Source organism: Agaribacillus sp. DX54, assembly GCF_056858335.1.
Genome location: NZ_JBXEQE010000037.1, coordinates 1 through 57,671 on the forward strand (window position 1 = coordinate 1; position 57,671 = coordinate 57,671).

General features: G+C 40.3%; 56 protein-coding genes, 1 tRNA gene and 2 pseudogenes (1 of these 59 running past the window's edge). 36 read left to right on the plus strand and 23 right to left on the minus strand.

Going from position 1 to position 57,671, the window contains the following annotated elements:
• The first annotated feature begins 360 nt into the window (after nucleotides 1–360).
• Nucleotides 361–2,067, plus strand: coding sequence for a SpoIIE family protein phosphatase (locus AC04NP_RS26170; protein ID WP_482863031.1), 1,707 nt, complete (start codon nucleotides 361–363; stop codon nucleotides 2,065–2,067).
• Between the two features lie 24 nt (nucleotides 2,068–2,091).
• Here AC04NP_RS26170 and AC04NP_RS26175 read toward each other — a convergent pair whose 3' ends face one another.
• Nucleotides 2,092–2,736 carry a class I SAM-dependent methyltransferase gene (locus AC04NP_RS26175; protein ID WP_482863032.1) on the minus strand — a complete coding sequence of 215 codons (645 nt, stop codon included), beginning with the start codon at nucleotides 2,734–2,736 and terminating at the stop codon, nucleotides 2,092–2,094.
• A 69-nt stretch (nucleotides 2,737–2,805) separates the two neighbouring features.
• Complete coding sequence (locus tag AC04NP_RS26180; protein WP_482863033.1) at nucleotides 2,806–2,958, minus strand: hypothetical protein; 153 nt, start codon at nucleotides 2,956–2,958, stop codon at nucleotides 2,806–2,808.
• Nucleotides 2,959–3,445: 487 nt separating this feature from the next.
• Here AC04NP_RS26180 and AC04NP_RS26185 point away from each other — a divergent pair, with 487 nt between their 5' ends.
• The 14 genes from AC04NP_RS26185 to AC04NP_RS26250 all read left to right on the plus strand — a co-directional run bounded on the left by AC04NP_RS26185 (nucleotide 3,446) and on the right by AC04NP_RS26250 (nucleotide 19,714).
• A complete protein-coding gene (locus tag AC04NP_RS26185; protein ID WP_482863034.1) occupies nucleotides 3,446–4,240 on the plus strand; it encodes a DUF3050 domain-containing protein in 795 nt (264 codons plus the stop codon).
• 31 nt (nucleotides 4,241–4,271) lie between these two features.
• A complete protein-coding gene (locus tag AC04NP_RS26190; protein WP_482863036.1) occupies nucleotides 4,272–4,430 on the plus strand; it encodes a DeoR family transcriptional regulator in 159 nt (52 codons plus the stop codon).
• A 55-nt stretch (nucleotides 4,431–4,485) separates the two neighbouring features.
• Nucleotides 4,486–4,854: a DUF1801 domain-containing protein gene (locus tag AC04NP_RS26195; protein WP_482863038.1), complete on the plus strand. Its 369-nt coding sequence runs from the start codon at nucleotides 4,486–4,488 to the stop codon at nucleotides 4,852–4,854.
• Between the two features lie 485 nt (nucleotides 4,855–5,339).
• Nucleotides 5,340–6,410 carry an ABC transporter transmembrane domain-containing protein gene (locus AC04NP_RS26200; RefSeq protein ID WP_482863039.1) on the plus strand — a complete coding sequence of 357 codons (1,071 nt, stop codon included), beginning with the start codon at nucleotides 5,340–5,342 and terminating at the stop codon, nucleotides 6,408–6,410.
• Nucleotides 6,410–6,889 (plus strand): ATP-binding cassette domain-containing protein, encoded by a 480-nt coding sequence (locus AC04NP_RS26205; protein WP_482863041.1) that lies wholly within the window; start codon nucleotides 6,410–6,412, stop codon nucleotides 6,887–6,889. The genes AC04NP_RS26200 and AC04NP_RS26205 overlap by 1 nt, the downstream gene beginning before the upstream one ends.
• Before the next feature lie 98 nt (nucleotides 6,890–6,987).
• Nucleotides 6,988–8,745: an ABC transporter ATP-binding protein gene (locus tag AC04NP_RS26210; protein WP_482863042.1), complete on the plus strand. Its 1,758-nt coding sequence runs from the start codon at nucleotides 6,988–6,990 to the stop codon at nucleotides 8,743–8,745.
• A gap of 189 nt (nucleotides 8,746–8,934) precedes the next feature.
• Entirely contained in the window at nucleotides 8,935–9,135 is a 201-nt protein-coding gene (locus tag AC04NP_RS26215; RefSeq protein ID WP_482863044.1) for a hypothetical protein, read from the plus strand.
• A gap of 202 nt (nucleotides 9,136–9,337) precedes the next feature.
• Nucleotides 9,338–10,387 carry a succinylglutamate desuccinylase/aspartoacylase family protein gene (locus AC04NP_RS26220; RefSeq protein ID WP_482863045.1) on the plus strand — a complete coding sequence of 350 codons (1,050 nt, stop codon included), beginning with the start codon at nucleotides 9,338–9,340 and terminating at the stop codon, nucleotides 10,385–10,387.
• 465 nt (nucleotides 10,388–10,852) lie between these two features.
• Nucleotides 10,853–12,352: a pyridoxal phosphate-dependent decarboxylase family protein gene (locus tag AC04NP_RS26225; RefSeq protein ID WP_482863046.1), complete on the plus strand. Its 1,500-nt coding sequence runs from the start codon at nucleotides 10,853–10,855 to the stop codon at nucleotides 12,350–12,352.
• A gap of 4 nt (nucleotides 12,353–12,356) precedes the next feature.
• Nucleotides 12,357–13,688, plus strand: a complete 1,332-nt coding sequence (locus tag AC04NP_RS26230) for a lysine N(6)-hydroxylase/L-ornithine N(5)-oxygenase family protein (protein ID WP_482863047.1) — start codon at nucleotides 12,357–12,359, stop codon at nucleotides 13,686–13,688.
• Between the two features lie 26 nt (nucleotides 13,689–13,714).
• A complete protein-coding gene (locus AC04NP_RS26235; RefSeq protein ID WP_482863048.1) occupies nucleotides 13,715–14,875 on the plus strand; it encodes an MFS transporter in 1,161 nt (386 codons plus the stop codon).
• A complete protein-coding gene (locus AC04NP_RS26240) occupies nucleotides 14,872–17,304 on the plus strand; it encodes a GNAT family N-acetyltransferase (protein WP_482863049.1) in 2,433 nt (810 codons plus the stop codon). Before AC04NP_RS26235 ends, AC04NP_RS26240 begins: the two co-directional genes overlap by 4 nt.
• The gene (locus AC04NP_RS26245; protein WP_482863050.1) at nucleotides 17,304–17,891 is read left to right on the plus strand and encodes a GNAT family N-acetyltransferase; all 588 of its coding nucleotides are present in this window, start codon (nucleotides 17,304–17,306) and stop codon (nucleotides 17,889–17,891) included. Before AC04NP_RS26240 ends, AC04NP_RS26245 begins: the two co-directional genes overlap by 1 nt.
• Nucleotides 17,892–17,908: 17 nt before the next feature.
• Entirely contained in the window at nucleotides 17,909–19,714 is a 1,806-nt protein-coding gene (locus AC04NP_RS26250) for an IucA/IucC family protein (protein WP_482863051.1), read from the plus strand.
• Nucleotides 19,715–20,206: 492 nt separating this feature from the next.
• Here the strand turns inward: AC04NP_RS26250 and AC04NP_RS26255 are convergent, their stop codons facing one another.
• The 3 genes from AC04NP_RS26255 to AC04NP_RS26265 form a co-directional block, all read right to left on the minus strand.
• On the minus strand, nucleotides 20,207–21,181 hold the full coding sequence (locus AC04NP_RS26255) for a helix-turn-helix transcriptional regulator (RefSeq protein WP_482863052.1): 975 nt from the start codon (nucleotides 21,179–21,181) through the stop codon (nucleotides 20,207–20,209).
• A gap of 67 nt (nucleotides 21,182–21,248) precedes the next feature.
• Entirely contained in the window at nucleotides 21,249–21,656 is a 408-nt protein-coding gene (locus tag AC04NP_RS26260) for a hypothetical protein (protein ID WP_482863053.1), read from the minus strand.
• Between the two features lie 316 nt (nucleotides 21,657–21,972).
• Nucleotides 21,973–22,404, minus strand: a complete 432-nt coding sequence (locus AC04NP_RS26265) for a hypothetical protein (RefSeq protein ID WP_482863054.1) — start codon at nucleotides 22,402–22,404, stop codon at nucleotides 21,973–21,975.
• Nucleotides 22,405–22,818: 414 nt separating this feature from the next.
• On the opposite strand from AC04NP_RS26265, the gene AC04NP_RS26270 reads away from it, so the two are divergent.
• The 3 genes from AC04NP_RS26270 (at nucleotide 22,819) to AC04NP_RS26280 (ending at nucleotide 24,795) form a co-directional block, all read left to right on the plus strand.
• A complete protein-coding gene (locus AC04NP_RS26270) occupies nucleotides 22,819–23,247 on the plus strand; it encodes a DoxX family protein (protein ID WP_482863055.1) in 429 nt (142 codons plus the stop codon).
• On the plus strand, nucleotides 23,247–24,176 hold the full coding sequence (locus tag AC04NP_RS26275; RefSeq protein WP_482863056.1) for a DUF6607 family protein: 930 nt from the start codon (nucleotides 23,247–23,249) through the stop codon (nucleotides 24,174–24,176). The genes AC04NP_RS26270 and AC04NP_RS26275 overlap by 1 nt, the downstream gene beginning before the upstream one ends.
• A 136-nt stretch (nucleotides 24,177–24,312) precedes the next feature.
• A complete protein-coding gene (locus tag AC04NP_RS26280) occupies nucleotides 24,313–24,795 on the plus strand; it encodes a Panacea domain-containing protein (protein ID WP_482863057.1) in 483 nt (160 codons plus the stop codon).
• A gap of 207 nt (nucleotides 24,796–25,002) precedes the next feature.
• Here AC04NP_RS26280 and AC04NP_RS26285 read toward each other — a convergent pair.
• The 3 genes and pseudogenes from AC04NP_RS26285 to AC04NP_RS26295 all read right to left on the minus strand — a co-directional run.
• Nucleotides 25,003–25,242 (minus strand): annotated as a pseudogene (locus AC04NP_RS26285) (DUF6999 family protein); the annotation flags it as partial.
• A gap of 1,521 nt (nucleotides 25,243–26,763) precedes the next feature.
• Nucleotides 26,764–27,576: a prolipoprotein diacylglyceryl transferase gene (gene lgt, locus AC04NP_RS26290; protein WP_482863058.1), complete on the minus strand. Its 813-nt coding sequence runs from the start codon at nucleotides 27,574–27,576 to the stop codon at nucleotides 26,764–26,766.
• Between the two features lie 165 nt (nucleotides 27,577–27,741).
• Complete coding sequence (locus AC04NP_RS26295; RefSeq protein ID WP_482863059.1) at nucleotides 27,742–28,245, minus strand: RNA polymerase sigma factor; 504 nt, start codon at nucleotides 28,243–28,245, stop codon at nucleotides 27,742–27,744.
• A 737-nt stretch (nucleotides 28,246–28,982) separates the two neighbouring features.
• On the opposite strand from AC04NP_RS26295, the gene AC04NP_RS26300 reads away from it, so the two are divergent.
• From AC04NP_RS26300 to AC04NP_RS26340, 9 genes and pseudogenes are all read left to right on the plus strand, one after another.
• Complete coding sequence (locus tag AC04NP_RS26300; protein ID WP_482863060.1) at nucleotides 28,983–29,570, plus strand: RNA polymerase sigma-70 factor; 588 nt, start codon at nucleotides 28,983–28,985, stop codon at nucleotides 29,568–29,570.
• 56 nt (nucleotides 29,571–29,626) lie between these two features.
• Nucleotides 29,627–30,673, plus strand: a complete 1,047-nt coding sequence (locus AC04NP_RS26305) for a FecR family protein (protein ID WP_482863061.1) — start codon at nucleotides 29,627–29,629, stop codon at nucleotides 30,671–30,673.
• Between the two features lie 11 nt (nucleotides 30,674–30,684).
• A complete protein-coding gene (locus tag AC04NP_RS26310; RefSeq protein ID WP_482863062.1) occupies nucleotides 30,685–31,272 on the plus strand; it encodes a carboxypeptidase-like regulatory domain-containing protein in 588 nt (195 codons plus the stop codon).
• 4 nt (nucleotides 31,273–31,276) lie between these two features.
• Nucleotides 31,277–33,352 (plus strand): TonB-dependent receptor plug domain-containing protein, encoded by a 2,076-nt coding sequence (locus AC04NP_RS26315; RefSeq protein WP_482863063.1) that lies wholly within the window; start codon nucleotides 31,277–31,279, stop codon nucleotides 33,350–33,352.
• Nucleotides 33,353–33,356: 4 nt separating this feature from the next.
• Complete coding sequence (locus AC04NP_RS26320; RefSeq protein WP_482863064.1) at nucleotides 33,357–34,565, plus strand: hypothetical protein; 1,209 nt, start codon at nucleotides 33,357–33,359, stop codon at nucleotides 34,563–34,565.
• The gene (locus AC04NP_RS26325; RefSeq protein WP_482863065.1) at nucleotides 34,546–35,106 is read left to right on the plus strand and encodes a hypothetical protein; all 561 of its coding nucleotides are present in this window, start codon (nucleotides 34,546–34,548) and stop codon (nucleotides 35,104–35,106) included. The genes AC04NP_RS26320 and AC04NP_RS26325 overlap by 20 nt, the downstream gene beginning before the upstream one ends.
• Nucleotides 35,107–35,281: 175 nt before the next feature.
• A pseudogene (locus AC04NP_RS26330) lies at nucleotides 35,282–36,630 on the plus strand (PepSY-associated TM helix domain-containing protein).
• 6 nt (nucleotides 36,631–36,636) lie between these two features.
• The gene (locus AC04NP_RS26335) at nucleotides 36,637–36,963 is read left to right on the plus strand and encodes a hypothetical protein (protein WP_482863066.1); all 327 of its coding nucleotides are present in this window, start codon (nucleotides 36,637–36,639) and stop codon (nucleotides 36,961–36,963) included.
• 97 nt (nucleotides 36,964–37,060) lie between these two features.
• Nucleotides 37,061–37,525, plus strand: coding sequence for a Fur family transcriptional regulator (locus tag AC04NP_RS26340; RefSeq protein ID WP_482863067.1), 465 nt, complete (start codon nucleotides 37,061–37,063; stop codon nucleotides 37,523–37,525).
• A gap of 440 nt (nucleotides 37,526–37,965) precedes the next feature.
• Here AC04NP_RS26340 and AC04NP_RS26345 read toward each other — a convergent pair whose 3' ends face one another.
• The 4 genes from AC04NP_RS26345 to AC04NP_RS26360 all read right to left on the minus strand — a co-directional run bounded on the left by AC04NP_RS26345 (nucleotide 37,966) and on the right by AC04NP_RS26360 (nucleotide 40,170).
• Nucleotides 37,966–38,817: a hypothetical protein gene (locus AC04NP_RS26345; RefSeq protein ID WP_482863068.1), complete on the minus strand. Its 852-nt coding sequence runs from the start codon at nucleotides 38,815–38,817 to the stop codon at nucleotides 37,966–37,968.
• A gap of 65 nt (nucleotides 38,818–38,882) precedes the next feature.
• Nucleotides 38,883–39,095 (minus strand): helix-turn-helix domain-containing protein, encoded by a 213-nt coding sequence (locus AC04NP_RS26350; protein WP_482863069.1) that lies wholly within the window; start codon nucleotides 39,093–39,095, stop codon nucleotides 38,883–38,885.
• Nucleotides 39,096–39,160: 65 nt separating this feature from the next.
• Nucleotides 39,161–39,400: a hypothetical protein gene (locus tag AC04NP_RS26355; protein WP_482863070.1), complete on the minus strand. Its 240-nt coding sequence runs from the start codon at nucleotides 39,398–39,400 to the stop codon at nucleotides 39,161–39,163.
• A 116-nt stretch (nucleotides 39,401–39,516) separates the two neighbouring features.
• Nucleotides 39,517–40,170 carry a hypothetical protein gene (locus AC04NP_RS26360; protein WP_482863071.1) on the minus strand — a complete coding sequence of 218 codons (654 nt, stop codon included), beginning with the start codon at nucleotides 40,168–40,170 and terminating at the stop codon, nucleotides 39,517–39,519.
• Nucleotides 40,171–40,560: 390 nt separating this feature from the next.
• Between AC04NP_RS26360 and AC04NP_RS26365 the strand changes: the two genes are divergently transcribed.
• Both AC04NP_RS26365 and AC04NP_RS26370 read left to right on the plus strand, forming a co-directional pair.
• Nucleotides 40,561–40,980, plus strand: coding sequence for a hypothetical protein (locus AC04NP_RS26365; protein ID WP_482863072.1), 420 nt, complete (start codon nucleotides 40,561–40,563; stop codon nucleotides 40,978–40,980).
• A 29-nt stretch (nucleotides 40,981–41,009) separates the two neighbouring features.
• Nucleotides 41,010–41,483: a hypothetical protein gene (locus AC04NP_RS26370; RefSeq protein ID WP_482863073.1), complete on the plus strand. Its 474-nt coding sequence runs from the start codon at nucleotides 41,010–41,012 to the stop codon at nucleotides 41,481–41,483.
• A 230-nt stretch (nucleotides 41,484–41,713) separates the two neighbouring features.
• Here AC04NP_RS26370 and AC04NP_RS26375 read toward each other — a convergent pair whose 3' ends face one another.
• Complete coding sequence (locus AC04NP_RS26375; RefSeq protein ID WP_482863074.1) at nucleotides 41,714–43,669, minus strand: tape measure protein; 1,956 nt, start codon at nucleotides 43,667–43,669, stop codon at nucleotides 41,714–41,716.
• A gap of 172 nt (nucleotides 43,670–43,841) precedes the next feature.
• Between AC04NP_RS26375 and AC04NP_RS26380 the strand changes: the two genes are divergently transcribed.
• On the plus strand, nucleotides 43,842–44,972 hold the full coding sequence (locus AC04NP_RS26380) for a hypothetical protein (RefSeq protein ID WP_482863075.1): 1,131 nt from the start codon (nucleotides 43,842–43,844) through the stop codon (nucleotides 44,970–44,972).
• Here the strand turns inward: AC04NP_RS26380 and AC04NP_RS26385 are convergent.
• From AC04NP_RS26385 to AC04NP_RS26425, 9 genes are all read right to left on the minus strand, one after another.
• A complete protein-coding gene (locus tag AC04NP_RS26385; RefSeq protein ID WP_482863076.1) occupies nucleotides 44,969–45,538 on the minus strand; it encodes a tyrosine-type recombinase/integrase in 570 nt (189 codons plus the stop codon). The genes AC04NP_RS26380 and AC04NP_RS26385 overlap by 4 nt on opposite strands.
• 956 nt (nucleotides 45,539–46,494) lie before the next feature.
• Nucleotides 46,495–46,770, minus strand: coding sequence for a hypothetical protein (locus AC04NP_RS26390; RefSeq protein ID WP_482863077.1), 276 nt, complete (start codon nucleotides 46,768–46,770; stop codon nucleotides 46,495–46,497).
• 3 nt (nucleotides 46,771–46,773) lie between these two features.
• Nucleotides 46,774–47,385, minus strand: a complete 612-nt coding sequence (locus AC04NP_RS26395; RefSeq protein WP_482863078.1) for a hypothetical protein — start codon at nucleotides 47,383–47,385, stop codon at nucleotides 46,774–46,776.
• Nucleotides 47,382–47,741 (minus strand): hypothetical protein, encoded by a 360-nt coding sequence (locus AC04NP_RS26400; protein WP_482863079.1) that lies wholly within the window; start codon nucleotides 47,739–47,741, stop codon nucleotides 47,382–47,384. The genes AC04NP_RS26395 and AC04NP_RS26400 overlap by 4 nt, the downstream gene beginning before the upstream one ends.
• Nucleotides 47,742–48,032, minus strand: a complete 291-nt coding sequence (locus tag AC04NP_RS26405) for a hypothetical protein (RefSeq protein WP_482863080.1) — start codon at nucleotides 48,030–48,032, stop codon at nucleotides 47,742–47,744.
• A 103-nt stretch (nucleotides 48,033–48,135) separates the two neighbouring features.
• Nucleotides 48,136–48,978 (minus strand): hypothetical protein, encoded by an 843-nt coding sequence (locus AC04NP_RS26410; RefSeq protein WP_482863081.1) that lies wholly within the window; start codon nucleotides 48,976–48,978, stop codon nucleotides 48,136–48,138.
• Between the two features lie 13 nt (nucleotides 48,979–48,991).
• Nucleotides 48,992–49,243, minus strand: a complete 252-nt coding sequence (locus AC04NP_RS26415) for a hypothetical protein (protein ID WP_482863082.1) — start codon at nucleotides 49,241–49,243, stop codon at nucleotides 48,992–48,994.
• 593 nt (nucleotides 49,244–49,836) lie between these two features.
• Nucleotides 49,837–50,742 carry a hypothetical protein gene (locus tag AC04NP_RS26420; RefSeq protein WP_482863083.1) on the minus strand — a complete coding sequence of 302 codons (906 nt, stop codon included), beginning with the start codon at nucleotides 50,740–50,742 and terminating at the stop codon, nucleotides 49,837–49,839.
• Entirely contained in the window at nucleotides 50,739–51,083 is a 345-nt protein-coding gene (locus tag AC04NP_RS26425; RefSeq protein ID WP_482863084.1) for a helix-turn-helix domain-containing protein, read from the minus strand. Before AC04NP_RS26425 ends, AC04NP_RS26420 begins: the two co-directional genes overlap by 4 nt.
• A gap of 94 nt (nucleotides 51,084–51,177) precedes the next feature.
• Between AC04NP_RS26425 and AC04NP_RS26430 the strand changes: the two genes are divergently transcribed.
• The gene (locus AC04NP_RS26430; RefSeq protein ID WP_482863085.1) at nucleotides 51,178–51,513 is read left to right on the plus strand and encodes a hypothetical protein; all 336 of its coding nucleotides are present in this window, start codon (nucleotides 51,178–51,180) and stop codon (nucleotides 51,511–51,513) included.
• A gap of 452 nt (nucleotides 51,514–51,965) precedes the next feature.
• On the plus strand, nucleotides 51,966–53,183 hold the full coding sequence (locus tag AC04NP_RS26435; protein WP_482863086.1) for a tyrosine-type recombinase/integrase: 1,218 nt from the start codon (nucleotides 51,966–51,968) through the stop codon (nucleotides 53,181–53,183).
• A gap of 52 nt (nucleotides 53,184–53,235) precedes the next feature.
• On the opposite strand, the gene AC04NP_RS26440 is transcribed toward AC04NP_RS26435, so the two are convergent.
• Nucleotides 53,236–53,309: transfer RNA gene (locus AC04NP_RS26440), tRNA-Met, on the minus strand.
• Nucleotides 53,310–53,482: 173 nt separating this feature from the next.
• Between AC04NP_RS26440 and AC04NP_RS26445 the strand changes: the two genes are divergently transcribed.
• The 4 genes from AC04NP_RS26445 to pnp form a co-directional block, all read left to right on the plus strand.
• Nucleotides 53,483–53,875, plus strand: coding sequence for an START-like domain-containing protein (locus tag AC04NP_RS26445; protein WP_482863087.1), 393 nt, complete (start codon nucleotides 53,483–53,485; stop codon nucleotides 53,873–53,875).
• A 102-nt stretch (nucleotides 53,876–53,977) separates the two neighbouring features.
• Entirely contained in the window at nucleotides 53,978–55,831 is a 1,854-nt protein-coding gene (locus AC04NP_RS26450; protein ID WP_482863088.1) for an LptF/LptG family permease, read from the plus strand.
• 127 nt (nucleotides 55,832–55,958) lie between these two features.
• Nucleotides 55,959–56,234: a 30S ribosomal protein S15 gene (gene rpsO / locus AC04NP_RS26455; protein ID WP_482863089.1), complete on the plus strand. Its 276-nt coding sequence runs from the start codon at nucleotides 55,959–55,961 to the stop codon at nucleotides 56,232–56,234.
• A gap of 117 nt (nucleotides 56,235–56,351) precedes the next feature.
• Nucleotides 56,352–57,671 carry the 5' portion of a polyribonucleotide nucleotidyltransferase gene (gene pnp / locus AC04NP_RS26460; protein WP_482863090.1) on the plus strand. Its footprint extends 825 nt past the window's final position, so only the first 1,320 of its 2,145 coding nucleotides appear in the window; it begins with the start codon at nucleotides 56,352–56,354; its stop codon lies off the right edge, out of view.

Here is a 57,671-nt window from a genome sequence, read left to right on the forward strand (position 1 = left end):
GTTAAAATGATGCTTTTAGTATTTGCTATTTTTGGCACTTGAAATGATTTTACGAGAGGGGCAGATTTGAGTCATACTATGACTGGGTAAGGACTTTATGGCAACAAACCCCCCAGAACGCACATATGAAATATTTCAATTACATTAGAAATTACTCCCTGCCCCAACTTTCCTAAATTTAGATTTTACCTGAATCACTTTATTTTTTCCGGGTTGACGAATTTATGGGAAACTTTTTTAACACCTCACATCTCTGTTTTTTATGTTTTATGTTAGCTGTGTCTGTTGTCTCGCAGGGACAGGAGATGAAAGTGCAGGAATTCCGGAAGCAGCTCGATACGGCGCTGAATAACGAGAATTATGGCAAAGCCTCCTAATTTAAGCTACGAGCTTGCCAAAGCTTTTGACGGCAAAGGTGATCGTGACAATGCGATAAAGTTTTTTTCCCAGGCCGTAAGTTATGGCAACAAAGGGGAGGAGCCTATGTTGGTATATCTGTCCTACCAGCGGCTGGGGGTGGCTTATTTGAACCAGGGAAATCATTCCAAAGCCCTTAACAATTTTCAAAAAGCCCTGAAAGCGGCCAGGGCCATCGGCAAAAACGAATTTATCGGCGCCGGACTGGTAGATGTAGCGGTGAGCTATGCTTCGCTGAGCCGTCACAAACGGTCTATTGCCCCGCTGGAGGAGGCGCTGGCGCTGGCTATTCAGCTAGGTGATGAGGAACTGGAAATCACCTGCTATGAGCTATTAGCCAAATACCATGAAAAACTGGGCAATAACCATAAGGCGGTGGAGTACACTGCCATGATCGATAAGATTATGGACCAGAAAATGAGCCAGCAGAAAAGTGGTGAGGAATTGAAAGCCCTGGCCGAAAAAGTGGAAAAGGCAGATGCCGAGATCGACCAGGTTAAATCCAGGCTCAACAGGCAATCACAGGATTTTAGAAGGGTTGAAGACAATTTACTGGCTGTCAAATATTCACTGCAACAAACGGAAGGACTTTTGCAGCGCAAGGAAGACTCGCTCGACGAGGCCCGGCAAATCAGCAAAAATCAACAGTTGCAGATTGACCTGCTGAACAAGGACAAGGCCATCTCCGACATGCAAATCAAACAACAAGAGGCGCAGTTGCGGCATGCTGCCCTGGTAAGAAATTTTATTATCATAGCACTTTTACTGGCAGGCGCCCTGGTTTTTGTGATAGTGATAAGCTATCGCAAAAAGGTTGAAGCCAATAAGGAGATTAACCGCCAAAATCAGAAGATCAACGGCAGCATCAATTATGCCAAGCGAATTCAGGAGGCGGTGTTACATACCAGCGACCTGCGCAAGCACTTAATCCCCGACTCATTCATTCTGTTTAAGCCGCGCGATACGGTTAGTGGTGATTTTTATTTTATATCGGAAATTAAAAGCTGGTATGATCCGGATGTTGTAATGGCGGCGGTAGACTGCACGGGCCATGGAATTCCCGGGGCGTTCATGTCTATGATCGGCATGAATTCGCTCAATCAGATCATCAGCCAGGGCGAGGCCGATGCGGATCAAATCCTGATGACTTTAGACAAGACCATCAACACAGCGCTGCAGCAAGAGGCCACCGGAAACAAAGACGGCATGGATGTGGCCTTATGCATTTACAGAAGGGAAAAAGGCGTGATCGAGTTTTCCGGCGCAAAAAACCCGTTGGTCTATATTCAAAATAATGAACTTTTTCAAATCAAAGGAGATATCCACCCAATAGGCGGGTTGAGAAAAAACAAGAAAAACGGTGAAGTAAAGAAAACTTTCAAAAAACACATTGTACAGATCGACCAGCCCACCATGATTTATTTGTTTTCTGACGGATACCAGGACCAGTTTGGCGGAGAAGAAGGGGCCAAGTTTATGACAAAACGGTTCAAAAACCTGCTCCTGGACATTCACCACAAACCTGTGGCCGATCAAAAAAGGATTCTGCATGAGACCTTTGAAGACTGGAAAGGCGACACCAAACAAACAGATGACATCCTGGTGATGGGTGTCCGGCTGGATAACTCCCACGAGGGTGAACCCGCTTAATTTTGCCTGGTGAATTGAAATGAATTAAATCATAGCAGTTTTTCTTCCTACAAATCTGATTACCGAACCCCTGCCATTGTGATACTTACCTTCATTTAATATAATTTCCTCCTCTTCAAGCATTAATATTTCATAATTTTCAAAATCAGCCATTATTTCTGATTTCGAAAACAACATATCGAGCTCATCCGGCCCTCCGACTTTCGGATCGAGGTTCCTGAAATGCAGGTGCTTTTTGCTGAATGCCTCGAAAATAACTATTCCACCCGGCCTGAGATAATTATTCAATTCCCTGTGAAAAATCGACTTTTTCTCTGCTGAAACATGCGCATATATAAGCCCAATCGCATCGAATTTTTCCTTTTCAAGCCCCAGTTGCGCTTGTTCCCCAACCAAATACTGAAGCGTGACACCACGCTCTTTGGCAAGTTGTAATGCTTTTGATTGCCCCTCCGTACTCAAATCAAAAGAAGTGACATTCCACCCAAGTTGTGCTGCAAAAACACCATTACGCCCTTCTCCGTCGGCCGGCATCAATACGGCGCCCGGTTCAAATTTTTTGAGCCATACTTCAAAAAAACTGTTAGGGGCTTTCCCATAAGCAAATTCATGATCTTTATACCTGTTATCCCATTTTGCTTTGTATTTTTCATCCGGGTTCTGATTCATATTGTCAATCTTTGAGGTGATGAATTTTTGTCTTGTGGATATTAGAGAAACACTTTCCCATAGCATACTTTAAAAGCAATTTCCTTGCTGACTATTTTTTCGCTCTATGGTATCAGTGTTGGCACCTTTATCCATTTCTTCCTTCATTACCGTGGTACCAGGTAAGGTGTCACCTTGCCTGATTATTTTGTCTGTTATTACCGCAGTCTTCTCTTGTGCCAAATCAAGAAGGGATGGATATTTAAACTCCAATGATCGGACTGGCGGGTCAATACCACAAAACCATCATTACTCAAGGGCAGGACGCGTGAAATCACATGATCTTTGTCCGGATTGTATGTTAGTATAATTTCTGTTTTCATAAAAAAACAATTCAGTTTATAGCGTATTAGGTTTTTTCTGTTATGATGGCCCCACTTTTAGTGAAGCATTATGTAGTAGGACTTGTTTTCGTTAAAGGCATTCCAATCTAATAGATTCTTAGTGCAATTCATAGCTGAATTGGCGGCGCAAAACCTGGGCCAATGACCAAAAGTACATATGGAGACGATCTAACGGATTTGTGTAAGTAAATGATCGATTCTCGTGGTATAAATGGAGCCAAAATCTCTTATGCGACATTGTATAAAAGCAAAAAATAACAAAAAATAAATCAAAACACGGCGATTATGTGTTTTAAGGGTATTTAACACATAAAGACTAAAATTGGATGGATAGGATCGCATTAATCGAAAGAGAACTTTCAGGCCTCAGAGCTAATTTAACGAATCACAACGTATACAAATTACTTTCCGAAATGGACGATATCCGCATTTTTATGGAAAAACATGTTTATGCGGTTTGGGATTTTATGTCATTGCTTAAGGCGCTTCAAAACCGGTTGACATGTACTTCGATTCCATGGAAACCCGTAGGAAATCCAAAGATTGCACGTTTCATTAACGAAATAGTGCTCGGTGAGGAGAGCGATGTTAATGAGCATGGAATACCGAAAAGCCATTTTGAAATGTACCTGGAAGCAATGCAAGAGATCGGGGCGGATACCGCCAAAATTTTAACCTTTATTCATTCATTAAATCATATAAATGCGTTGGAACCTGCATTAAAAAATGCTGAACTAAAACCGGCTGAAAAGTCATTTTTAAGTTTTACCTTCGACATCATCAAATCCAATGAGGAACATAAAATTGCTGCTGCCTTTACTTTCGGCAGGGAAGACCTGATTCCCGATATGTTTATCGAGATAATTAACAAATCCAGTGGAGGAGATAAAACCCTCTTCCCTAAACTAAAGTATTATCTGGAACGGCATATCGAATTGGACGGCGACGAACACGGCCCCTTATCCATTGAGATGATACAAGAACTTTGCGGAGATAATGATAAAAAATGGGATGATATCTTAAATGTCGCTCAATCCGCATTGATTCAAAGAATCAATTTGTGGGATGACATAGCAAGAGAAGTGGAAGAAAAAAGCCTACACGGCAGTGCCAGGCTGTAAAATTGACAATCTGAGTGTAGTCCCTGCAGGTATGATTGGAAAATCATTGGCTGGTGGAAACTACGTCAAAATGACCGCAAAAGGAGACCCGACCCGGGGATTGATTGTGCATGCATGGTCAAAGATATGGAAGATGGATTTGGAAAGGACATTTACGGCTGACTTTGAAGTATTCGATGAAAGGGCCTAAAATCCTGTTGATGCTGAAGTTGATTTTTTAGTGTCCGTAAAATAACTTCAAGAGTATGATACGAGAAGTCGATCAATACTATGAAGACCAGGAAGAACCCAACAAGAGCTGCCTGTTGGCTTTGAGGAGCATTATTCTTGGACAGGATAGGGATGTTACTGAAACGCGCAAGTGGGGAATGCCCTGCTTCTGCTATAGAAAAAAGATGTTCTGTTACCTTTGGACCGATAAAAAAACGGATCAGCCTTATATGCTTTTTGTCGAAGGAAAATACCTCGACCATCCGGCATTAGAAACAGGAAAACGAACACGCATGAAGATTTTCAGAATTAATCCTAACAAGGACCTGCCGATTCAGACCATTGAATGGTTATTGCGTAATGCCCTGGATCTGTACAGGAAAGGAAAGATAAAAACGAAATGAAACACCGGTTGGGCCTGTAAAACAAACGGATACGTTAGACGGGAAAAAGCTTTTGATGACTTATGACGATTTTGACAATAACAATGGTGTAAATATGATGGACCCATCAAAACCGAATACCAAGGGATTGGCCGGGGAAGCCTGATTGTCATTTATTCCGTTTTGCGTTGTTTTAACTACATTTTGCGTAGTCACATTATGATTCCTGTGCCATATCATTGTAAAGGTAACTATTTAGACTATTTCTAAATAAAAAAATGGATTTTATCCACCAAAATAGACCATCTTATATAATAAAACAGTGCTCAAAACTATGCAAACACTGCCAATATGGATAGCCAATGGTGCCGGTGGTTGCAGGAGTCGGTCCGTTATTGGCCTGGTTGGGTGGGTCTTCAGCCGGATGTAGTAGGCAAATCTGACAAAACACCAGGTGCTGAAGCCATTCTTTCCTTGCACGAAATGTACGAAAACCTTTGGAAAGTATGGAAGACAAAAAGGATGATAGCATGGAAGAAAAACCTAAAAACGGAATATTAAGGCTGCTGCAAATAGCGGGTAAGAGAAAATACCACCTCATTGTATCCGGATGCCTGGCTATACTGCACGCAGGACTGGCGTTGGTACCCTATATTTTGGTGTATTACATCATCAAAGAACTCGTTGAGCCACCACTAGATACCGTTTTGATACAACAATACCTGCTATGGGCCATAGCAGCAGGGGTAGGCAGCTATGCTTTGCTTTATGCCTCAGGAATGGCCTCGCACGTGGCGGCATTCCATATTTTGTACGCCCTCAGAAAAGAAACAGCCGCCAAATTAGGGAAATTATCGCTCGGCTTCATCAGTACCTATCCGTCCGGGGCATTGAAAAAAATTGTAAGTGATGACATAGAGCGGATTGAATACTTTATTGCTCACCAGGTACCTGATTTTGTAAAGGGATTTACCCTGCCGGTCGTAACCATTCTCTACCTTTTTTACGTGGACTGGCGCCTGGCGGCCGTCAGCTTTGTACCCTTGCTGGTGCTCGCAATCTGGATGCCTCTGGTTTTCCGCTCACCCGATACCAAAGAAATGATGCAAAAGTACCATCAGGCGCAGGAGGACATGAACAGCGGCATCGTAGAGTTTGTGCGAGCGATGCCTGTCATGAAAATTTTCGGACAAACGGCCGACAGTTTTCACCGGTACAGCGGAACGGTGAATGAGTATGATGGTATGGCTAAATTGTGGATGAAGAATAGCTCGCCACCCTTTGCTGTGTTTATGAGCTTTATCAGTAATGCTACCTTGCCCATTCTCTTGTTAGGCACCTGGTTGTATTTGCAAAATGATATCTCGCTTTCTACCTTATTACTGTTTTTGATCTTAGGAGTGGGTTACATCAAGCCTGTATTTGCCCTCTCTAACATGGGCATGCAGATTACCCTGATCAACCGGGGTGTACAGCGGATGGACGAAATTCTGCAACAAACAGAACAAACTTCATCAACCACCCGGCCATCCTTTCAACACTTCGATATCCGGTTTAAAGAAGTCGGTTTTTCCTAATGTTCCAGGAAACAATCTATGAAAACATTCGCATGGGGATGGATAAATCCGGGCTGGAAATCATAGAGGCCGCCCGGGCGGCCCAATGCCATTCCTTTATCAGCCAACTGCCCCGGGGTTATCAAACAAGGTTTGGAGAATTTGGCGTGCACCTGAGCGGGGGAGAACAACAACGGATCCAACTTGCCAGGGCAATTCTAAAAGATGCCCCTATCCTTATTCTGGACGAAGCCACCGCATTTAGCGACCCTGAAAACGAATACCTCATCCAGCAGGCATTCAGCCGGCTCATTCAAAACAAAACTGTAATTATTATTGCCCACCGACTAAGCACCATTACCGATGCGGATCAGGTGATACTCTTTGGAACCAACGGGGTAAAAGCGGGAAAAACGCACCGGGAATTATTGGCTCACAGCAAACTATATGCAAAGATGTGGCATGCGCATATCCGGGCGAAAGAATTTAAAATATACTAAAGTAACTTTGAAAAACTATCCATTGTATCATCATCGTAATCCCACCATTCAATTTGAAGAAGCTGGTGGTCATCGTAAGCTACAAGACTGTTAAAAAGATGATTCGAAACATACTATATGTCTTTCAATACGACAAACCGGGCGTGATCAGGGCCGTCTTTTGGGAATGGGTACATGGCATGTTCATAGCGGCACCCAGCGGAATTTTGTTGGTGGTCTTATGGGAGCTTTTTGAAGAAGTGCCCGATATTCAAATGATCTGGATAACGATTGGCAGCCTGGCATTACTGTTCAGGGGGCAAATTTACGTGGCAAAAAAAGCCATGCTTAGCTCTAACCTGACCACTTATGAAATGGGCCGTAAAATAAGGCTGGCGCTGGGCAATAAACTCCAAAAACTTTCACTTGGTTATTACAAAAAACGCGATCCCGAAGACCTGGCATCCATCGTATTACAAGATGTGGCCAACTTTGAAAACATTTTCGGGCACAGCGTCACTAACATCACCAATGCCCTTTTTGGCACGGTTATCCTGTCTGCTTTTCTCCTTTTCATAGATTGGCGTTTGGCAACCACACTCATTGTGGCCCTGTCGATAGCCATCCCCTTAATCCGTTTCAGCAGGTGGTTGGTAGAAAAATACGGCAAAAAACACATCCGTGCCCGCAATGCTACCAGTGCCAGGTTTTTGGAATACGTACAGGGTATCCGTTACATTAAATCTTACGGAATGACGGGTGAGCGCTTCCGGTCTCTGGACAAAGCCCTGGTTGATCTAAGGAAGGAAAGCATACGGGTGGAAGCCATCCCCGGACCTGTTATTCTTTCGGCAGGAGTTGTTTTCGAAGTATTTTTTATTCTGATGATCTGGCTGGCCCTGTACTATTTTACCAACGGTACCTTAGGCATTCCCACTTTCATTGCTTTCCTGATTATTGGCTACAGGTTGTACGAACCTATGAAAATACTTATGGTAGAATACCCCATTCTAAGCTACATGAATGTGAGCCTGCGGAGAGTAATTGAAGTGCTTGAGTCAAAAGAGCAGGAAGTGGGTAAAAACCTGACTCCTCAATCTTACGATATCCGCTTTGAGAACGTAGACTTCAGCTATACAAATGAAAAAAAGGTGCTGACAGACATTAGTTTTTATGCACCAGCCAACACCATGACAGCCCTGGTGGGTCCGTCCGGATCGGGCAAAACAACCATCACCGCACTCATGGCCCGTTTTTGGGATATCCGGAAAGGAAAAATCAGCATAGGAGGAATCAGCTTACAGGATATGTCTCCCGCCACTGTTTACGGCCTTATTAGTGAGGTGTTTCAGGATGTGTACCTTTTTGATGATAGCATTTACAACAACATCAGGATAGGGAATCCGCATGCCGGGGCGGAAAAAATACATCAGGTTGCCCAAAAAGCCCAGGTATTGGAATTTGCAGACACGTTACCCAAAGGTTTGAATACCAAAGTGGGAGAAGGAGGCAGTAAACTTTCCGGCGGACAGAAACAACGGATCAGCATAGCGCGGGCGCTGCTGAAAGATGCCCCCATTGTTTTGCTGGATGAGGCCACTTCCTCGCTCGACCCCGAGAACGAGATCTACATTCAGGATGCTATCAGCGAATTGGTGAAACATAAAACCGTGATTGTGATCGCCCATAAACTGGCCACCATACGACAGGCTGACAATATCCTGGTGCTGGACAAAGGAAGACTCATAGAATCAGGGAAACACGAAGCCTTGCTGCAGCAAAACGGTTTGTATACCAAACTATGGACCACCCAACAAAAATCTGTCGGGTGGAAATTCACCAGTCATTTGAAAACCTTCAATGAGGATGTCTCTTAAAGAGTAATCCATCCCGGGGAATAGGTCTCATCCCATTTCATATAATGAAAACAGCATAAAATTCAATAAATGTATGTGTATAAAGGTATTGGTATGTTAGCTGTAAATAGGCGTGGACACGGAAATTTTGACTTTTCATCAAACATGATGCAACTGCATGCCGATCTTTAATATCTTTATCATTAAAAAATGGATAGAAGGTATGACATAGACCGGATCAGGGTAATCGTTTTTGACATGCTGATTATGTATCACATCGGCATGTTTTTCGTGCCCTGGGACTGGGAAATCAAAAACAATGAATTGATCGAATGGGTGAAGTGGCCTATGATTTTTATTCATAGAAAGCGATCATTAGAAGCCGATCCGGAAAATGTACTTTTCTTATAAAATTGTAAACGCAAATGTTTTACGTTTAAAACTTCCTGTTATATTTGCAATACTGTTGCATTTGTGGAGGGGCATGTAACATTAATCATTGATACATGCCACAGGCAATAAACTTAACTAAAAAATACGGCATGAGCCAGGCGTTTGCCGACCTAAATTTATCCGGGGCGCCAGGTGAAGTGTATCATTCAATTGTCAACAGATGAATAAAATACTGATTTTACTGCTTAGCTGTGCTTTTTGGTCCGGACTCAATGGACAAACCCCTTTTGAATTTAATGGGAAAACCCTATTACCGGGTACAAAAAGTCATTTTACCATAAATATTTCAGATGGACAAACCCAAACTTTTGTTCCCATCACTGTTTTTCATGGTAAAGAAAACGGGGCCGTTTTAGGTATTACAGCGGGTGTTCATGGGTACGAATATGCCCCCATTCTCGCCGCCCAGAAACTAATAAAGAAAATTGACCCCCAGGCGCTCACAGGCACGGTGATTCTTATTCAAACCGCCAACGTAGGAAGCTTTCTGGGCAGGTCTCCTTATATAAATCCGTTGGATAAAAAAAACCTGAATCGCTCATTTCCAGGCAATCCGAATGGAACAATCACAGAACGCATCGCAAATTTTATATCGGAAAAAGTCATTCCTCGTTGTAATTATTTTGTCGATATGCATAGTGGTGACGCCCCCGAAGATTTAATGCCTTATGTGGCCTATTACCAACATGATGAAAAACCGGATATTTCAGCGAAGGGCAGGGAAATAGCCATGAGTTTGGGGTTTGATCATGTAATTGTCCTAAAAACCACCGAAAAGGATTACATGAAAGAAGGGTTGCCGAGCCTTTATTGTTCTGCTCAGGCTTTCAAAAGAGGAATACCGGCTGCAGACATAGAATGCGGAAGACTGGGTAGGGTTGAGGAAAGGTTTGTGGAAAAGATTGTTGAAGGCATTGAGCGCTTATTGAATCACCTGCAAATGACTCAAGGAACTCCTATTCTGTCAAAAGGAATAGCCTTCATAGATGAAAGATTTTATATAATCAGTGATCATACAGGCTTATTCTATCCTTTAAAAACAAGTGGTACATTTGTACGGAAAGGGATGAAAATAGGCTATATCACGGATTTTTTTAATAAAACCATAGAAGAGGTATATGCGGATAGCAGTGGGATCATACTTTATATGTTGGGAACGCCTCCTGTGAATGCAGGAGAGACATTGGCAGCCATTGGAGTTGTAGAATAGCAACACATATTTATGACCAAATAGAATACGCTTACCATTGACAAAACAGGCATATGCAATTCGGTGGCCTGCCTTTTGCACTGCCTGGCCATGCCAATAATTTTGCAAGTTGTCAATGTATGAGAAAAGCAAAATCAATAGCAATAATCCCTGGAATTTTCTTCTGTTTTTTGTATGCCTTCTTCGAAGTTTAACCGGTAACATCTTCTCTTTGAGCCATCTGTTCAGCCACAACCGTTTTTACAATTTATTTTCTGACTGGAAAAAGTTTTTTCGGGGGTTTTACAAAGCTGTTTAAGTTTTTTTTTAAAGTTGATGGTAAACGCAATTATTTTCTGTTCAGTCTCAGCGTATTAGTTCCGGGGCAAATAATCACGTCATTTTTTCTCCTAATAGCGTCATAATGATGGTCATGGCGTACTGTACTTTTGCCTAATATTTATTAAGACCAAATTAAAATAAGCGATGCTGTCAACTGTCAATCAGATAACTGAAACCCATCATTTCTTTGGAACACAATCAAAGTATGCATATAGTGAAGCCATTCGGAAGGCTGTTAACCAGATCAACCGGTTTTTGGAAAATGATCGCTTTTATAGCGGCGAAAAACCCGAAATGCTAAAGTCTAAACAAGACCTGCTTCAGGTAGACCGGGAGTATCCACTCACCATCGATGATGCGCTTGAGCAGGTTAAGATGCTTTACCTGGATCATGCGATCTCATTTCATCATCCTGACTACGTTGCTCATCTGAACTGCCCGGTGACGATTGCCGCTTTAGTGGGGGACCTGATAGCCTCGGCCGTCAATACGGCTGTAGAAACATGGGACCAAAGCACGTCTGCTACTTTGATTGAGCAGGAAGTGATCCGGTGGATATGCCATGAAATGAAATTGGGTGAACAAGCCGATGGCGTATTCACAAGTGGTGGTACGCAGTCTAATTTCATGGCCCAGCTTATGGCCCGGGACCATTATGCTTTTGAACATTTTAGCTTGAACATTAAAGAAAATGGTTGGTCCGATGTTGTGAACAAATTCAGGATCTTCTGTTCTGAAAAAGCACACTTTAGCATTAAAAAGAATGCTGCCTTGCTTGGCATGGGCTACCATTCGGTGGTGCCGGTTAAGGTGGATGAGCGTATGAAATTAAAACCTGAAGCACTGGCCCGGTCCATTAAAGAAGAAAAAGAAGCGGGGAATATTCCTATAGCAGTAGTTGCTACGATGGGCACAACAGATTACGGAAGCTTCGACCCGTTAGCCGATATTTCCCCTATTGCACAACAGTATGATATGTGGTTACATGTGGATGGCGCTTACGGCGGTTGCTATGTGCTGACGGATACGCACAAGCATTTGCTAAATACCGCCCACCAGGCAGATTCCATGACCATTGACTTTCATAAGACCTTGTTTCAACCGGTCAGTTCCAGTGCTTTTCTGCTAAAAGACCAAAAGCATTTTCGATATGTTTCGCATTACGCCGACTATCTGAATCCGTTAGATAGTAAAAATGCAGATCAGCCCAACCTCTTAGAGAAATCCATTCAAACAACCCGAAGGTTTGACGCGCTGAAGCTATGGTTTACACTAAAGGTTACAGGTAGAAAAGCATTGGCTGCCTCATTGGAAAAAGTACACCTGCTTGCACTCGAAGTTTATGAAACACTGAAAGCCGATCCGCATTTTGAAGTAGCGCATAAGCCTGAGCTGAGTACCATGGTCTTTCGCTTCAAATCTCCTGTGGTTGCGCATGAAAAGGTCCATAATGCGATCAACAAATACATAAAGAATACACTGTTTAACTCCGGGCAGGCGGCTATCGCCAGTACAAAGTTAAACGGAAGTATTTTTTTGAAGTTTACTTTTCTCAATCCGGCCACAACCATAAAAGATGTAATGAACATCCTTAAAATGATAAAAGAAACCGGCCTGGAATACAAGGCTATTAACAGATACTGACACTATGCCGTCAAATACAAATAAAATACTGGATTTTCTGGCTGTGGGCATTGGTCCGTTCAATTTGAGCCTTGCCTGCCTTATTGCACCTATAGACAAGTTGGAAGGTATATTTCTCGACAAACAAGCACATTTTGATTGGCATCCGGGGATGATGCTACAGGACACCACCCTTCAGGTACCTTTTATGGCAGACCTGGTCACACTGGCCGATCCCACAAGCCCCTTCAGCTTTTTGAATTATATCAAGGAAAAGGGCAGCATTTATTCTTTTTACATCCGCGAGTGCTTTTTCTTGCTTAGAAAAGAATATAACCAATATTGCCAATGGGCTATCGAAAAATTACCGAATGTACACTTTGGGATTGAAGTCTCACAGGTACAATACAGTGATCCGGAGGCATGCTACATAGTTACAGCCAGGAACATCAAATCGGGCGAAGTTCTCATTTATAAGGCCAGGAAGCTTGTATTGGGTACGGGTACGAGTCCAATAGTTCCCGAATGCTGCCAGTCATTGAAAAACAAGGCCATTCATTCTTCTGTTTATCTCAATCACAAGCAAGCGTTGCAGTCTAAAAGATCGATCACTATAATAGGCAGTGGTCAAAGTGCCGCAGAAATTTTTTACGATCTCTTGAAAGAGATCGACACTTACGGATATAAGCTCAATTGGATCACACGTTCACCGCGTTTCTTTCCGTTGGATTACAGCAAGCTTACACTGGAGATGACATCACCGGAATACGTAGATTATTTCTACAACCTGCTGCCATCGAAAAGAGATGCATTGCTAAAAGAACAGCAACACCTTTACAAAGGCATTAACCAGAGCCTGATTGCGGATATTTTTGACATGATCTATGCGAAGCGCTTAAGCCATGACATTGAAGTACAGTTACGTACCAATTCAGAACTGGTCGATGCAGATTATGATCAGGACCAATTTAATCTTAAACTTCACCAGGTAGAGCAGGATAAATATTACCGGCACAAGACAGAAGCACTTGTCTTGTCAACAGGTTACGGTTACAAGACTCCTGGTTTTATCCGGGGCATTTCAGACCGCATTGCCTGGGATCACAAAAATCGCTATAAGGTCGACCGCAACTATAGCATTGACACAAAGGGCCATGAAATATTTGTCCAGAATGCCGAATTGCATACCCATGGTTTTGTGACCCCCGATCTCGGAATGGGATGCTATCGTAACGCAACCATTATCCGGGAGATCACCGGCGAAGAATACTACCCATTGGAAAGAAAGATCGCCGCCCAGCAGTTTGAGGTGTCCGACGAGGAGGAAATTTTCATCAAAGAAAAGGTGGAAGCCTGATGAAGCTAAAATCATTTTTAATATGGATGACATGGATTGCCGTAGTAAGCGATTATTTGTTGCACCCTTTCTACCCACAATTCTTTGAAGCGCGCTTTGGCATTACAGATCCCCGCCATGTGGGGTATTATTTTGCAGCCATTTGCTTTATGATTATGATCTCTTTCCCATGCTGGGCACAAGTATCGAAAAAAGTGGCCGAGCTTCATATCCTGGTTTTCACACAGATGATTGCCGGCCTGTTGGCGCTTTACTGCTATCAAACCGACGCTTATGTCAATTTCTGGACAGCTTCGCTCATCATGATCCTCTTCAAGGGGAGCTATTTACTGGTTTACCCCTACATCCTCAAGATCATTTCTGAAAAAGAACACGGTCATACGATCGGGCTGCTTTCGGTCGTGGTACATCTGGGGAGTATCCTGGGAGCCATCATTGGAGGTCTTACCGTTGATTTTATTTCAGTTGAGTACGCCTTTCTTATTATGGCCATCGGTGATTTTGTCCTTATGGGAACCAGTATCTACCTGCTTTCGAATCAACAATTTGATACGAATAGAATCATCGTAGCTTCCGGTACGGAAGCAAGCAGCCTGATCACAAAAAACTATATCATTAAAATAGGCCTTATCACACTTGTGCTCTTTTTCAGTGACTTCCTGATCCGGCCTTTTTTCTCCAGGTATTGGGAAAGCATCTCCATATATAACAGCAAGTTCATCTCAGGGGCTGTTTATGCCATACCGGGATTTGTTGCCCTTTTGGCGCTTTGGGCGAATAAAAGATGGGGCGTGTCAATTAAAGCCAACGCTATTATACTAGCGCTACTTTTGGGAATAGCAGGCTTGTTGTTGCAAGGTTCTTCCGTACCCGTACTGGTCATTATAGGTCGTATAATTTATGGGTGGGCGATTTTCCAGGCTGATGTCAGGTTTGATATGCTGCTTTTTCAGCATAGTACGCCCGAAACCTACTCAACTGATTATAGTAAGGTCCACTTTTTTCAAAACCTCGGTGTATTAATCGCCTCCTTTTCTGTGGGGCATGTGGTGGATAACCATGGACTACAAATCCCTTTTTATGTAGCCCTGTCAGGGGTGATCGTCTCGTTGGGTACTTACTGTATCTTTTTTAGTAATGATGTGAAGACAGGCATTAAACAATTACCAAAGACCCGGGGCGTATGAAAGCTTTATTTAAACATCTATTCTCTAAAAACTACGCCGGCCTGGGCGAAGTAAGCCTGAGACCACTCGATCTTGGGCATGATGTAGCCATGATCCATGACTGGGTTACGCAGGATTATGCAGTTTTTTGGGGTATGCAAGACTTTACCCTTGAGGATGTCAAGGAAGAATACAGGCGACTCGATGCCCCTGACCATTATAATGTCTTTATAGGACTGTGTAACGGAGCACCTGCTTTCCTGTTGGAGCGATACGATCCCCAAAAAGATTTGGTCAGCGATTATTATGAGGCTCAAAATTCAGACTGTGGGATACATGTTATTGTAGCACCGCCGGGTAAAAATAAGGTCAGAAATTTTACGTGGTATATGTTCAAGACCATTGCTGATTTCGTCTTTGAGGATACTGCTGTAGAAAGGATCCTGGTCGAGCCGGACATTCGAAATAAAAAGATGTTTGCCATCTGTGAACGCATTGGCTTCCAACTGGATAAAGTGGTTGAATTGCCCCACAAGACCGCCCAACTGGCTTTCCTTAACAGGAAACGCTATCAACAATTTAAGTCATTACAAAAATTCAATAAAAGAAGTGCTATGAATACACTTGACAATACAGTTTCGCCACAACAAGCTGTTGTACACCTTCGGCCAGGCATCTGGGACCAGGCCAATGTACTGTTAATTAAAAAAGCCCTCTGTGAATTCGGCCATGAGCTACTCATTAAACCTGTCATCCTGGAAAAACTGGAAAACGGCTGGAATGCTTACAAGGTTACTGCTGATGATGAAAGCATAAGCTATGTGTTCAATGCCAGGCCCTTGGCCATGCAGCACCTCTGGATTGATCCCGGGTCGATCAGGAAGGTTGTTACCAATAAAGAGCAAACCCCTGATGCCATACTGTTTATCAAAGAATTTAGACAACAACTGGGCATAGACGCTGCCACACTCGCTACCTACCTGGAAGAGGTTATAAGTACCTTACAGGGAAGTGTCTTTAAATTCACCAAAGGCAATCCGGCTTCGGAGGAGCTTGTGCATGCAGATTTCCAAACTATCGAGCAATCCATGACAGAAGGACATCCCGGGTTTGTCGCTAACAATGGCCGTATTGGTTTCGATAGCGGGGATTATCGGTCTTATGCTCCTGAGGCAGGAAATTCGTTCTCACTGTTATGGCTCGCTGGCCATAAGGATCAAACTGTCTATGCAGCCATTGAAAAACTGCCGTACGAAAACCTGTTACAACAAGAGCTTGGCACCGATACCATTAGTTCTTTTGAAGGGGTGATCCGTGACAAAGGTTTCGATCCGCAAGACTATTACTTTATTCCTATGCATCCGTGGCAGTGGTTTAACAAGCTGGCCCATATATTTGCCCCGGAGATTGCCAAAGGAAAGCTGGTATGCCTGGGCTATGGGCCTGACCAATACCTTGCGCAGCAATCGATCAGGACACTTTTCAACATTTCAAACCCTCATAAATTCTATACCAAAACAGCGCTTTCCATCTTGAACATGGGCTTTATGCGGGGGCTGCCTTTGTATTATCTGGGCACTGCACCTAAAATGGCAGTCTGGCTGGAGGGACTTCTTTACAATGATCCTTTCATCAAAGAAACCGGTTTTAGCATGCTCGGTGAAATTGCTTCGGTGAGTTATGAAAACCCGTACTTCGAAGAGTTTGGTCCGCATAACGATTACAATAAAATGCTCGCATCGCTTTGGCGTGAAAGCCCGATGGGGGCTATAAAAGAAACCCAGACTCCTATGACCATGGCTGCATTTCTCCATGTCGATCATGAGGGAAAAGCGCTGTTGCCCGAGATCATCAAGGCCTCCGGGTTATCGACAGATGATTGGTTGCGAAAGTACCTCAAGGCTTATCTAAGCCCGATAGTCCATTGCTTCTATCACTTTGATTTAGTGTTTATGCCTCATGGGGAGAATATTATCATGGTAATGGAAAATCATGTACCCCGCAGTATATTATTGAAAGATATTACCGAAGAAGCGGCTATTCTCAACCCTGATGTGGAGCTTCCCGGACCGTTGAAAAGAATGTACGTGTCCGTACCTGAAGATGTTAAGCTGCTTTCGATATTTACAGACATTTTCGATGGTTTCTTCCGCTTTATGTCCCACCTGCTGGAAGAGCACGCCGGATACGGGGAAGAGAATTTCTGGAAGCTCGTGGCAGAGAACATTCATAACTACCAACGAAGATATCCTCAATTGACAGACAAGTTTGAGCGATACGATCTGTTCGCAGAAGATTTTCAACGCTCATGTCTCAACCGCTTGCAGTTGAATAACCATAAGCAAATGATCGATCTCGATGATCCGGTTGCCCTGCTTCAGTTCGCAGGCCGCCTGGGCAACCCGATCGCTCCCTTTAAAAAAGTGGCATCTGAAATAGTTGTATTGTAATGCTTCGATTGTACACTGATTCAGCCGTTACCTTTGCAAAGCAGGTGCCTGGCTTAGGGGAAATCCGTTTGCGTCCGCTGGACCTGGAGAATGACATGCGCACCATCCATGGCTGGGTGATACAACCGTATGCCGTCTATTGGGGTATGCAGGAGTTTTCCCTGGAGCAGGTGAAACAAGCCCATAAAGAGTTACTGGCACGGGATCAATACGAGATTTACCTTGGACTGCTGAATGGTAACACCATCTTTATGATGGAGCGCTACAAAGCTTCGGAAGATATGATCGGTCAGTTTTACGAGGTGCAACCCGGTGATTACGGCATGCATATTCTCGTAGCTCCTGCCCAAAAACGAATCCCGGATTTTACATGGAATGTCTTCTCTGCCGTCATGGACTTTATGTTCAGTCACCCACACACCGACCGCGTGGTGGTGGAGCCTGATGTCAGGAATGAGAAAATTCATGTCCTGAACAGGCGGGCAGGATTTCAATACCAGGGAAATATCAAACTGCCTGGCAAAACCGCTAGCCTTGCCTGGTGTACACGCGCTGATTATCTCGCCGCCTTAGAAAATTTGAAGTAACCCTGACCTGATAGAAGATGGACACTTTACGAAAACAGCCCGGACATTTAAAAGCGGCCATTTGGGAAAGGGTAAACAGGGCGCATATTCGCAAAGCGATCAGTGAGTTTGCTCATGAACTTATCATAAGACCTATGCCCGTGCAGGCGCTAAGTGATGGCTGGGCAAAATATACTATGCCCACAGATAAGCCTGGCGTTACTTACCGGTTCCGGGCTGCCAGGCGTGCCTTGGACCACTGGCATATTGATGTCCGGAGCATTAAAAAGCTGGATGGTAAGACAAAGCAACCTTTAGATGCTTTGGTATTTATCGTTGAGCTAAAAGAGACACTTGGCATTCCGGATGAAATGCTGCCAACCTACATGGAAGAAATAACAGGTACACTTAACAGTCTGGCTTATAAGGAGTGTTATCATAACCTTAGCTCGGATGACCTGGTGACAGCAGATTTTCAAACTATCGAGCATGCCATGAAGGAAGGCCATCCCTGCTTCGTGGCTAACAACGGGCGCCTAGGATTCAGCGCCGAAGAATACAAAAAATATGCTCCTGAGGCCGATCAGCCCTTCCGGATTACCTGGATAGCCGGTCATAAAAGTCGTGCGCAGTTTGCTTGTATCGAACAACTCAACTATCAGGAAGTACTCGGGCAGGAATTGGGGCCCAAAAAGATTTTAGAATTTGAAAATACATTACGCTCACGAGGTCTGGATCCTCAGGATTTTATTTTTATACCTGTTCATCCGTGGCAGTGGAACAATAAGATAAGTCATGCTTTTTCCCCGGATATAGCCAACGAAAATATTGTCTTTCTGGGAGAATCATCAAGCCGATATAGTGCTCAACAGTCCATACGCACGCTTTATAATCAAAGCGACCCTGCGAAGTTTTATGTGAAAACCTCCTTATCGATTTTAAACATGGGCTTTATGCGAGGTTTATCGCCTTATTATATGCAGAGCACCCCGGGTATTACCACCTGGATAAACGAATTACTACAGGGTGATGAATACCTTAACAAAGTGGGGTTTGAAATGCTCAGTGAGGTGGCTACTGCAGGCTATAGAAATTTGTATTACGAACCACTGGGCAAAACCAAAGCGCACAACAAGATGCTTTCTGCCTTATGGCGGGAAAGTCCATTAACTAAGATTACCGAAGGGCAGCAGTTAATGACTATGGCTGCATTGCTTCATGTCGATAGCCCCGGAAAAGCATTGATGATCGAGATGATCAGGGCTTCCGGGCTGACCCCCCGGGATTGGATACGTAGCTATCTTAATTGCTATCTCCGGCCCTTATTGCACTGCTTTTACAAATATGAACTGGTTTTCATGCCTCACGGCGAAAATTTGATCCTGGTCATGGAAGGCCACATACCCGTCAAAGCCATTATGAAGGATATTACTGAAGAAGTAATTGTATTTAATGATCGCATAGAATTCTCCGGGGATGCCCGACGCCTTTACAAGGAGACATCGGACGAAATGAAATTATCGTACATTTTTACAGATATATTTGATTGCTTTTTCAGGTTTGTATCTAATATACTGGTTGAATATGGCGGTTGTCCTGAAAGCTTATTCTGGGAACAGGTTGCTCACTGTATACACCATTACCGGGAAGAACACCCCGAACTGGCTGCACAATTTAAGCGGTATGATTTCTTTAAAGAGGAGTTTGGCAGGTGTTGTCTTAATCGATTACAACTTCAAAACACCAAAGAAATGTTGAACCTGGCCGACCCCATCGCAAGCTTGCAATGGGCGGGAATACTTAAGAATCCCATTGGCGAATTTAGAGAGAAATTAAAGGTATAATGATTGCGTGTCGAAAATCTAAAAATCGCCTACCCGTAAAGGCTTTAAAAATATCGCTATGCAGGAGGCCGACAAACTTTTAGAAAAGCATCATTATACCCTTGAGATAAACCAGATCAATACCTGGAAGAAGGAAAAACGGTGTTTACATTAAGTTTCAATTACAAATGTTAGAATAATGGACATCTGGGACAATACCATTGCAAATCTGTCAATTATGAAGGGGTGAAAAACCCGGACTTCAGCAGTAGTGCGCGTTATCAAGGAAAACTTTTTCTGGGAGATGGCCATTCGCGGCGTTTATTGCAAGGGCATACGATAACAAACGTGAGGTTATTTATTGCGTTCCGGGCGATAACAAGAAAACAACAAGGTAAACCAAAAACTCAATAGAAAGTAAAATAAAGAATTTTAGTCATAGACTTTGCCAATGGGGGAGTGTACTCGTGTCAGTGGTTGCTTATGAATAAACCGTAATTGCTTATCCTGAACTCAGGCATTTCGATAAACCTTTGGAGTAACACCGACTACTCTTTTAAAAGCTGCTGTAAAATGGGTAGGATTTTTATACCCTATCAATTCTGAAATTTCAGTAATCGTTTTGTTGCTCATGGTAAGCAGTGTTTTGGCCTTTTTCATTTTTAAATCAGTCGAGTACTCGTTGATTGTAGTACCGAAAAGGCGTTTAAATTCTTTTTTAAGTGTATAGTCGTTTATGCCTACTTGCTTTGAAAGCTCCTTGATCGTGAATATCTTAGTCACATCTTTCTCAATGAGCGCAGCCACCTCGTATAGTTTTTTTGAAAGCGCATTAGCCTGGGGTGCATCCTTTAAGGTACAGAGTTGCAACGTCAGTAACTCTAGCACCTTCGACTTCAAAAATAATCGCTTGATAAGCCCATGTTGCTTATCCTGGATCATTTCGGCCAAAATATTTCGGGTTTTAGGACACAACGGTTTGGTACTATTCGGATGAAGGTCCTCGATCATAATTCCCTTTCCGGGAGGATACAATTCTTGTAGCCTGTAATGTTTAACGAAGTCCGGACTTATCCTGATCCGCACCTCGCGAAAACACTTGTTGCAATTGTATTGTATGGTTGCTTTGGTATTCGTAAGATAAACCATATAACTTTCCTGGCTTTCAAAGACTAACACTTGCTTTTCACCCACCTCTATGATCTGCTCTCCTTCAATGAGGTAAGATAGATCCAGCCTCGGAGATGTCACATGACAAGCGGATTTCAGGTCTCGCTTCAAACAAGCATCTACCATACATACAACAAGCCCGTCAAACCAATAGGCTACCAGCTTCCCGGTGCCGAAATCCGGCAGGAAAGTATATTCTTTCTTTATCAAGCCATTGTTATTCTCTTTGTTTTTAATTTGTGTGTAAGGACATAATAAGCAATATGGATTAAAGCCAACTTTCTCATTTTCTACTCCATACATAGCTAATCTTATCATCTTAATTTTTGGGTGATTTATTTACATAAAGCAGCGCTTAACACTTCTTATAGCGGTTTTCGGTTCTTTATAACTTTGATTTCATCCTTTTTTCGGGCCGTCCTGTCCCGCGTTTTAATGATAGTTTTGTCTTCGTAATCTTTACGCTTTCTGTCAAGCCCATAGAGCCGGTACCGGAAAGAAAGGCGCTTACCTCGCTCATCGAAGCAACGATGATTTTTCCCGGGAAACCACGCATGGCCCCGACCTGTCTGTCATAATTCATGCGGACCACTTTCTCTGCCAGGCTTGCCTTTTTGTATTGGCCATGCATGCTATGAGGATCGAATGCTTCGCCAGGATGCTGATCAAAGAACCGGTCATCGAAACTGTAAAGAATTGGATCACCTCCGGGGTACTTATCCCCCGATATAGGTTGAACGCCAATGGAGGATGAGATTAATAGGAAGATCACCGGAAACGTGAATTGCTTCATCTCAATCATTTGGATAGGTTGTAAATAGTACAAAGCTAATGCTAGGTGCAAGGTCGGTCAATTGCTATAACTAGTGATTTTATGTCACTAGTTTGGTTAGATAAAAGGTACCTTTTCTACGGGTATTTTATAGCGTTTCTCTCCTGAGAATGTTGCCAACGGACGTGACCTTTTATCCCCCGTTTCAGGGGTATCACTGGCGGTAAAATCTGCTGATTTATCAATTCATGCAACTGTCCACCACCCGGTTGGAAACGAGACCCGGAAGTTTGTTACGGAGTTCGTATATTCATTTTTAGCATTTGTCGGCACACGTCTACTCTGGTTGTTTCTTGTTAATCCATTCGTCAAATTCACGATAATCTCTAATATCCGGATACCATTTTGGCTCAATTTCTTTTACTGCCTTCTTAAAAAGATCACCGGTGCCATAAATTTGATAAATTCTTTGTGTCTGCCAGAAAAAATATTCGTGCATGCCAATGTTCCTTTCAAATATTTCTCTGGCAGTTTCGTAGAACATGCTTGCCCAAAACTTTTTCTCTCCAATTTCAGGAAAATCTTCTTCTATGTCAAAGCACATTCCCGAATAATAGTTTTCAACATATTTTTCCATCTTAACTACGTATTCGAGCGCATGTTCATTGGCCATTTTACGGGCGACTTCACTAACAAAAGTAATGGTGCTATTGAACTGTCTATTGTTAAATACTATTTCGTGTTCCTTATAGAATATGAAACCAGCCATGGATTTTTTTAACGAATTTATAAGAATTGCCGTTTCGGGTGTGTGTCAACCATCGGCTATACACCCATTGTGGTGTATATATTTATTTTACCAAAATCCTAATCTAATGGATTTTTGATAAAATTCATATCGGTATCGGGCCTGTAAGTGTAGATTTCTATAGTCTTACGATTGAAAGTGGATAACTTTGTTATAGTAAAGCAACAGTGTTTGACGCTTGCTGTTGCAGTGGTTCTTGCTCACTACTTGTAGTGATTACAATTTCACTAATACTGGCGATTGATAGATTGTCATGTATCTTCTACATTTGAGTGGTTTGGAAGCAATCTAAATAAGGATAATGAAAGGCATACTAATCCTATTTTTGAAGGAACCCTTAAATATGAATTGCTAAATTAATTTCAAGCAATGCAAATGTTTAAAATAGCGATTGTCATTTTACGTCTGAGCCTGGGTGGTCTGTTCATTTACGCAGGTGTACAAAAGTTCATTCCTAAACCACCTAGGCCACAAACAGAAATGTCAGCCGATTTGCCCGATTCTGTAGTAAAAATAAAAGCCTACATTCAGGGTTTGAAGCAGACCGGATACTTCTGGCCCATGCTTGGAGCGGTGGAGTTCGTTTCCGGCGCTTTATTGATAAGCCAGTACCTTGCATTGCTCGGCGCTGTATTTTTGATGCCGGTGACCTTAAACATTTTTTTATTCCACCTCTTTCTAAAACCGCATGAAACAGGTGATTTGATTTTGACAGCGCTTTATCTGTTAGCCAACATGGCGATCATAGCCTGGTATTACCCATCTCTTAAAGCAACTTTTCTAAATTTTAAAACCATATACTGATGAAGACTCTATTATTGATAGTGTTTTGCCTGACGTTAGGGACCGTGTACGCGCAAAAAAAGAAAAAGCAAGACATAGAAGCGATTAAGGCTATGTGTGGCTGCTATGATGTTTCCTTCAATTTTGCTGAGACATTTGCAGAGAAAAAGGACTATGAGTTTCATGACAACTACCGTGCCGGCGGCCTGGAATACATTTTTCCCGTAGAAGAAACCAAAGATAAAATCGTACTGCAACACCTGTTGGTCATAGGAGATAGCATGATTATCAAGCATTGGCGGCAAGACTGGCTTTATGAGAATACCGATTTTCATGTTTTTTATAAAGAAAATACCTGGAAATACGATCGCAAAACTCCGGATGCTGTTAAGGGACAATGGACGCAAAAGGTTTATCAGGTAGACGACAGCCCTCGTTACGAAGGTTCATCTTCGTGGGTGCATGTAGATGGCCGCAGCTATTGGGAAAATACTGCTGATGCCCCACTGCCAAGAAGAGAATTCAGTAAGCGCAGCGACTATAACGTAATGGAACGAAGGAACCGTCATGAAATTACAGATTACGGCTGGGTACATGAGCAGGACAATGGTAAAGTAGTCAGGCAAGGTTCTGACAAAGTCATAGCCAGGGAGAAAGGATGGAATACTTATACGAAAACAGAAGAAAACAAATGTCAGCCGGCCAAAGATTGGTGGCAGGAAAAACAAGCTTATTGGAATGATGTGCGTAAGGTTTGGGATGAGTTATTTGCTGTCAAAAAAACGCTCGAATTTGAGAAAAAAATTGATGGCAAGGTCTTGTTTATGAAGCTGTTTGCACTGGAAGATGAAATGCTGCAAGGTGATTACGACAGTACCGCCTCCATAGCAAAAATCAAAGCCACGATCAACGCCTACCTAAAAGGTGATGTGGCACTGGTAACTAATTAATTACAAAACATTTAGTTTCTTTATAAACCCACTCCCTGGTTTAATAAATATTATCAACACCACACACGCACCCCCTGTGACCTGGCCCAGTTCTTGAAGGATAACCCAGATATTGCCAATTTAAACCGTATAAGCGATGTACCCCTCACTTGTAGTATCCAACTTTTTCATCAACAAATCAATAGAAGAAGGCGTTGAACTAACACTTATGAAACTACTTAAATTGGTGTATATTACACACGGGTGGTTCTTAGGTTACAATGACAGGCCTTTAATTCAAGAACCTGTGAAAGCATGGAGATATGGTCCTGTTATAGACTCCGTATATCGAGCAATTAAAAAATTTGGACGCGGGCAAATCAAGTCATTTATCGATATTTACAATGATGGTATAATTAATCCAAATGAATATCAATTAGATGAAAAAATAGGTGAATTCTGTACTGTTGTTTGGAACCACTATAAAGATAAAGACGGATTGCAATTATCCGCATTAACTCATACCCCCAATACACCTTGGGGTATCACAATAAAGAATTCTGGGGTAAACTCGATAATTCCGAATAATTTAATAAAGGAATACTACAAGAAAATCATAAATGAATCAACCCCCGCCTGACCCCATAATTCCAAAAAATTTGCCCGATGAGGAAATAATCCCCTCATCAAAAGAAAAGAAAGAGTTAAACGAACTATTCGCTGAGGAAAAGGCAAAGACATTGCATGTTATAACCATTAAAGCAATCCAATTTGGGGCTGTAATTATTGTCTTAAAAATCTCACATCTTAATTTACTCATTGTAGCACGTTTTTCTGTATTTATTTTTCAAGGAACTTTTGGTATCATTACGCCATCGACCGATCTTCCAAGTTTAATATTCACTAAAATTTCGTGTAGAGTTTCCGAAGCTAGTCCATGTAATACAAGCCTGTATGCCGCGCTGTATGTCGAGATTGGAACCATCGGGTGCTTGTTGTTCACTAGGCCGAGATGACCTGGAGTTCCAAGTATCTGAGTTGTGTATATGGCGACTGTCTCATCCAACTGAAGAGAGTTTGAAGCCCTGACGAAATTAGTTGAACGTCTTCTGGAACAATGGCGTTTCTCCCTAGTGCCGTATTTGCCGCAAGTGAAGCCATTTGAGCATTAGAATGTGTACTTTGCTGTTTCCGGTCGAGCGCGTAGTATCTTAGTTTAATACCATTCTGATCAAGTATTCTCTTTTTTATACGGCTTTCTTTTCCATTTATTCGGCCTAGGAAATCCTCCATTTCCTCATTGTCAATTGCATTGTTTGGAAGGAAGGTTCCAATAGAATTAATAAAAACTTCTGGCATATATCAGCTTAGTGGTTTCTTTGTGCTACAATTGGCTATACGGATCAGTTCAGGATATTTTTAAATTATGACGGCCTAATCTAAAGGATTTTTAATTGAATTCAAAGGTGTGTTGGCCCCATAGGCATAGATCTCAGTATTCCTGCCGGACTTATGCGCTAATGACACCTGGATGCGACCTGGGCTTAACGGCTACATGAGGTTTATCGTCATCGGATCATAGACGAGTTGAGAGCGGCAATAGAAAAAGGTTGGGCATGGAAGGCCGGACGCGATAGAATTTACATCCTACTTGTTCCAGGAATTTGCGAAACATATTAATGTACATAAGCTGATATTAAAAACTTTGTAACTACTGATAAAGGTTTTTATCAAATTTTTAAATCGGATGTTTAGGGGATAGAGCTATGATCCAGGGTTGTATATAGTAGTTCATGACTCTTTTTAACTTGTAAAGTAGCGGTTTTGTATTTTAACAGAGATATGGTCTAATGAGGAATCTCCTGACCTGGAAAAAAGATCGGATTTTAAATATGATGACAAAACCAATCCATTTCAGGTTATTCCACCGGTCCTCACCTCCGAAGTTGTGCAGTAAATAAACAAAAACAATATAGTAGAAGAAACAATATCTTTAGCCGATGGCACCATTCTCAAAGAAAATTATCAGTATGAATATGATGGTGACTATCCCATTAAAATTACTTTGGTGAAGTCAAGCCAATTACTTCCAAATGATACCACTGAAATCAAGATAGAATATCTAGAATAAAATTCTAATATCTAAATGAAAGGACCCGGCAGATAAAATTAACAGCTTGGGCGGCAGTATACCCCAATCAGAGAACGCAGAAGAAAGAAAAAGGCTGGAATATTTCAGTTTTTGATATTTGCCCCTGCTTAACCTAATTTTCACCCTGAAAAATGATTATTTATCGCTTATGTGGAACAATGGGAGAACAAGAACCACTAAAAAAGTCCTATACTGTGCGTATGGGCCATTTATAGTAGTGGCGAGGGGGCAGGTATCGAACTTGGTCGTCCCGGATCTGAAGGATGTTTTAACATTTTCAAGTTTGGCTTAAGAAATTTCCGGTTTGGCTCCAAATTTTTTACGAGTATCGTAATTGATAATATTTGAACCGTTTATCAAAAAAGCGTTTGACAAACCAAGATTCAACGAGTCATTTCTAAAGCATTCGGGATAGTGCGAGAGGCGCACACCGTCAGTTACTGCTGGCGGAGCCATCTACTCGATTCGCGAACTTTTCAAGCTCCGCATCATCAAGAATATACCAATCAAAACCAATGGAATACTTAAAATTTGTCCTATATTCAAGGTTAGGTTCTCCTCAAATGGAACCTGGTTTTCTTTCAAAAATTCAATCGAGAATCTCTGAGCAAATATCAATGTCATCCCCAGCCCAAAAATGAATCCGGTGTTTTTGTAGCGTTTTTTTGACTTCCAAATGAAGTACAATACAATACTCACTAGTAAGTAGAATATAGCTTCATAAAGTTGCGATGGGTGTCTTGGAATCTGATCTACCCTCGTGAATACAAAGGCCCACGGAAGGTTGGAAGGAATTCCGATTATTTCGGAGTTCATTAAGTTACCCAGTCTAATGAATCCTCCTAATGCAGCTCCAGCTATCGTCAATCTGTCCAGAAGCCATAAATAGCCTGTCTTAAACTTTCTTTTGTAAAAGTAAAGAGCCAGTGTAGCCCCTAAAATTCCACCATGACTTGCAAGGCCTGCCAGACCAGTGAATTCAAAAGTTGGGTTGATTCTAAAAGGGAGAATTTCAATTGGATTGTTCCAATAGTAAATCGGATCGTAAAATAAAATATGACCCAAACGAGCGCCAAGGATAGCTCCCAACATGACATAAATTGTGAGTTTGTCAAGTTCAATAGTTGGAGTATCTTCTGATTTGTAAACTTTAAGCATGATTTTATAACCCAGGAGTATTCCTAAAACCCAACAGACTCCATACCATCTCAAAAACTCAGACTCATGAAATATGCTAGGATCTATATCCCAGGTAATATATGAAATCATCCGCCCTGGCAGAAAATTGTTATGGCAATGAAAATGACTATGTTTAGGAGAACCCGTTGTAGTTTGGTTTTATTCATATTCTCTCGACTATCGATAATTGATAGAATTTCATTTGATTCTATGGTATTCAGGGCATTCAAAAGTTTAAGTTGTTTCCAGGCCGGTTTAAGGTCGTTTAGTTGCATGAGACTTATTGTTAAATTTCATTTTTAATTTCAATTTTAATCGGTTGAAGCGGGTAGCGACGTTAGTTGGAGACACCTTTAGGATTTCAGCGATTTCTTTGTTTTGGTAACCTTCCAGATGTAGCACTACAATCGCCTTGTCGATATCTTTTAATGTTTGGATGATAATGTAAAGAAGCTCAAGATTATCATCAGCTTTGGCAGTACAAGCATTTTGATGAAATGTATCAATCGGCTCAACGGAGATCGATTTCTTATCTCTTCTTTTTTTAGTAAGAATCGTGTTAAGACTTACCCGATAAATCCAGGTGCTGATTTTAGATTTTCCGCGAAATGTTTCGAATGATTTCCAAAGTTGCAGAATGATGTCTTGAAAAGCATCTTTTTGGTCTTCGCTACTCGCATAATAAACTTTACAGAGGCTTCTGATGGTGCCTTTATTTTGATTTATGATTTGAATAAAGTGACGCTTTTCCAATTTCATTTTAAACTACTGCTTTATATTGTATTAGTAGCAAAATTTCAGGAATTGTCACAGATAGATGAATTTTTTTAGTTAGAAGTGTTCGCTAATAGTTCGCCACACACCACAATGATGGCCTACATTTATTTAGCCAAAATCCTAATCTAGCAGATTTTGAGGACCTCCTAAATATCGATCATTGAGCAAGCCTTTTGAGCAGGTTACGGTCTTCCTGAAGAATTTTGTTCAGATTAAGTGCGCCAATCTGTCCGATCTATAATCGGAGAAGTCCAAAGTAAAGTGCTTTTTTGACACTGTTCTTCAGATACCCAAACCTTTAATTCCAGTGGATCATCATACCTGATTGTTTGATCTCCATAAAAAACAGCTTCCATTGAAAATGCTAAATCGATCGAAACGCTATAGCAGACATTATTTTGAAAATTATTCAATTTTGCTCCGATCGCCTCGGCAGTATTATCATTTGGCAATCTCGTGGATCCCCTCGTAACCATTGACACAAATGTCTGGCCATTAGATGCTTTTGTTTGAATGCCTGGAAATATCTGTATTTTATTGTTTGGTTTTTAGCCAATCTGTTACATTGTCTTTTGATCGAACTTAAACACTACTATTAAATATCGCCCTTTTTTAGATTTATTCTAAATAAGGTTTGGAATTTCATTTTTCGGATTGTAGTTTTCAAAAAAAATTGCAAGCTGACTGCGTCATTATCTTGTTACCTGCAGAAATGTAAAATGAAAATTATCCATAACAAGAACAATGGAAATAAAGGCCTAAGTGGCCAGGGCGATATTGATCTTCACAACAGTCATGATCTTGAGTTACTTTACCGTCAAAACCGCCTAAAACTTTTCCGCATATCCTATAATCTAGTGGGTAACATCGAAATAGCCGAGGGTATTGTTCATGACGCTTTTTGCGATATCTGGTCACGCAGGAAATCCTTGGAGATAAACGCCTCCCTGCAGGCCTATCTAGTCAGGGCGGTCAAATTTTCTTCTATCAACCATTTAAGGGCCAAGGCCGTCCGACTGAAAGCCAAGAAAGAACTTTTGACAACTACCCGGATTTCTCACAACGAGACGGAGGAGAATGTAATAGCCAACAATCTTAAATCGGAAATAGACCAATTGATAGCACAATTACCGAAACGCTGCCAGGAAGTCTTTCGGTTAAAACGGGAAAAGTTCATGACCAATAAGGATATTGCCTCAGGACTGAACATTTCCGAAAAAGCTGTTGAGAAGCATATGACACGTGCAATCAGGTTCTTAAAGGTGGGGATCAAAGGAGCTTTCACTTTTATTTTCTTCATAGGGTAGGGTTTACTTCCATCTAAAACGACATAGGGGTATAAGGCAATCTAATTCCCTATGCCATGAAAATAACAAAACAGCTTATATTAAAGTATTATTCTGGTCAATGTACCGAAGAAGAGCGGGTGTTTGTGGAAAATTGGATGGCGTCGTCGGAAGATGAGCCCTCAGAACTTTCGGAAAATGTTCTTTCCGAAATGGATGAAAGGACCTGGAAAAGAATAAAACAAACCAACAAAATCAGTCTCCAAAGAGCGGATAAGGAATATGAACGCCTAAAAACGTTGGATCGATTTGGTTCCAACAGAAATGCCAAAGTTTCCGGGACAATTCCAATGTATCGCAGCCTTGCCCGCATTTCCATCGCCGCTTTCCTGGCAATCGGTCTTTTCATAGCTGTGGGAACGGCTGCCTTTTGGTTTCTAAATCCGTTAGACAGCCAACAGAAGGATACCGTGGTTTCATGGAAAGGCTATACCACCAAGAAATCAAAAAGAGGGGAAAGACCAACCCTTACGCTTCCCGATGGTTCCACGGTACACCTAAATTCAGAGAGTCTATTAAAATTCCCGGAACGCTTTTCGGATACCGAACGGGTAGCGTATTTGGAAGGGCGCGCCCATTTTGATGTGGCCAGAAATCCGGATAAGCCCTTCATCATCTATACCGAGCACTCAAAAACCCAGGTCTCGGGTACTTCCTTTGATATAAATACCAGCCGCAAACAGGGAGAAACGGAGATTATCGTAACAAGCGGGAAGGTGGCTTTTTCTGAAAAAGATCAAAATGATAATCTCGTAACACTTAAGGCGAATGAAAGAGCCGTTCTCGATGCTGGCAAAAACATTGCGAAAAGTGAGGTTGACGCGGATATGCTCACTGCCTGGATAGAAAATCATTTGGTATTTGACGATTACACCTTGGCGAAGGTCATAGACGTACTTGAGCCTTGGTATGATATTCAAGTGTCCGTTAAAAATACCCACTTAATGACCCGTGACTTTAAATTGTCTATGGAGGACCCATCCCTCGAAGCAGTCATGGATGCATTGAGCTTTCTAGGAGAGTTTGAATACGAGATACATGACAACAGAGTAACTATTTACTGAAGGCTATAACCATGACTTCTATAAAAACAATAGGTACTCTGGTATTCTGTGTAGCTACTTCGGTACTGGCTTTTGGGCAAGAAGGCCTACTCAATCAAAAAGTAACCATTCGCTTTGAGCATAGTGCTGTAGCGGATGCGCTCGACCAGTTGATGAAGCAGACAAATACTACCATTAACTACCGGCCTTCTGAGCTGCCAAAGGAGCGCACGGTCTCCAAAGATTTTCAACAGGTAAAAATGGGTGAAGTTATCAATGAATTATGGGGTGACGATGTTATAACGCTGCGAGTCAGTGGTAATGCCATATTGGTGAAGCGTGTGTTCGGTAAATTGGGAAAAGGAAGGCTGGAAGGAGCAATACGAGATGAAAACAACGATCCATTACCGGGTGTGACAGTGAGGTTGCTCGGCACCTCTATGGGCAACATTACGGACCAGAACGGAAAGGTAAACCTAGAAGGTGTTCCTTCGGGAGATCACACCATTGAGGTCTCCTTTATAGGGTATGAGACGGCCCGAATTCAAGTGAAAGTCAATTCCGGAGGTACAACTTCTTTCTCAAATCAACTTAAGGCGTCTACGGAATGTATTAAATGAGGTAGTGGTCAGAGGCGTTTCTATCGCCAAAGAAATTTCACTAGAGCCTATCAAAATAAATACCATCGATGCCAAAGCATTTCAAATACAATCTATAGGTGCTGCTGAAATGCTGAGGACCGCACCCGGAGTACTGGTCAGGCGTACGGGAGGGCTTGGAAGCAATGCAAGCGTGAACCTCAACGGACTATCGGGTAACGCTGTGAGGATATACATAGACGGCTTTCCCGTGGAGTATCTCGGGGGAGGATACGACCTTAACAATTTACCGGGATCTGTGATCGATCGGCTGGAAGTATACAAAGGAGTATTACCGGCAGACAAAGGAACGGATGCACTGGGCGGTGCGGTCAATATCGTTTCTAAAAAATTATACAACGATGAGCTAGAGCTAAGCTACCAGGTAGGCTCATTTAATACGCATCGTGTGTCTGCTTTGGGCAGCAAAAAAATTAATGATCATTTTGCGGTCTCGCTGGAAGGGTATCATAACTACTCAGATAACAACTTTCAGCTTGCCAATATCCGAAACATTGTCGTTGATTCTATCCCTGATCGTTTTAGTGGCGACCTCATACCAGTTATCAGGGTAGATACCCTTGACAAGGTAAGAAGGTTTCATAACGCCCACAGGTCATCCTTTATGCAAGCCGGTCTGCATTGGTACGATTTAAGCTGGGCCGACCAGCTATCATTCAGTAGTAATTTTTCCAACCGATTCGATGAGATACAGACATTGGACATTACCCTCGGTTACGCGCTGCTTGGACGAACAGGAGAAACAACGGCTATTAAACATAGCCTAACCTATGTAAAGGGTTTTCTCGATGAAAAACTGGAATTGAGATACAGGGGAGTTATTTCTAATTCAGTACAATCAACGAAGAATGATAATTTGAACAGGATCAACTGGGAAAAAGAAATAATTCCTGCTCCGCGACCCATAGAACCCTTGGATCAAGAAACAGAAGGTCTCAATCATGCACATCGGCTAGGAGTTATTTACCGCATTAATGATCGCCATAAACTAAGCATCAATAATTTCTACGCTAGGTCCAGGTTTCTCAGGAAAGATAACATCAATCCTTTCTTTGAGATCGATGGAGAATTGATAAATCGAAACGAGTTACCCTCCTTCTTTACAAAGAACATTGCATCCATCGAATGGAGAGGTGATTGGTTTAATAAAAAGCTAACCTCTGTCGTCTTTGGCAAGCAGTACTTCTACAATGCGGAGACGGTCGATCCTTTTAATAATGTAATTACGTTGGAAGTAGAAGATCAAACGACAGGTTATGGAGGTGCCCTGAAATATTTATTTACAGATCATTTCTTTGTTAGAGGTAGTTACGAGTATGCCGTACGCATCCCTACTGAGAGAGAAGTGTATGGTGATTTCATAAACATTAACCCCAATTTTAATTTAAGGCCGGAGCAATCCAACAATTTTAACCTTGGGATCACCTACGAGAAAAAGCTCGATAAGCTTTTCAGCATTAATACCTCACTAGATGGTTTTATTCGGGATACCAAAGACCTGATCTGGTTGAGTCCGGATGGGGCTTTTCAACAATTCAGGAATAATAGGGAGGTAAGGTCCCTGGGTATGGAGTGGAGCCTTAAAGTCACAAGAGATGATTACTCGAACATCGGGTTTAATTTGACCAGTCAGAAACGCACATACCAGGCGTTCAATCCGGAAAACCTCATCTTTCAAGATCCGTCGTTTATCGGGTCCCGTTTTCCCAATACCCCCTCCTTCTTTCATAATCTTCAGTTAAATCTTGGAATCAAAAGTTTGAAAAGTACACTCCCAAATGTAGTACTGTATGGGTCGTGGTTTCATGTTCAGGAGTTTAGTATTACCGATGAACCAAGTAATGGTGAACCTGAACCATTTTCTCTTGTTCCGATTCAAAATGAATTCAACCTGGGTATAGGCTATTTCTCACCGGGTAATCAACTAAGCCTGTCCTTCCAGGTAAACAACCTAACCAATGATTTTGAGCTATTCGACAACTGGAGAGTACCCAAGCCAAACAGAAACTTTCAATTCAAAGTAAACTATCAAATATTTTAAAATTATGTATACACTTTTTTACTCCCGATGGATAAAGATGCCAGTCATGGCCCTTATCATTGCAGGAATGTCCATGCTAACCATTGTCTCATGCAACGATGACGATGATGGGATGACTACAACAACAGAAGAAGGGCTAGTCCGATTCTCGCTAGTAGACCCGGAAGGAGATTCTTTGGTAATTAGCAATTTTGGCACATCGGAAATAGACATTTCAGACTATCGGCTATGCCTGGGGCCTGATCGATACAATGCTATCAGTAACTACGCGGATATCGTGGGGGACTTATTATTATCAACTAATGAAACTGTCACCATAAAACTAGGTTCAGGTACGCAAAACGTTACGTCGCTTCCTTTGGAAAGTGGTGGATTGGGGCTTTTCGCTTCCGCAGATGACTTCAGTTCCACTGCCCCGGAACTATTGCTGGATTATGTGCAATGGGGAGCTGCAGACCAGGATAGAGTAGACCAGGCGGTCACCGCTGGCCGCTGGGACGATGCTGCTAATTTTATCTCCGGATTTGCCCCTTACACATTTTCAGGCGCATCCGATCAGATAGGTGCCACGTTCTGGCAAACCCTGGCCGCCGAAGATGTGCGATTGAAAACAGGTTTTGTCATAACAGCAAGAACACCTAACAACAATATTGTAGCCAAGTATTTTAGCGAAATGCCTTCGGGAACAGCAGACCTGACGGATGGCCAGGTATTCCAGTCTTTTGTTCCATGGGACATTTTAGATGGCTATCTCTACACTGAAGGTGCAACGGACGGAACCGAAGGAATTGGAAGAGCAAGAGTAAATGGAAACGGTCAAATTGTGGATGATGGCAACCTGGTGGTTACGGGAGATATCAGGAGACCGGCGATCGTTGATGCGACGACGGGTGTTTATACGACCCAAGCTAGTCAGGCAGAAATAGGGGTTTTTAACCCTATGACCATGCAACTGGAAGGCCGGATACCGATGAGCGACGAGGGGCTACCCGGTCCACAGCGGATGCGAAATCTTTTGATCCGTGGAGACGAAGTGTTTACATATATTGTCTCGCTAAATCTCGATGAGGTGCCCTTTACTTCTGTATATCTCCAATCAGCGAATTATCGAACCGGACAGTTTACCGCAACGGCAGAATTTCCGGGGCTTGGCCAGAGTAATTGGGTAAAAAGCCCATTTGCTAACAATGTGGATGAAAACGGAAATATTTAATTTTTTAGCTAGTGGGATTGTACCACAGAACAGGTCTGCTAGCCTTCTCAGAATACCGGCAGGATCCAATGAGTTTGATCTTGACTATAGTTTTGTACCCGCATTAAAAGTTAATCCCCGGAATCAACTATTTCCGATATCTTTCTTATTTAACTACCTTGGCAATGATATTGCAATTGCCTTGGCAATTACAGAGATCCCACCACGTGTTTTTGAGATTATTGCATCAGTAGGCGGAAATCCGGCAAATCTTAGCCGGGCGCAACTTATTGAGATCTTGAATTTGTTCAATACTGAAGAAGTAGGCAGATGGATAAAGATAAACGTAGTGACGCAAGAAGTTGAAAATATTGCGGGATTACCCGCTCAAGGAGGATTCGCGCCTGCCTTTTCTGTTGTCATCAATGAGGAGGTTTATCTCTCCTCCAGTACGGGTTCAGAAAATGCAATTTACAAGTATAATCCTACTACAGGCGCCGTTGAAAAAGCATTTGACGTAGAAGGAGGAAGTGTAGCTGGTTTGATTGACCTGTCTTGGTAATAAAACCTGTAATTCTTAAGCAGATCTTTCCGGCCTAAGGACCGGAAAGATCTTTCTTAGGATCAATTCTTACGAATGATCAGTAAAGGAATCATATGTCTTTTTATCCCTGTTTACCTGCTTTTTGCAGTGGCAAAAGCGTGGAATACCATAAATAGCCTATTCATCCAAAAAAATGTCCGGATCAAAAAGAATCAATAAAAAACTTTGGAGTATCCACAATTGGGTCGGATTGTATGCAGGGGTAGTCATCGCAATTTTAAGTGTGACAGGGGTAGTCGCGTTATTTAAAGTGGAAATTGATGAGGCTATTAATGCCAACTATTTCAAAATCAATACACCTCACAAGACGACAAACTTTTACCCTGATATAACCCAGTTGGTTGATAGCCTAAAAAGTGAATATGGTGAAGCCAATTTTGCTGGTATCACACCATCTCTTGATAAATCTAAAAATTGGATAGTCCGTTTTAACGTTATAGAACGGAATCCTTTCCCTAGAGCTTATGCTTATCAAGTATTCTTTAACCCTTACACAGGAAAAATTGTAGGCGTAAGAAACCGTTTTAAAACTTTTGATCATTACATAAGGCATATACACGTAAGGTTGTTCAATGGTCTTTTGGGCAGGTTCTGGGTAGGTTTTGGGGGCTTGCTTTATTGATCTCCACGATCACCGGAATTTTGATTTACGGTGAGTTCATGAAACGTCAGTTTTTTGGAGCCATCCGGAATAAAAATTTAAGGTTAAAGTCGGCAGATTACCATAAGGTTATAGGTATGACAACCCTATTGTTCAATCTTATGATCGCCATCACGGGTGCATGGCTCGGACTTCAAGCCATTCTTCAGCCTGCATTGCAGGTAAAGAACCCCGAGCGATATAAAAGAACTGAAAAACCTATTTCCAAAGAAGAGGATATTTCCTATGCTGTAGACTATATTCAAGCGTTTGAAGTTTCCCGAGCATTATTTCCGGATCTCATTCCCACGTCCATTGCTTCTTCGAAAAATGGAAGCCGTACGGTTACTGTAAGAGGAGATGTGCCGAAAACCGCTTACCAAAACAACATAAATGAGATCGTTTTAGATAAAAAAGATTACAGTGAGTTGGGACGATACGATATCAGGGAAAAATCGTTGGGCGATAAAGCCTATTATGCTCAGGAGGGGCTGCATTATGGGGATTTTGGAGGTATATGGGTCAAGGTGATTTATTCCTTTTTTGGCCTCACTTCGGGTGTATTATCCATTTTAGGGTTTGTACTTTATTTGGAAAGGGCCAAATCCAAACAAAGAAAGAAAGTGAATTACAAAACCACCGGCAAAAAAGTCTGGTTATGGTCATTTTGGATTACGGCAATTTGTGTCTTGTTATATATTTTGACCATTACTATTGGTGGAAGTATACCAACGCTCGTAATCACCTTGGCGATTTATGGTACTTTATTGTTTTATTTAATAAGATTCTTGGTTGTTTTTTTAAAAAGGAAATACAAAGCACTTGTGAAAAAACGAACATAATTTCTGATGGAATTAAGGCAAAGAAAATTACCCAATAAGGTTAACGAGCAATACATTCTGCCCATACTTTTTTTATTGGTGAATGTTACAGTTATCATTTGGTTTTACGTCATTCATGAATATAGCCAATCGAATGAAGTGTTTGAGACCACTTACCGTTATGATAAATTAACAATCGCAAATTATAGAAGTGATTTAAAATTTCAGCTTGGTGTATTTAGCAGTATACTACTTATTACGCCGCTATATTTAAAGTACAAAAAGCGATGGTTGCTGATAGCCATTACACTAATGCATGTAGGTGCGTTGTATTATTTTTTCTATTTGAAGTAAATGATAAGGGTAGATTAAAATGGAAAACTTATCTGGTTTTCGGTAATTTTTATTTGCTGTACGCTTAATTTAGAAGACCAATAATCTGAATATTTCCTTGGCATCGAACAGCGGAAAAGAATTTGAAATTGTACGTAGGGTACTCACGAAGTACCTTGAGGAAAACGGGCAGCGCAAGACCTCGGAACGTTATGCCATTTTGGAGGAAATCTATGCCTATGATGAACACCTGGACGTGGATACCCTCCATTTCAAAATGCGCCTGAACAACTACAGGGTAAGCAAGGCGACCATCTACGACAACCTGGATTTGCTCATCGAGGCAGGAATGGTTCGAAAGCGCCAATCCGGAAAAGGAACGGCCCATTATGAAAAGTGTTTCTTCCATAGCCAACATGACCATGTTATCTTAACCGACACGGGGGAGCTCATGGAGTTCTGCGATCCGCGCCTAGAAACCATAAAAAAACGATTGAGGAAACCTTTGATGTTACCATTGAATCCCACTCACTCTATTTTTATGGGACGAAAAAAGAGAAAGCCCTTTCTCAGCAGTAAATAGCTTAACATGTTTACGGTTCCATAAAACGAACGTTTCTTGGGACTGTAATGGAAAACATTTTTCAATGAGACCATAAGATGATTTATCCGGATTACATGGATTTCATTAGGGAATTCTGCTTTTTAAATAAAAGCCCTATAAGCTGTGGGTTTATCCAATTCACAGGAGTATCCGTTCTTTCCCAGTAGTTTGAAAGCAATATTGTCAATTCACGATTCAGAACGAGCTTGAGTACACTACAAGAACAAAAAGGCACAAAATTCAACGTTTCGTGCCAAAAGTAGCGGAGAGGGGAGTTGAACCCGTGACCTCAGGGTTATGAATCCCAAGTTTTAAATATAACTAATTGATAATCATTTTATTAAAAATAGGTAATTGTTAAAATTGAGACAAAATCTTGCATTAACTTAACATAAAACTTAACACCAATTTCAAGACTCTTATGGCAATAGTTTAGTATCATCATCAGTTAACGTACTATAAATAGAATTAATCATATCCACGGTGAGTATTTTGTCGATGCCCCAGGATAATAACTTTCCTTTAAATAGTTCCAACCAGTTCTTTTTGCCAATTAAAGGAATTAATCTTTTAAGATCTTCAAATTCCTCACCGAAGTAATCAAAAGTTACCTGTTGACCTAATTCAATCTTTTCTAAGTGAGATAGAATCTGATCCAGTTTTGTTTTAATGTTTAACTCTTGGTCTTGCGTAAATGGATCTTCTGGTTGGTAAGGAGGAAAAGGGTGGTGGTCTTGATTCAAATTTTTAATTTTGCTCCTTGTGATAAACAAGGCGTTTTTAAATGATTCTTCACCTTGGCATGGTTTAGGCTGGCTACAGGTTGCGATGTGTTTTTCCAAACCAATTTCAAGGGTCCTTTCAAGCTCCTTCAGATATACCAAATGGTCTGGTTCATAATCTAAATTATACAGGTTGGTTTCAAGATTATCCTTAAATTCGTAGTGTTCAGGTGCTTGACCAGAAATAACTGAAATATAATCCCTTTTCACCATACCGAGAATGAATTTGTCATTTGATTCTTCTTTAATTATTGACTCCACAAATTCAATTCCGTCAGAATTTATTGCACCATCTCCACCTTCTTTATACATGGCAAATCTAATATATCCTTGTTGTTCAAGTTTCTTGCCAATATCGTGAACCTCGTCTACACTAATTATCTGATCACATTTATCGGCTAAAATATCGTAAATTGAATAATTCCTGCCATCATATTTATGCTTATATAGTTCCTTAAGAACTACAATCATTTTATCTTTTATTGTCATGTTTGGAATTTGTATTTTCTTTATCCGCTGGTACTAAGTTAAGTATATATTACAAAAAATAGGAATTAGGATAACAAGTCATCCAATGTACATCCAAGAGCCTTTGAGAGTTTGTACAAGGTGATTAACTTAGGGTTCGTTGCGCCATATTCAATTTTTTGCAGCTGCCGATTGTCGATACCAGCCCTATGTGATAATTCAATTTGGGTAAGTTTTGTTTTATTTCTAAGCCTTCTGACGTTGGCAGCAAAAATCTTTAATATTTCTTCGTTTTCCACGACCTCAAACTCACAAAAAATAATTTTTCAACAAACGGTCTATAGACCGTATTTTTTTACTATATTTAGGTATTGTATATAATGGTTGCTGGGAATGAGGTACCTTTAATATGAAATTTCTTTCCATAGCTGGTTGAAAGAGGCCGTGTAACAACGGCCAATAAATTAAACCCCTCGGAGCCATCCGAAGGGGTTTTCTTAATACCTGAGAAACCGTTTCTGGATAGGTGCCCTTCCTGGGCACTTATTTTTTTAAACAAACTACCCATGCTGGAGATCAACAATATAAATGATCTAAGGGTCATAATTCCACTGGCTGGTAGATGAGTTGCAAGATTATAAAAAGGCCATTCTTAGCACGCTTTCTCAGGTCAAAATTGAAAATTGTGATCAAGGCTTGAGAGAAGATGTGAGGCTGGTTTTAATTCTTGTCTTCATTGGATAGTAATTCAATATTTTTTAACAAATAATCCACGAAATCATTCAAAACTTTCTTGTCATTTTTGTTATTTAACTCTTGGTAATAGGCTTTAAATGACATTTCAAATGCATTTAAAAACCTCTCACGATCTAGGGCAATCCACTTTTCTTCTAATTGTCTCTCTTGATCCTCAATTATCTCATTTTTAAACTCATAAAGCAAGCCATCAATGTGAAGAGCCATTTGTTCAAAAGCTCTAAAGTACATTTCTTCCGACCCGTCATCTACAATTCCAAAGTTTTCATAGATTTTCATTCTTTTTTTCATATTGGTTAGCTTCTGAATCCAGTTAAGAACATCGGTGATATTATTTGCCTCCAGATTATGCATAAATTGATTTCTCACTTCCATGAAGAATATCAAGTCATTGTAGACAATGTTATATTTTTTGGAGTAAGGATAATCATTGAACATACCTAGATCCCTTAATATATCAACTTTGGTTTTAAATGTTAATGCCTTACTGGAGTATGCAAGAGTTTTGGATGTATCTTTCTCAATATTGAATAAAATGCTCAGTATTTCAGACAGCCGGTTCTCCAGCTGTAAGGAAAGTTCCAAAATCCTTGTGCGTAGTTTAAGATTAAGGTCCATATTGTTTTTATTTAAGCCTGGGTAAAAATAAAACATAGAATAAAAAAAACTAAGTTGTTAGAGTCTTTGCTATCTATGGGCAGTCCGGCGCCTAGGAACAGGTGATGACTCCAGGGATAATGATGGTTCTAGGTTCATTCCATAATAATTCATTCTTAAAGTGATACAGAAGGTCAGATGCAATCAAAGATAGGTTTTGGTATGGCCCTAAGCCTTTGTTAATCTTTTACTCAATATTTGCATATTTCTATTTATTGTATTATTTTGGTAATAGTTAAGAAGATACATTTTTTTGATTGTTTGAATAGGATTTGCGAGGGGGTACATTTTTTAACTGTTTATTTTTTATTTGACCAGACAATTTTATTTTCAACCATTAACCAAATAATTATGTTTAAGTACCTTCTTTTCTTGTCGTTATTTTTACTTATTCCATTTATAGGTAAAAACCAGCCAGTTGTTGGTTTGTCTTGCTATGAGAATATACATATCTCAACTATTTCAGGCACCGCGACATATTGTGATGTAAATCTTGATATTGGCTTAGGCTATGACCAACAAAATTGTATGTGGGTTACTTTATTTCAAGCTTTGAATTTTGGTGGTTGTGGCGCCCTTTTGAGAATTCCATTTCAATCTGTAGATGTTTATTCAACTACCTATTCATGTTCAGGTTTTTCTCAAACTATTAAATTGGGAGGTCACGTTTATTATCAGTGGCGTTTGGAGCAAGAAGTTGCTGGAGTGGTAATGACATTGGGTTCCGGAACGTTTACCAAAAATATGTCAAATACATCAATAATTTGTTAGTGATTTCGAAAGCTAAAATATAAATATACATGAAAAAGATAACTATAATATTTTTTGGTTGCTTACTGCTAGCTTCTTGTGGTGAGAACCAAAAGAATTCATCCGAAAATATTCCGGAAGTACCAAAGGATAAAATTGCTACAACTGAGGATGTAATGAGAATACTTGATAAGTATGAGTTTGAGTACAGACAATCATCAAATCCAAAAGAGATTACTGAAACTGTCGGTGAGTTAGAGGAGAGAATTAAAGAATTGGCACTTTTGAGGGATGAAATCGAAAAAAATAATCCAGATGCCAATAAACCACTGACTGAAGATCAATATGATTTAATGCAATTTCATAAAAAAGCGGCATCAATAAAAAATACTGATGAACGCAATAAGTACATAGTGGAAAATAAAGAGTTTTTACTGGAAAGAGGTGAAAGTGCTGAATTTATAGAAGATATTGAAAAACACTTGAAATCGCGTGGAATAGAATTCGAATCCACAAAAGAATAACCAAAGATAAGATGGTATCCTATGTTTAATGGGGTGCCATTTTTTTATTGAAGGATTAATGGTACTGGGTGTATATGTGCCGGACTCCGGTTGACCTTCCCCAGTTCAAAAGTTTCAAAATGGCCCTCGCGTTTGAATCCATTAGGGGTTAAAAAGGAAATAAATTAATCAAAAAACCCTACCAAAGGCAGGGCTAAAGTGAGAACTGATCGAGTAAATAAAGTATAATCTTAACTCGAAAAGCTTATTTCCACATCTTTGACTACTTCCAATAAAGCGTCTGACAACCTGGATTTAAAATCCTTGATATCACTACCATCATTAACAGTGATCTGGGTATCCTTCATAAGAGCATCAATGGCAACCACAATTGATTTACCTTCGATCTGGTTACCTACTATTGGTTGTATAGATGCTGATTGCGTTTCAGGATGCTTGACTGATACAAGTTGGTTTTGAGTACCGGGTATCCCCTGGAAACCCGCCAGCGATGGACTAGTACCAGGAACTTTCATTTTTCCAGTCATGAAGGCTGGTAGGTCTGAATTATCATCGTTGAGACCAGACATTTTACGAGTTAAAAAGGAGGGAAGACCAATCCTGGTGTCTTTGGCTTCCTGAGCACCTTTCTTTACTGCCTGGGTCTCGAATATCTTCTTGCTGGCATTAAAGATCATACCTGCTGGGGAAAAGTTAAATGCAACTTGCCCTAGCTTCTTTGCTGCTGTCAGGTACTCACCTTTTTTAATAAGATCGACCATTTCCAATAGGGGCTTGATTTGGTCGATCATGAAAGTCTTGATCCCTTCCCAGGCCGACTTGATGGCGCCAATGGGATCCGTAAATACCCGTCCGATACCCTCAGAGATCCATTTCAATGCACCCCACAAGCCTCCCAGGACCGTCCTAAACCGTTCTGATCTGTTATAGACATATACAAACGCGGCTGCTAAGCCTAATACAGCCCCTATAATCAATCCTACCGGGTTGATGGACATTACCAGGTTTAAAGCCGCCTGAGCGATTGACCAGGCTTTTATTGCCGTCACAACCCCTAAGATACCTATTGTCAATACAATAAGCCAGTCCCAATTATTCTTTACAAAGTCTATGAAACCAGAAATCCATCCTATTGCTCTGGCAAACCCCCGGCTAAGGAGGTTTAGAAACGGGTCAAGCCGATCAACCAGGCCAATGCCCCAGTCAACTACTTTGGTCAGCGATCCTTTTAACGTACCCTCTGAAAATTGGGCAAATTTAAGTTGGAGCTTGCCCACGAAGGTTGACCATTTACCACCCAGGGTTTGACTTTGCTTTTCCATCATTTTGAAAAACTTACCACCTTCCGAGGTGGCGTTCTGGAATGCGTAAACCACCATATCAGAACTAATTGCACCATCGGCCATCTCTTTTTTGAGTTCAGCCATGGATTTACCAGTCATCTTACTAAGTTCCTGAAGAGGGTTGAAACCGGCATTAATGAACTGCAGTAGATCCTGTCCCATGAGTCGGCCAGCACTCATCATTTGCCCGAATGCTAGCGATAAGGATTGAAACCGTTGAGAATTACCACCTGAAACATCACCTAACATCTGAAGGGTAGGCAATACTTTATCCTGAGCCAAACCGAAGTTTAAAAGGAGCTTGCCAGCATCAAAAAGTTGCTTATTCATAAATGGAGTTCTATTCGCCATATCATTGATCATATTGATCATTTCATTACCCTTTTCAGCCGATCCTAGCATAGTGGCAAATGCAACTCTAGTTTGCTCAAGATCAACGCCAGATGAAATAAGATTTTTTATTCCCTGAAAGCCTAAGAAACCGCCACCTAATGTTGCCAAGCCACCCAGATTAAATAAGCTTCCACCACTGCGGCCAGGACGCGTACTACTGCTAGTACTTAATTTGAGCTTGTTAGCTTTATTAAGTATCCGGTCCATGTGTCCTGATGCTGTTTTAAGGCCCTTATTTAAGCCTTTAATACCCGATGAACTTGAATTTATCTTGTTAAATGATCGGGTAAGACTGTCTACCTTTTTGGTGGTGCCTACCAGGCCTTTATCAAGGCCACCGGTTAGTTTCTGGATTCTTTTGACATGTTTATTTGCATTGGCGGCAAATCTGGCTAGGGCACTAGATCCAAGATCCTTAATTCGTATATCGAAGGTTACACTTTCATTCATTTCGCTCTCACTTTTTGTTATGCTTTCTGACTAAGTATAGTAAAAAAGTGAGTGCAACTTTTATAGGACGCTATTTACCATTAGATTTGAGCTAAAAAAGTAATTGAATAATTGCTTAAATAGCGAGAATAACCCAGCTATATTAAAAATATTGTCCAGCTAATAGTATCAAATGACCAATAAAAAAACTAACAAATTAGAGCGGTATAGAAAAAATATACATAAAACCGGATTTATCTTGGAATTCAATGTTTCAGAAATTTTGGCAAGTCATTCCTGGACTATAATCAATAATCGATACTATGTTGATGATGTAACAGGTAATGTAAGAGAAATTGATATCGTTGCTTACAAAACCAGGGACATACAGGATATAACTTTTTTTACCACTTTATTGATCAGTTGCAAAAAATCGGAAGAAAACGATTGGGTATTTTTATCAAAAAGTCTTAATAAAAAAGATCCTAATATTGATGCTTTACCAATATCCAATTGGTCAAATGATCGAATTTTGAATTATATGTTAAAGAATTCCGATTGGAAGGCAGGTATAGAAAATGAAATTCACAATAATTCATTTTTAAACGATATCTACCATGTAAATAAGACGATATTTGCCTCTCAGGAAATAAAAAAGAATTCGGGTAATGTAAATAATGATAAAGCAATTTTTAATTCAATATCAGGATTGATTAAAGCTTTACATCACGAATTATCAAGTCTACCCACTAGAAAAAAGAATAAGTGTTTTTACAATTTTAATCTATTAACCGTTGTTGACACTGAAATTTATCTGATGCACTTTAATGGGCCCGAAAATACTACTTTGGTCAACAGTGACACTATTCACTACTTAAATCGCTATATTGTTGGCGGAGAGGATGGTTTTTATAAAATAACATTTTGTAAATCGGAAAAATTTGCAACTTTACTTAACAAGTACAATGAATTGCATGACTGGAATACGACTTATTATCAAAAGTTAATTAATAATTTTTACCGGGATATAACTAAAGATCATAATAAAATTCAATATCAAAAAGAATTGGTAAAAACGAAGATTAATTCAGCTTTGGTGAGGGCATATTACAGAAACAAATCCTCAACTTTTGAGGATGCCGTTAGTCAATCTGGCATATCCTATTCAGTTTCATTAAAGTGCATGATTATTGATTTGAATACAATTGATGACGAAGTTATCAATATATTGAATGGTGACAAAGAATTAAATATTGCAGTAAGTAAAATTTTAAAAGAATATTATAGGTATCAAGGGAAATTTAAATTTGATCCTATTTTTTAATTCAGATTAAAATTCAATTCCATCACAGCTTCCCTCTGATCCAGATCATCAATTCCTAAGTATTCTGCAGTAACTGCAATACTGTAGTGCATGAATATTTTTCTGACAATCTCCAAACCAATATGTCTGTTTGGCGCCATTTCTAGTACCTTGTAGGCAAAGTATTTCCTGAAGGAGTGCATCGAATAATCTTGATTAAATAAATGCCTTCCTAGGCCTTTAATTCGGTTATCAATGGCCTGCCTGGATAATGGTTTACTGTTATCATTCCGTGAATAAAACACTAAATTTTGTTTGTCACAACCTGGATAAACAGACTGAGCAAATTTAAACAAATCATTAGGGACATTTACGGTCCGGATCTTTCCAGTCTTATCTTCCTGGACTTTAAATAGTTGTTCTTTGCTGAGAAGATCATTCCAAGTAACCTTAATCAGATCACTCACCCGTAGGCCGGTTAATGCGGCTGTGTATAATAATAAAGCATACTTACTATCCCTCTGATCCAATAGATTGCCAATCATCTGTTTAAGTTCTGTCTCGTTTATTCTCTTAGCTTTCTTCATTTTACTAAAGTAAATTAATTTATGATATTAGTCAATTTAAATATGAATTAAGTCAATTATGTATTCTTGAAATTTGGATTTTGTAACCGGACCAACTGGAGAAATCTGAGATAATCAAATTACTGAATAGGGTGGGAGGCATTTTGGCACTGAATAGTGCTTAAATTGACTGAGAATGAGGTTTTTGATTTGGTAATCCTGGTTTTTATGTCCCAATGGGAAAAGGGGTGGCGGCCCCTAATTTTTTTTGCTAAGTTGACAAAACTACTATGACTGTCAATTTACCGATAATCATTAATGTACTGTTAATCAAATACTTATTGCTTTCTGGCCCACACAGCTAGACTAAAAATTGTACTATCTAATGAAAGTCTGCCAGCCTGTCAACATGGGACGCAGGAATAGGTGTTTACATACGACAAGTTTCGTAGTAAAGATAATTTTGGTTTATCTGGTGTTCTGGTTTTTGCGCTGTTTTCGCAATTCAGTTATGTAAAAAATTGACAATCAATGATATAAGTTAATTGCCAAGACCCAGTATTTCCTGTAAACCATTAATTATCCTTACATTCTATCCTATTTTAAGAATATCGGATTCAGACCGTAAATTGGACTAGGGGGAATCCGGATGCTATGGCCTTAAGCCGGATGTCAGCCGGATAACCTTTTACTTGTTATATGTAGTAGAAATCTTTATTAAATGAGTTTAAATGCAGATTTATTTTATTTTGTATCTGAAAATTAATTTCTTTTTAAGGGGCACAATGACCATTAAAATCAATGTGACGGAAGCTTCATTTTTGAATTGAAAACAGCTAATTTACTATTACCTAGGTATTAACCGGCGCGATCTATGCAATGGAGCCTGGAATACATCAGAGAATACGGCATTGGTCAATTTTCAGGTTTTCTGACTATTTCACAAATGTCACCACAAATTACCAAATATCATATAATTAAAACGGTAGATCATCGGCTGGCATATCATTCAGCTTAATTCGGTTTGCCCTTATCTTCTTTTGATTAGCTTCTTTTAAGCATTGCTCTACAAATTCCATGATTTCCTTGTTGTCATCATATAGACCCTTTGCTTTTTCAATCTCACATGATGTACAGTTGTATTCGCCTGGAAGCTGCCCATGCAATCTACAGGTGCCTTTCCAAATTGGATAGAAGAAAACATAATCCTCCTCATCTTTTGGATGTGGGAATTTCAACCAGTTCTCATTCATTTATCAATTAAGATCGGATTTCTTTACAGCCACCCTGTATTTGCCATTTTCAATAGCCTTTATGATTATCTCTCCATCTTGGGAGGAGGTGGGGGTCATTAGATTAACCTTACCATCTCTAGAGACTGAAAGAAAAGAACCATCTCTTGCTAACCTTATTAAGTCAAGTGCATTTTCGGGTGTGATTGAATTAAGATTGAATGGTATTTGCGTATCTAAAATAAAATCACTTAACACAAACTCGTCCTCAATACTTTTGTCAGGCTTGATGACCTGGATAAGCTTTGATAACTCATTGATTGTTAGACGCTTTTCTTTGAGAATACTGATTTCATCATATATTTTAAGATTTTCGCGTTTTAGCATTTCATCCAGGTGCCTGATTGTTTGCATCAGCTGGTGCGATTGAGTACTTGACGTTAGCTTTCTTTCAGCTATGTACGCCTTAGACTCCTCAGAGGCTAATATTCTTTTGGCGTAGGTTTCAGCGCTGCTATCAGTCAATTTCTTGTCTGGAAACGCCATTCGGTAGCATTCTACCTTAGTGCCAGCTCTTAAACCATTTGCAATATAGAAATCCAAAAACAGCCTCTCTTTATCCTCTAAATCCTTCATATCAGTTCAATTTTGAGCAAATTGGTTTTAATGAAATCCTGGTTTTCTTCTGAAAGCTGGGCCCTGGCATTATCAAATCCTACTTCCAGAACACGCATGATGAACCAGGCTACACTTCCGATCATTGAATATTTGCCATCTCCAATGACAAGAATGCTTTGGTGGATGAATAGGAGGAAGTCCTCAAAAGTGTTTTCTTTTTGCTCGACATTGGATACCTGGTAAAGATTTCTCAATCCTTCAATCAATTTCTGAGTGTATGCAAATCCTTCCATGCTCCCATGCTTCCATCTCCATTCCAAACATTCGTGATGAAGCTGCAAGGTTACTCCAACGCTATTTTCGTTGATAATCATTTACCAAATTATATCATCAACCTCGTATTTGATATCGCCTCCTTGACCCTTCAAATCAGCTATTGCCTGGTTGCAATTATCTATTTTCTTTTGTTCGGCCTCCCGAATGGCCTTTTTAACTGAGGCCCTGGACCAAAAATATGAGTCTATGCTTTGTAGTTCTGAGTTGGAGAGATTGTTGTATGTTGGAAAAACCTGAACCAGTGCTTTCATCTTAGATAGGCCTCCATTGATGTGGAGGTCTACGACCTTTAACTCTAGGGTCGTCAACCCTTTTTCAGTACTAACCATTTCTAAAATTTTAAATTGTGACTTCGCTTACCTTTGCCTAACAATCAACCTAAATATGCTTGTCTGTAATGGTAAATTGCATTCTGTGTTAATTTTATGGTTATTAAAAGATCAGGGTTTTAGGGCCATCGGAACTTTTACCAATGTTTTGGTTTAATTCTAGAATATTCTCGGCTATCTCGGGATTAGCCATGCCTGAAAATTTACCCATCTCTCCGGCGGTTGGCTGTGTATTTGTGGCTAAAGCTGCAATCTTTCGGCCACTTATTGAGGGAATAGAGGTGCTAAGGGCCTCCACACTCAATTTACCGTCCTTAAGGTTGGTTGCTAGTACACGCTCAATATCAATGTATGTTCCCTTGTAAAGATCACCCAGGATTTTAGTTAGCTCCCCTGCAATCCTTTGTAGCTGAGTAAATGCTTTGATCTCAGCAGGATCATTGATCGTTTCTGAGTTTTGCCGTTTGATGCCATCTTTTGCGGCCTGAGTAATCACAATTTTTCCCTTCGCAACTTCAAAATTTTCAATTTTAATTGAATTGAAACTTGAGGCATTTTTGATGGTATAAATGCACGATTGAACAAGGTTGGCAAAGTCTCTTGTGAATTTAGGGGCATCATACATCTTGACGGCACGCTCGTAATTGATCGATAGAACTTGATTGGCATTTTGTTTTTCTATGATCAATTCCAGGATCTTTATTCCAAAGGTTCTGGCCTCAAGTCCCAATCCGTTGTTGCTTTTTAGGGTCTGGCCCGGTCTTAATAACTCAAGCAATAACTCAGGAGTCAAGTCTATACCTAGGGGGCTTACTTCCTTTTTGGCCAATTCTATTAATTGGTTTGCGTAATCGCAAAACTTTTGATGTAAGTTTATTTTTCGATCTATAACATCCTGGTTGATACGCACAACCATTTCTTTCACTTCTTTTTTATTTTCAGCCATTTTACGCTGTTAATTATTCGATTATATTGGCTATACTGTTGGTTATCTCAGGCTCGTAATGCGAAAGTTCTGCCATCAACTGCTTTCGATAGGCCTGGTATTCATACTTTGATAAAGCACGGGTGGTGTAATGCACATCATATTTGTGGCCTGGCTCACCTAGCTCCAGTTTAGTAAGTTCAATAGATTTGGCAATGCTGAGGCCATCAAATACCTGGTGCCATATTACTCTCTGAAAAAACTTTTTTATCTTGAATTTCTTCATAATTTTTTTTTAAAACCAACCTTACGGGGTTGGGAAATATGTTAAATGAAATCTTGCAAATAAGTATAGTAATAGATTGGCCTAAATGTTTATATATAAACCCCTTATTCTTGTAAAAAAGAGGTTATTTTTTACAATTATTTGAATTACAGGGTATTGAAAAGCGTAGAGGTCTTGATTTTGATATTTGCCTGATCAATCAAAACCAATCTGGGGCAATCTAAAGCAATTGAATGTGATTGTACTGGATAAGGACAAGAGGTGTACCCCCTAAAAAGAAATGTTATAGTTTAAGTGTGAGCGGCTTGGATGGCGACCCCCAAATAATCTTTCATTTTATTATTTTATATGCTGGAGGAAACGAATTCCTAGTTTATACTACCTATTTTAAAATTTAGAAAGCAAAAGTGCGGCATCGCCGCATATACTATTTTGATTACTTTTTTAAAAGTAAAAAACCTACGTTTTATTAAGTATTACTTTACTAAGTATTAATAAGTATTATGTACGCACCGAAAAGTAGTGTTTTTCTACACCGAAAGGCGCATTTTCTTCTACACCGAAAAGTAGTGTTTTTCTACACCGAAAGGTAATCATATCCTTTCCCAGTGAAATTCTATGGTTTCAAAGTCTATACCAGTTTCGAAATGGACATCGTAAGGATGATACCCTTTTACTTTGAAATTTTTGAGTTGGGAAATGTCATTTTGATCAAGCTCATATTTCGGGTCAACCTCTTCTACTGGATCATATTCGTTCAGTCTTCTTTTGGTTTCAGAATATTTATCATACCATTTCTTGGACTCGTTTTTGTACCACCTTAATTCACGATCCATGTCTTTAATTACGTTGTTTGATATTTCAATAAAAGAGGCCAAATGAATTTCAATGTCACCTCCATCAACGAATCTAAAAATTTTAAGCTCAAAAAGCTCCTCCAGACTTGCTTTGATGTATTTGATACCAAATCCGTTATCCTGCATGATTGTGGTAAGCTCTTTACGATCGTACATTATTTTGTTGTAGTCAACTATGTGTTTCCATAGGCACACGAGAAATGCTTTAGTTTTATTTTTTATATTATCCGTAATCAGGAGGGCGTTAGGGATCTTTTCATAATATTTCAACTTGAAATCGGTTAGGTTGATCACCAACCTTTCCTTGTAGGCTCCATTTTTGCAACTTTTTACCTTCGATAGAGTCCACAAACCATGAGTTTCACAGTCCACCAAAGCCTTTTTGATGACGTCATTGTTCAGGTTAAACTTGTTCTTTAATTCGGAATAAGTGTAAGGTGCCCTAATATTAATTTGGTGCTTTATGCACAAGTAAACCAGCCTTGACATTGGTGTCAGATTTTTGTTGTCTGATACCCGGTGGTGGAAGGGGGTAAATCTATCACTGACGTCTTTTAGATTCGTTTGTCTAGCATACTCCAATTCTTCCCTTTTTCTGGTTTCCATCTCTTCTTTTTCCAACTTCACATTTTTCATCTTCATTCCAACTCTTTTTTATCTTCTTCATCTAATTTCTTCTTTGCCTCAACCATTATTTTCATCATTCGAAAGTCTTTCATGATATCTCTGATAACATCTTCAAATTGTTGATTTGAGGTTGGTACCAATAAACTCCTTACGTCAACGTTCAATACTTTGGCAATTTCCACCAGTACCTCCAACGGAGGGTTTGAAGTCCCGGTACACCAATTAGAAACACTGGTCCTGGTTACACCCAGTTTCTCAGCTAACCAGTCTTGCTTATGGCCACTCTCTTTTAATATTTCTTTTATGCGGGTTATTCTACGGTTTTTCACAAATACAATGATAAAAAAATTATTCAAAATATCAAAATATTTTTGATATTATTTTGTTTTTGTTAAAATATTTTTGATATTTGTTATCACTTTAAACTATTTTAAACTTAAATTACTCGACATGACTAAACAAGTTATTGAAAATCTGAAAGATATGACAAATGGCCAGTTGATCAAATACGCAACCAAGTTACTTGCTAAAATTCAAAAAGACGAATGCTCCATTGAAGCTATCGTGGTGCTGGCAGAAATACATTACAGGTCAACTGATCTTAGTGGTATAGGTGATCACTTTATTTGCGAGTTTATCGGATTTGTGAATTATGACATTGCAGATTTGCCAGATAGCGAAAAAAGAAGGATAATCAAGCTGATGTTGACGAATTGTATACAGGGCACCGCAGGTATTAAGAATACAATTGAGATCATGAATGAACCTTTACTGATAGCAAGCTAAAATTAAAATCCGGGTTTAGGACCGCCAATTCGACTTGTGAGCCCTTCAAATCTGCCTATAGGGTAGGTAGTCATAGGCCGTCGAACTTGAAGCTAGTACTTGTAATTGAAATCCCTGGTAATTTAAATGTAAACCGGTCGCAGTGCCGGTTCTTTTTTTTTGAAGAAGTAGGTGAAGTTGAATTTAATGAGGGTCGGGGAGGGCTTGTTAGGAGTGGATGGATTAAAATTTTACCCGGTGGAGGTATTAAGAAAACCGTTTGGATGGAAGGATAAAAGAACAGTTATTCGTAATTTAAGAAATTTAGGTGTATCAATAAGATATAAAGGTGGTAAGCACTGGTTTAGCCTGGACGAATTAAACAATGTATTTGTCCAGGGTGAGACTAAGTGTACAACATCTTATGAACCTTATAAACCATTATCGAAATTGGCGGATTTAAGCGATATACTATGAGATTACCAGCCAAATACAAACGACATGGCTTACATATCTGGTGCAACACCTGCAAAAAGGTAGTGACTAAAAAGCCATGTGGTTTAACTCACAACATGGTGTTTCAATCCCGGATCTGGAATCCCCATACTTCTCAAACTGATATAATCAAAAGTTGGACCAGGGATTTCGATGAGTCCAAGCAACGCCATGAGCAATTTAAAAAGGAGCTTAAGGACAATGATTACAACCTACGTAGAGGTCCGGTGCAATTCATACCCAAATTATTTAGCCAGGCTTTTGGGTGGTATATGGATTACCTCCAAGATTTAAATGTGGAAAGCTATGAAGTAAAAAATCTTACTGAGGACTATGTAAAAGCTCAACGTAGGTACATAAGTCAATTTGTAACTGCTATTAAAGCCAAAGGGTATAATCCAAATGCGATGGATTTGAGAATAGGTAAAAACGTAGTTGGAATCTTTCATAATTACCTGGAAGATCAAGGCTATGCGGCCAAGACCTACAATCACCACATAGTTGCCATGCGGACCATGTATAACGTCTTTCTAAAAGAAAAATTTGTATCGGAAAACCCATTTCTTAAGGTAAGACAAAAATATACTACCAATAACCCTGACATAGTCCACGAGGAGGAATTAGAGAAGTTATTTAAGGTGATTACGTATGAAAACGGATGGGCCCAGATAGGCAACACGAAACTAAACCGGTATCGTCACTGGCTGAAAGATGCCATATTATTGGCCCTCTACACTGGTGAAAGGAGGGATGGTGTGTTTCTTCTTCAGTGGAAACATGTGGAGGAAAACTATCTCAAAATACCCAATTTCAAAGTCAACCAAAAACAAAAGATAGAAGACTATCATTTCGTTCCAATAACAAATGATATAGCTGAGTTTCTATTGAATTTGGAAAGGGGAAGTGAGAAAGATTACTTGATAGAGCCATTTCACAAAAACCGGAGGACCTTAAAAGATCAGTGTTCCAAGGCATTTACCCATTTCTGGCTTTTAGCGGGTCTGGACAAAAGGAAAAGTTTTAAGACCCTGAGAAAAACTTTGGAGACTAGATTATGGACAATGTTAGGTGATAAATCAAAGGCGTTAAAGCGACATAAGAACCTGTCTACAACTATTGACTATTACCTGGGGCAGAAGGAGATTATGAAGGAGCTTAAAGGTCAAAAAATGTTCAATTTTTCTCCAAAAACTTAACACCAAACTTAACACCAGAAACAAATGAGGACACAAAATGTGCCCTCACGTGTAGCGAAGACGGGAGTTGAACCCGTGACCTCAGGGTTATGAATCCTGCGCTCTAACCAACTGAGCTACCTCGCCATAAATTTAAAATTCTTTATAAAAATTTGTACTGATCAGAGCCAGTACCCGTTATTAAATCGGAGTGCAAACTTACTAATATTGTGTTTTAAAATGCAATACTTTTAAGAAGTAATTTTTGGGCATCTCGCAAAAAAAATATATCTTAAAAAACATTTACCAACGATCAGGTTATGAGTAAATTTAAGTTTCACACAGAGTTTGAGATTAACGCATCCAAAAAGATGCTTTTTCCCTACCTGAACACTGCCAGTGGCCTTGCGCAATGGTTTGCCGATGATGTTAATGTAAACGAAGACAAGGTTTACAATTTTATCTGGGATGGTGAAGACCATAAGGCCAGACTGGTCGCACACCGATCGAATAGCTATGTAAAATTTGAGTTTCTGCCAAAAGATGATGATGAACACGACAAGGCATTTTTTGAATTCAAATTAGATCAGAATGAATTAACTCAGTCGGTGTTCCTGCGCATTACAGACTACTCAGAAAACAACGATGCCGAAGAGCTGGAAGATATGTGGGAAAACCTCATCCTTACCCTCAAGGAAACCGTAGGTGGCTGAGCCGGTAATCCATACCTAAAACCAACAACCCAAAATTTCTGCATCATTTTTGCTGGCTATTGAGTACTTTTGCACAAGTTGGCGTCTAATCAATCGCAGAACATGAAAAAGCTGGATAAGCTGGTACTTAAATCTTTTATTGGTCCGTTTATACTGACCTTTGTGGTGGTGGTCTTTATTCTCCTGTTGCAATATATGCTGAAATATTTCGACGACTTGGTGGGTAAGGGGCTGGGCTTTGAGGTGTTTGCGGAATTAATGACTTCCTTCAGCATTGTTATGACTCCCAATGCATTACCGCTGGCGGTTTTGTTGTCGTCTTTAATGACTTTTGGTAACCTGGGAGAACACTTCGAGTTAACTGCTATAAAAAGCTCCGGGATTTCCTTGTTGAGGGCCATGGCACCTATTTTTTATTTCACACTTCTGCTAACCGCTTTCGCTTTTTTCTCCAATAACCACATCGTTCCTAAAGCGGCTTTGAATGCGTATAGCTTAATGTACGATGTAAGACAGCAAAAGCCCGCACTTAATATAAAGGAGGGCGCTTTTTATAACGGCATCAAAAATTTTACCATTCGGGTTAACGAGAAAGACCCTCAAGGCGACAGTATGAAGGATTTGGTCATTTATGATCATACCAAGCGGAAAGGCAATATAGATATTATCATGGCTGATTCCGGCAGAATGTATTCTTTTATGAATGAACGCTATCTGGTGATGGAGTTGTTTGACGGGCACCGTTACAGCCAGTCGGATAAAACGTCGCAAAGGAACTATGGTAAAAAAGATATCGAACCCTATGTGCGGACCAGGTTTGCGCAGACAAAAATGATTTTTAGTCTCGAGGATTTCGACCTAAAAAAGACCAAGAAAGAATTATTTGCCAATAATCGATTGATGAAAAACATTGGCCAGTTGAGTGAGGACATCGACTCAATGGATTTTGAAGTACAAGAGGTGAAATATAAAATCTTTAAAAATGTCCGGAACTACTACAGTTATCATTTAAAGGAAAAAATTGTCATTCCCGAAAAATATGATCAGGTAAGAATAAAATTGGATTCCCTAAGAATGGCCCAGGACAGTATCCAGGCAGTGAAAGATGGTGAATATGAAGCCAGATATAATGCTGAAGCGTCTGACAGGAAGGCAAAAAAAATAGACAAAACCAGTAAAAAAACTCCAAAGAAACCCTCTAAAGGAGTTACTCCCCTTCCAAGTTCGAAAAACACAGAAATTGCAAAGCAGCCTGAACCCCGCCAAAAAGCTGCTTTAAAACCATCGAAAGGTCTTAAACTGAATAAATCAAAAACCGTTACCGACAAATTGGCAAATGCTAAAATAGACAACAAAAAACCTAATACAATTGCGGAATCTGAAAATGTAGAGAAAAAGAAGGATACTTTGACAATTGAAGAGGCCATGGTTAAGGTAGACAGTGTAATGGCTTTGGAGAACAACCAAACCAAAATCATGGCAAGTGCCCTCACCAAGGCCAGGCAGATGAAAAACCAAATGGTTACGCAGGATACAAATGCTGATAACCTGATCAATGAAACGCGAAAGTATAAAATTGAGAAGAACAAAAAATACGCTTTGGCATTGGCCTGTTTGTCGATGTTTTTGATTGGCGCACCTTTGGGGGCGATTATAAAGAAAGGAGGGTTGGGGTTTCCGGTCATCATATCGATTATATTTTTTATCCTGTTTTATGTGATCAATATAACCGGTGAGAAGTTAGCCAAGCAAGGAATCATCGAGCCATGGATAGGAGCATGGGCGGCCAATTTTATCCTTTTTCCGATAGGCCTGTTTTTCCTTCGCCAGGCCAGAATCGACGCCAGGCTTTTTGACCTGGATTTTTACAATGTGTTTGTGATCAATATTAAAAGGAGATTCTCCAAAAGCATTAATCGGCAAGAAAAATTGCAACCGCAACCAAGTGGTAAGTAGTTAGTTTGGGGGAAGTCCTGGCGGCCAGCAACTTATTAATATTTATCTTTAATGATTTGTTTATAAAAAAACGTATCTATACCTTTGTGCCTCAATAAAAAAGGATTTATATTTATTTTGACTAAGCATGTATTTAAGTAAAGAAAAAAAAGAAGAGTTATTCAAAAATCATGGTCGGTTAAAATCAACGAACGATACAGGGTCCCCTGAGTCGCAAATTGCATTGTTTACTTACAGGATTAATCACCTGACAGACCATTTGAAGAAAAACAAAAAAGATCATTCAAGCCGCTTGGGGTTATTAAAGCTGGTTGGAAAAAGGAGGAGACTTTTGGATTACCTTTATAAACGGGATATAGAAAGATACAGATCCATTATAGCAGAATTGAAATTAAGAAAATAACAGCAAGAATTCAGAGAGGGGATTCCTAACGGGATTCCCTCTTTCTTTCCAATCTTACAAGCCTGTTTTTTGTGTGTGTAACCAGGGCTTGCCGACTTTACGACAAAACAATATTATATGTCTTTTAACATTATTACCAAAACTATTAAACTAAACGATGGGAGAGAGATTACCATAGAAACCGGTAAGCTTGCCAAGCAGGCCGATGGTTCGGTGGTAGTCAGGATGGGAAATACCATTCTATTGGCTACTGTAGTTTCTAAAAAAGAGGCTATGGAAGGAGTTGATTTCTTACCTTTGTCTGTCGACTATCAGGAAAAATTTGCAGCCTCCGGAAAAATACCGGGTGGTTTTTTGAAAAGGGAAGGAAGGCTTTCCGATTATGAGATCCTGATTTCAAGACTTGTAGACCGCGCGCTTCGTCCCCTTTTTCCGGAAGATTATCATGCGGATACGCAGGTCAACATCAATTTGATATCTTCTGATGAAAACATTATGCCGGACGCCCTCGCTGCTTTGGCAGCTTCTTCAGCGCTGGCAGTTTCCGACATCCCCTTTAACGGTCCGATTTCCGAAGTCAGGGTGATCTGGCGAAAGGGCGAGTATATTATTAATCCTGATAAAGACTTGCTGGAAGATGCCGATCTGGATTTGATTGTAGCCGCTTCCCATGAAAACATCACCATGGTGGAAGGTGAAATGAGTGAGGTGGACGAGGAGGTAATGCTGGAAGCTTTACAGGTGGCACATGAGGCCATCAAAGTCCAGTGTGAAGTGCAAATGGCGTTAACCAAAGAGGTAGGAAAAGAAGAGAAAAGGGAATATGATCATGAAGTAAACGATCCGGAGCTCAGAGAAAAGCTGTTTGAAATGTTTTATGAGCAGCTTTACGGTATTGCCAAGCAAACCATTGTTAACAAAGCTGAACGCAAAGAGGCATTTACCGCTCCCCTGGATGCTTATCTCGAGAGTTTACCGGAAGAACATGAACTGGACGAGGATTTAATTAAAAGGTATTATCACGAGATAGAAAAAAAGGCGGCCAGGGACCTGGTTCTGAACGATGATATTCGTTTGGATGGAAGGAAAATGGATGAAATCAGGCCTATTTGGAGTGAAGTGGATTGCCTGCCGTCACCCCACGGTTCTGCCATTTTCACCCGGGGTGAAACGCAATCTTTGACTACTGTCACCCTGGGAACCAAACTGGATGAGCAAATTATTGATGGAGCAGTAATTTCAGGATATAATAAATTTATACTTCACTATAACTTCCCGGGCTTTAGTACCGGCGAGGTAAAACCTAATCGTGGTCCTGGCAGAAGGGAAGTGGGGCATGGTAATCTGGCAGCGCGCTCTTTGAAGAAGGTTTTACCGCATGACGATGACAACCCCTATACAATTCGTGTAGTATCAGATATTCTGGAATCTAACGGT

What these genes read in the sequence shown, in the direction of transcription:
- AC04NP_RS26205 (WP_482863041.1), top strand. Translation starts at nt 6,410, where the DNA reads ATGTTCCAGGAAACAATCTATGAAAACATTCGCATGGGGATGGATAAA.
- AC04NP_RS26170 (WP_482863031.1), top strand. Translation starts at nt 361, where the DNA reads ATGGCAAAGCCTCCTAATTTAAGCTACGAGCTTGCCAAAGCTTTTGAC.
- AC04NP_RS26275 (WP_482863056.1), top strand. Translation starts at nt 23,247, where the DNA reads ATGAAGACTCTATTATTGATAGTGTTTTGCCTGACGTTAGGGACCGTG.
- AC04NP_RS26265 (WP_482863054.1), bottom strand. Translation starts at nt 22,404, where the DNA reads ATGGCTGGTTTCATATTCTATAAGGAACACGAAATAGTATTTAACAAT.
- AC04NP_RS26370 (WP_482863073.1), top strand. Translation starts at nt 41,010, where the DNA reads ATGAAAAAGATAACTATAATATTTTTTGGTTGCTTACTGCTAGCTTCT.
- AC04NP_RS26395 (WP_482863078.1), bottom strand. Translation starts at nt 47,385, where the DNA reads ATGAAGGATTTAGAGGATAAAGAGAGGCTGTTTTTGGATTTCTATATT.
- AC04NP_RS26365 (WP_482863072.1), top strand. Translation starts at nt 40,561, where the DNA reads ATGTTTAAGTACCTTCTTTTCTTGTCGTTATTTTTACTTATTCCATTT.
- AC04NP_RS26390 (WP_482863077.1), bottom strand. Translation starts at nt 46,770, where the DNA reads ATGAATGAGAACTGGTTGAAATTCCCACATCCAAAAGATGAGGAGGAT.
- AC04NP_RS26325 (WP_482863065.1), top strand. Translation starts at nt 34,546, where the DNA reads ATGAAAACGGAAATATTTAATTTTTTAGCTAGTGGGATTGTACCACAG.
- AC04NP_RS26420 (WP_482863083.1), bottom strand. Translation starts at nt 50,742, where the DNA reads ATGAAGATGAAAAATGTGAAGTTGGAAAAAGAAGAGATGGAAACCAGA.
- AC04NP_RS26430 (WP_482863085.1), top strand. Translation starts at nt 51,178, where the DNA reads ATGACTAAACAAGTTATTGAAAATCTGAAAGATATGACAAATGGCCAG.
- AC04NP_RS26280 (WP_482863057.1), top strand. Translation starts at nt 24,313, where the DNA reads ATGTACCCCTCACTTGTAGTATCCAACTTTTTCATCAACAAATCAATA.
- AC04NP_RS26255 (WP_482863052.1), bottom strand. Translation starts at nt 21,181, where the DNA reads ATGATAAGATTAGCTATGTATGGAGTAGAAAATGAGAAAGTTGGCTTT.
- AC04NP_RS26270 (WP_482863055.1), top strand. Translation starts at nt 22,819, where the DNA reads ATGTTTAAAATAGCGATTGTCATTTTACGTCTGAGCCTGGGTGGTCTG.
- AC04NP_RS26215 (WP_482863044.1), top strand. Translation starts at nt 8,935, where the DNA reads ATGGATAGAAGGTATGACATAGACCGGATCAGGGTAATCGTTTTTGAC.
- AC04NP_RS26200 (WP_482863039.1), top strand. Translation starts at nt 5,340, where the DNA reads ATGGAAGACAAAAAGGATGATAGCATGGAAGAAAAACCTAAAAACGGA.
- AC04NP_RS26190 (WP_482863036.1), top strand. Translation starts at nt 4,272, where the DNA reads ATGATTGGAAAATCATTGGCTGGTGGAAACTACGTCAAAATGACCGCA.
- AC04NP_RS26195 (WP_482863038.1), top strand. Translation starts at nt 4,486, where the DNA reads ATGATACGAGAAGTCGATCAATACTATGAAGACCAGGAAGAACCCAAC.
- AC04NP_RS26230 (WP_482863047.1), top strand. Translation starts at nt 12,357, where the DNA reads ATGCCGTCAAATACAAATAAAATACTGGATTTTCTGGCTGTGGGCATT.
- AC04NP_RS26355 (WP_482863070.1), bottom strand. Translation starts at nt 39,400, where the DNA reads ATGACCCTTAGATCATTTATATTGTTGATCTCCAGCATGGGTAGTTTG.
- AC04NP_RS26185 (WP_482863034.1), top strand. Translation starts at nt 3,446, where the DNA reads ATGGATAGGATCGCATTAATCGAAAGAGAACTTTCAGGCCTCAGAGCT.
- AC04NP_RS26295 (WP_482863059.1), bottom strand. Translation starts at nt 28,245, where the DNA reads ATGAAATTGGAAAAGCGTCACTTTATTCAAATCATAAATCAAAATAAA.
- AC04NP_RS26175 (WP_482863032.1), bottom strand. Translation starts at nt 2,736, where the DNA reads ATGAATCAGAACCCGGATGAAAAATACAAAGCAAAATGGGATAACAGG.
- rpsO (WP_482863089.1), top strand. Translation starts at nt 55,959, where the DNA reads ATGTATTTAAGTAAAGAAAAAAAAGAAGAGTTATTCAAAAATCATGGT.
- AC04NP_RS26385 (WP_482863076.1), bottom strand. Translation starts at nt 45,538, where the DNA reads ATGAAGAAAGCTAAGAGAATAAACGAGACAGAACTTAAACAGATGATT.
- AC04NP_RS26250 (WP_482863051.1), top strand. Translation starts at nt 17,909, where the DNA reads ATGGACACTTTACGAAAACAGCCCGGACATTTAAAAGCGGCCATTTGG.
- AC04NP_RS26220 (WP_482863045.1), top strand. Translation starts at nt 9,338, where the DNA reads ATGAATAAAATACTGATTTTACTGCTTAGCTGTGCTTTTTGGTCCGGA.
- AC04NP_RS26240 (WP_482863049.1), top strand. Translation starts at nt 14,872, where the DNA reads ATGAAAGCTTTATTTAAACATCTATTCTCTAAAAACTACGCCGGCCTG.
- AC04NP_RS26360 (WP_482863071.1), bottom strand. Translation starts at nt 40,170, where the DNA reads ATGGACCTTAATCTTAAACTACGCACAAGGATTTTGGAACTTTCCTTA.
- AC04NP_RS26375 (WP_482863074.1), bottom strand. Translation starts at nt 43,669, where the DNA reads ATGAATGAAAGTGTAACCTTCGATATACGAATTAAGGATCTTGGATCT.
- AC04NP_RS26410 (WP_482863081.1), bottom strand. Translation starts at nt 48,978, where the DNA reads ATGGCTGAAAATAAAAAAGAAGTGAAAGAAATGGTTGTGCGTATCAAC.
- AC04NP_RS26435 (WP_482863086.1), top strand. Translation starts at nt 51,966, where the DNA reads ATGAGATTACCAGCCAAATACAAACGACATGGCTTACATATCTGGTGC.
- AC04NP_RS26400 (WP_482863079.1), bottom strand. Translation starts at nt 47,741, where the DNA reads ATGATTATCAACGAAAATAGCGTTGGAGTAACCTTGCAGCTTCATCAC.
- AC04NP_RS26225 (WP_482863046.1), top strand. Translation starts at nt 10,853, where the DNA reads ATGCTGTCAACTGTCAATCAGATAACTGAAACCCATCATTTCTTTGGA.
- AC04NP_RS26450 (WP_482863088.1), top strand. Translation starts at nt 53,978, where the DNA reads ATGAAAAAGCTGGATAAGCTGGTACTTAAATCTTTTATTGGTCCGTTT.
- AC04NP_RS26335 (WP_482863066.1), top strand. Translation starts at nt 36,637, where the DNA reads ATGGAATTAAGGCAAAGAAAATTACCCAATAAGGTTAACGAGCAATAC.
- AC04NP_RS26235 (WP_482863048.1), top strand. Translation starts at nt 13,715, where the DNA reads ATGACATGGATTGCCGTAGTAAGCGATTATTTGTTGCACCCTTTCTAC.
- AC04NP_RS26245 (WP_482863050.1), top strand. Translation starts at nt 17,304, where the DNA reads ATGCTTCGATTGTACACTGATTCAGCCGTTACCTTTGCAAAGCAGGTG.
- AC04NP_RS26210 (WP_482863042.1), top strand. Translation starts at nt 6,988, where the DNA reads ATGATTCGAAACATACTATATGTCTTTCAATACGACAAACCGGGCGTG.
- AC04NP_RS26345 (WP_482863068.1), bottom strand. Translation starts at nt 38,817, where the DNA reads ATGACAATAAAAGATAAAATGATTGTAGTTCTTAAGGAACTATATAAG.
- AC04NP_RS26310 (WP_482863062.1), top strand. Translation starts at nt 30,685, where the DNA reads ATGACTTCTATAAAAACAATAGGTACTCTGGTATTCTGTGTAGCTACT.
- AC04NP_RS26405 (WP_482863080.1), bottom strand. Translation starts at nt 48,032, where the DNA reads ATGGTTAGTACTGAAAAAGGGTTGACGACCCTAGAGTTAAAGGTCGTA.
- AC04NP_RS26380 (WP_482863075.1), top strand. Translation starts at nt 43,842, where the DNA reads ATGACCAATAAAAAAACTAACAAATTAGAGCGGTATAGAAAAAATATA.
- lgt (WP_482863058.1), bottom strand. Translation starts at nt 27,576, where the DNA reads ATGATTTCATATATTACCTGGGATATAGATCCTAGCATATTTCATGAG.
- AC04NP_RS26320 (WP_482863064.1), top strand. Translation starts at nt 33,357, where the DNA reads ATGTATACACTTTTTTACTCCCGATGGATAAAGATGCCAGTCATGGCC.
- AC04NP_RS26260 (WP_482863053.1), bottom strand. Translation starts at nt 21,656, where the DNA reads ATGAAGCAATTCACGTTTCCGGTGATCTTCCTATTAATCTCATCCTCC.
- AC04NP_RS26445 (WP_482863087.1), top strand. Translation starts at nt 53,483, where the DNA reads ATGAGTAAATTTAAGTTTCACACAGAGTTTGAGATTAACGCATCCAAA.
- AC04NP_RS26300 (WP_482863060.1), top strand. Translation starts at nt 28,983, where the DNA reads ATGAAAATTATCCATAACAAGAACAATGGAAATAAAGGCCTAAGTGGC.
- AC04NP_RS26415 (WP_482863082.1), bottom strand. Translation starts at nt 49,243, where the DNA reads ATGAAGAAATTCAAGATAAAAAAGTTTTTTCAGAGAGTAATATGGCAC.
- AC04NP_RS26305 (WP_482863061.1), top strand. Translation starts at nt 29,627, where the DNA reads ATGAAAATAACAAAACAGCTTATATTAAAGTATTATTCTGGTCAATGT.